Below are 47,740 nucleotides of genomic sequence, written 5' to 3'. Positions count from 1 at the left end.
AGGAAACTAGGGTCTATTCAGTAACATCATTGCGCCTCCTTACGTATGACAGGTTTCCACTGTTTTTTATCCACGACAAAGCCTGCCGGATCCTGAATGCGTTTCACCTTGTCACCAATCATCAGTTCATCACGTGTGCCGGTGACGCTCTGCTGGGTCTCTTTGACATCCGGTGCATGAATAATGCCCTGCTGTAGCAGCGTGGAATAACGGAGCATGCCGGTGTAATCACGGGTCAAACGGTTGAAATTGGCTTCCAGCGTGCGATCGGCACTGAGACGGCCTTCCTCCCAGCCACGACGCACGGCTTTTTCCCAGACGGCCTTCTCCTTGCTGTTTTTGGGACGGACGCTGGCATCCGGTGCGTCAATACGTTTGCTGGCAAGCCCTGGTAGCAGCCAGGTTCGCCAGCCCGGTGGGTTGCTGACAAAGCGAGCCGGAACCAGAATGTTATAGGTGCGATACGCCGTGCGTATCTGATCCGGTGTGATATGTGCCATGTCGGTCGCGGTGGCTATCACCGGCGGCATATAGCCCTGCCGGCTGATAAGCGGTCGGAAGTCGTACATATTGTTGAGCGTGGTGTCGCGGGCCGTCAGTATCTGACGAAGTTCCCAGGCTCGTTGGGCCTTCCCTCCCTGAAACCCTACGGTCTGGCCAGCATCGTTGAGCATCTGCCAGACGGTATCACTCAGCCCGTTAAAATCATTGACGGTCGGATTGAGGTAGTCCGCCATATCTGCAGGCGGGGCATCTTCTGCGAATGCAGGCAGCGTGCAACACAGCAACAGGCCCGCAAGTAGCTGTCGTTTCATGCGAGGCGACCTCCTTTATCCGGAAGCGCAAAGTACAGGTGCAGCTCCAGTGGTTGCTGTTTCAGGTTGGCACGCCATCCTATCTGCGTTTCCAGCTGGCGGAGCAGGTTCTCAAACGTGATGTTGTCGACATGAACGCTGACGGGCAGCGGTAGCCGAACCCCGCTGTATGCAAAATTAAGTCCGCGTTGACGGGCTAGTTGGGCGAGCAGTTCAATAGCATCTCCCTCCCAGTTCAGTGAAAGTCTGTCGCTGTTTGCCGCGAAACTACCAGGAAGCCGCGTGGCCTTCTGGTTTAGCGAACCATCAAGGTAAAGCTGCTGCTGTGTGTTGCGGATACGTGAGGCATCGTCTGATGCCTGAGTCAGCGGGACAGTATTATGCGGTTGCTGCGCCTGACAACCGGACAGCAGAATGCCTGCCAGCGCGGCAAGATACGTGGTTTTCATTATTAGCATTCCCATGTTTGAGGACGGAGATGTGTTCGAGGAAAAGGATGTGGACTCAAGACTCAATGTTATCGATATACCATCAAACTAAATGAACCGGGTGAACATCCGTAAGAAGGTAAGGGGTTGGAAGTTACTTGGTATGCCGCGCCTGGGGGAACAATAAAATTTATAGCCCCTGATTTACTCCAGTTCGAGTTCGCTGTTTGTGCCCCTGTGACATAAGTCCCACCAACATAACCAGCCAAAGCCCATGTATTTTTGCAGTTGTCGCCTTCTCTGATTCCTCGGTTAACCGTTGATTCGCCGCCGTTAGCGTAGATGACGATATTTTTATTACCGGAGTTAACACCTGAGTACGTGGAGATGTATGAGCCTAGGGATGCATATGAGCCTGTTGCTTCACCAACTATCGCCCATCGACTGGACTGACAGGAAAGGACGTTACCAGAAGCATTAAACCCGATTAATCTGTCCGGGGAGCATACCGCACCTTCGGTGGCTATGCCGTCCAACTGCAGGTACTCGCCGCCGGCTATACGACCATCAGAACGTACTGTTCCACCTTTGAGCTGGCCACTGGTATAAATTCCTTTGCCGTTTACTGATTTGATCCAGTCATTGTCATCCATATAAAGACCGCCGCCGTGCGCTTCATTCAGCCAGCCTTTGCCTGTGCCTGTGATGAGCCATCCGCTTTTGCTTTTGACATCGTTTTCGGCTGTGACAGTGTTACTGAAGTTTCCTGTTTCACCGTTAACTGCCTTAGCGTTGTTGAGATCATTACTGCCCATATCAATGGCAGTGTGCATCCGGTTCAGGTCGGGACGACCGCTGACCTGATAGCGATACAAACGGTCACTTTCCTGCAGGTCGGTGCCCAGTACATCCGACGAAAGCCAGGTGGCCAGCCGTCCTTTGGCTGCGCTCAGGCCATAGCTGTCCAGGTTCAATTCCCAGCCGGCAAATGCACCTATCGCCACATTGTCTGGCCAGACGTATCCACCCGAACCATCTACTTTCTGTGAGATGTAGCGCAAACCTTTATAGGCAATCTCCTGACCGCCGGTGGTCAGAACGAAGGCCACCAGTTTTTGATTGAACTTAGGGTCCCGGGCAATACCCACTAGATAAGTCTGTGCGGCCGTATTACGCAGTGAGAATCCTGTCGGTAAATACCCAGCCTGTTGCAGTTGTGCGCCTGTCACGGTCACGGGGGCTCCTCCGCTGACCTGACTCACCAACGCATCGCGGTTATCGCGGATATAGCTTTTCGCAGCGCTGCCTACGGCAGTCATGTTGCTTGCTTCCACACCCCATTCCATTTCCTGCATGTAGTTGGTATAGCGCGGGTAGCCATATATGACGGCGAGCATGATGACGACCAGCGCAACGAGTATTTCTATTGTCAGCATCCCCCGGTTAACGGGGGACGGTATCTGTTTATTCATGCGATTTAGCCTGTAGATAAAGGAAACCTCTGCGCCAGAATGGCCACGCTGAGGCAGAGACAAAGGTATGGGGCGAAGGGGATTTCCTGTTGTTTGGAGAGTAAGCCAACCATGCTGGAAAGCTGTTGCAGCAAAATGAGGCCAAGCGCTGCAAGGGCAATTACGGCGGCAGTGGGCAAAGTTAGCCAGACGCTCAGCCCTGTGAGCAAATACACATCACCCAGTCCGAATCGCTCCCTGCCATGTCGGTTTGCCCAGAGCCGGAAGAGAAAAATCACTCCAAACATTGCCAGCCCATCACTGATCGCCATCAATGTTGATATGCCCGACTGTGATAACAGGGAGAACAGCAGGCCGCTGAAGAGAAGGCTGTTAGTGAGCCGCAATGGCAACCATTGCCGGGCGAGGTCCAGCTGGGTAAGCAGAACGCACCATCCGAGTAAGATCAGGTCGCGTAGTACAACATGCCAGGGCAAACACAGCGAAAGTCCCCGGGTAGCGACGACACTTGCCAGAACGGCAAAAAGTAACACCAGGAAAGAAGATAAAGGCAGGTGCGTCGGTGCCACCCCTTCCGTTTCACGAATAAATCCGGAAGCTTGCCTTACTAGACTGCGGCCCATGAGAGCAAATACCGGTAAAAATACGCAAAAGGTCAGGACGGACATCATTGTCTTCGTACCAATAGCCGGTTGTAGTGACCGTATATGAGTCTGGCGTAAATCATCCTCCGCTTTTCATTATTATCAGCAAAACCTGCGTTGTATGAACCCAGACAGCTCCAGCTCACACCGCAGGTCTGTAAATGTTTCGCCAGTATCCAGGCACCGATCTGCACGTTAAGGCAGGGATTATTGAGCAAGTCATCCTTCGAACGAATCACCCCCATTGAGATCAGTTTGGGAATATGTATGGAGTTGATTCCCATTAAACCGTAATCGGTGCTGAGGACTTTGCCTGCCTTATTGCGGTTGGTATTGGTAATTTGGGGATGTCCTCCACTTTCCTGAATAGCCATGGCTTCAAGCAGCACGGGATCAATCTGATAACGTGCGCCGGCCGCCTGAAAGCAGAATGCAAAAGAAGAGCTGGAAGTCAGCAGGAGCAAGAGCAGCAGCACGGTACGTGACAGAATAGTTTCCATATCATCAGTCCGTAAAAAGGGCAGACATTTTGCCTGCCCGGTCAGTGGTTAGCGTGAAGTCACACTGCGTTACGTATTGCTTTTGAATTTCAGCGTGTTGTTACCGTTAGAACCGGTATCGGCCTTACACTGAGAGCCGGCGTTAGCGGCCGTGACTGCGCCGACCGTTGCGGTGCCGTTGATGGAGGTTTCAGAGACGACCGTGGTTTGTGACATTTTGGTGGCCATCGTCACACAGGCTTCCTGTGGGATGCTTTCATAGGTCAGAGAGAATCCAGTGTTATTACCACCGGATGAGGCTTCTGCCTGTACCGTTACGCTTCCGCCCCAAGTATTGATAACGGTCGCACTGCCTGAGCTCTTATCACCAACGAGCGTCATCGAGTTGGGTACGCCACCGAACTGTACCAGCGTGCCGGTCATTTTGGCCGCGTCGCTGAATTCATATCCTCCCTGCGTTTTCAGCAGGGTGCGTGTCTGAGTCATGATTTCCTGCGCATTGCCGAGTTCCATCGTGGTGTCATTCTTGCGGAACAAACTGCCGCTGTTGGCAAAGATGTAAATCACCATAATGACAATAACGGCGAGGATAATGACCAGTTCAATGCTCAGTACGCCACGGTGAACAGGACGCGGCAGTGCCTGTGAAGCTGAGTTCTTCATGAGTTTTCCTTAATTACTGTGAATGGCTGAAATGCCAGTGAGTGTGGGTGGGTAAAGCGTGTTACTGGCCCATCTGGCCAGCCATATCGTTAAGCTGCTGTATGACCTGAACTAACAGGATCATGTAGCTACTGACGATCAGGAACAAAAAGGTGGATAAGCGTGTTGCACGCCGTTTAATGATTTTCACTGCGCGGATTAGCCAGTGCCTGGCGTAGTTTTCAATGATGAGGTCGGCATTATCACCATCAGTGAGCAGGACCAGTTTGTTGACGCAATCTTTTGAGGGGAACTGGTAGCCGGCATTACGCAGTGCCAGCCCCAGATGCTGCCCCTGACGAACCAGACGGCGTGTTGCGTTCAGACGTTCCAGCAACCACGGAGATGCGTTACGCGACAGGATATCCAGAGCATCGAGTGTCTTAACATCTGCCCGCAGCAGGGCTGAAATATTGAGCAGAAAGGCAACGCCCTGAAAATCTTTGTACACCGACCAGGGAACAAGATAGTCAAGCCAGCGCCGAACCTTGCCGGTCAGGTTGTTGAATGACCAGGTTATCCAGGCAATCAATAACGCGACCGAAAGCGAAAGCAGGACGCCATGAATAACGACAAAATCCGACGTTGCGCCCAGCCACCAAATGCCGCCCTCCCAGGTTTCCCGTGGCACGATTTTGGTCAGCTGAGGTATAAAATGTTTACTGACCAGTACCATGATGCCAATTACCGTGGAAATTAGCGCCAGTGGATAACCCAGTGTGCTAAACACCGACGATTTCATTTCATCAACGCCCTGAACCACCGTCATTGCCCGCCGAAGCGCCTCTGATATCCGTCCATCCATGACGCCGGCGCTGATAATCGCGGCCTCCTGGCGGGGGATCCAATCGGCAAGGGCAACGTCGAGAGACTGGCCGTTACGAATAGCCTTCAGGCAGTCATCCAGCCAGACTGCAGAAGGGGAGGTGCGTTTACCAAAGTCGGTCGCGCTGTCGCGCATATTGGTCAGCGCAACTTCCAGCGTACGGTTGTTGTCCAGTAAAAAAGCCAAATCCTCATAAAGTGAAAGCCGGTCACCGGTAGAAAAGGTATGTCGATAAAGCCAGCGGGTCGCTGCCTGGCGGTAAACCGCCAGCCCATGCTTACTCTTTCCTCCCGTAGCCAGTTTCGCCCGCAGTACGTTCAGTCTTTTCATCGGCTGACGTCCTCCTTATTTAGGTCCAGCCAGCGGTCTTCGTCCAGCGGACTAATACGGTCGGCGGCCAGCGGGTCTACCAGACCAGCATTGATGTGATGTAACAGGTGCGTATTTCGGGTGATCCCGCCAAGCGTGCGGTGCCAGTAGCTACGGGCTGCCAGCTTTCCTTTTTCGCGATATATCTGCATAAAGGTAGCGTCGGGACTAATTACTTCAGCAATCACCGTTCGGCCCACAATGCCCATATGACAGCACTCACACCCCTCTGTATTGCGGAAATACAGATTGTCTGCCGCTAACAGTTCCTGCGTTAACAGGTCACGTTCGTCGTCGGTCAGTGTGCTCTCAACGGCAGACCAGGGCTTTTTGCACTCCGGACAGAGCAGCTGGACCAGACGCTGACTGATAAGACCGATCATCAATTGCGGATCCGTCAGGAGCGCTGGGTTAATGCCCATCGTCACCAGACGTTCCAGAATATTAATCGGGTCATTGGCGTGCAGCGTTGACAGCAGCAGGTGGCCGGTCATCGCTGCGGTTATGCTGGTTTGCGCTGAGTTGTTATCACGCATTTCACCGACTACCAGTGCATCGGGATCTAAACGCAGTGCGGCTGAAATGGCTCGAACCCATGCCGTTGATACGGCGGCTGGATTGTTTTTGTCAGCAATAATGGCGGTTTGTACTGCGTCTTCGATGTGCCCCTCAGGTGGGTCTTCGATGGTCATCAACCGACGCAGGTGCCGGGTACTGTCCAGATACATCGCGCTAAATGTGCGTAGCGTTGTGCTTTTCCCTGAACCCGTAGGGCCGGAAAGAATGACAATGCCTTCCGTGCGTTGCAGCATTCTTCGCAGGAGCTTTTGCTGTGCTGGCAGAAATCCCAACATATCCAGCGTAGGCGGTGCTGCACTGTCGTCGGGAATAACGCGCATGACCACGTACAATCCATATACGGCAGGGGTATGGGCATAACGGGCGCCGAACAGGTTCAGGCCCTGCAGAAAATCTTTTCGTAAGCGCCCATCCTGTTGCCTGTTGGGGTTGAACTGAGATTCTGCAACATCGCACATCGACAGTACGATGGTGGAGGCCAGATCTTCGCCATCTTCTTTCGAGATGGCATCGACTTTGATCAAGTCTCCGTGGATACGCATCATCACATGTGTGGTACCACCCTTTCCTATCTCCAGATGAATATCTGAAGCCTGCAGCTTTGCAGCCTGACGAAAGTAAGCGACAACCTTTTTCTGGTTGTCGCTGAAGTCCTGATTGAGCGTGTCTCTGGGTTGTTTAGCCTTTAATTCCCGTATCTGGTCCAGCGGAAGAAAATTAATGGCTATGGGTTTTTGGTGTTTCTGACGCAGTGAGTTAACAAACGACTGCACACGTACGTCAGCGCGATGATGTTCTGCGATCATCAACGAAAGCTGGCCACCCTCGGTCGTAACGGGGTGCAGCCAGTTCTCGATGTCAGCAGGAATAAGGGTGTCGAGCATAGAAACCTCATTCGGTGAACGGAAGGGTGTGGACTTCACCGGCGGCGGTCGTGATTTGCACTTCCTGCGCGGTAATGTTCTTGACCGTGTCACCGGTACCCGGAATGCGCTGGCCAATGGTGACCTCGACACTGGCACCGTCAGATAATGCCAGGCGGGTACGCAACGCTTTTCCGCTGCCCGCGATCTCAACAATACGTGGCAGACTGGTACGCGCCGGTGGTGGTGTATCGGTTGGCGGCGTGACTCCGGGAGCCGGTGCAATCAGGGTTTGTGTCAGTGGCGTAGGAAGGGATGCGTCATATCCATTGTTTTGCTGCAGGGACTGGAGCGCTTTTGCGCGTGCTGCCTGAGCTTCAAACAACAACGTATCGCCCTGGATGCGTTCAATTCTCGCCAGATTAAGCATGTCGCCAGGCCTTTCATTCACGGCGGGGATGCTATCGACGGTCTTTGACGCGTTTTCTTCAATTTTGGGTAGTGCCGTCGTGGGTGCAGCGTGTGCGCTCACTGCGATCCCGGCAAAAATGACCCCCATCAGAGAGCCGTATAATCTAGCGTTGGGCATACAATTTTCCTTCCAGAGAGTAATGCAGCCTTGCGTTACTCAGGCTGACCGTTATCCGCGTCAGACGTACACCCGAGGCATCAAACTGTGCCGGTGCAAAGAGTCTGTCGGGGGGAATGTCGGTGGTGAATGTAAAGCTGAAGCTCCGCCAGGGCAGAGGAATAACCTGTCCGTCAACGCGGGTTGATAATGCTCCGTCTTCAGTCAGGTTCAGGCGGGCACGCAGCTGCTGTGCGTAATTAGTCAGCCTTTGTGTCTGAGTGTCCACGCTGGCGACGGTTTCGGGAGCGTCGGGCAGCGGCATGTGCAGTGCCACTGAAACGCCGCCGGTATCGGCCCCCCCGGGGATGTTAAATAGCGGTTTAAGCCCCGGATACCAATGGGCCAGACGCCAGGTGAAATCACCAATAGTGCCGCCAGCCGGTTTGCTCCAGGCCAGTCTGATACCTTCCTGTGAGCAGTCGGCGGTATTAAAACGCCATCCTGCGATACTCAGCGGTGCAATCTTCCATTGCTGACTGCACTGGGTCAGGAAGTCAGTCAGGACAGGCTGGGTTTTCCAGGGCTGTAACGAGGCCGGCGTAGCTGACTTGATTTGCTCTTTGGTTTTCAGGTAAGCCGCTCTTGCAGCTGCAATACGCTGAGTTTCAAGGTGTGACTGATATTGTGTCACGCCAAAGTAGCCGCCGAAGATAACGACCAGCAGTGCTGACCATGTGATCAGTGCCAGACGATTTGATACCGGATGAAGTCTGGCGAAACGGGGAACCGCCAGACGGCTTAACAACACATCTAGCGTTTTATCGTCCCCGTTCACCCCCGGCAGAAAACCTGCAGGACAAAAGATGGTGCGGTCATCAGCTGTAAAGGTGTCAAAACTCAGGAACGTTTCAAGTGCCTGCCTGACCGTGTCATGGTTACCAACCACATCCGACAGTACGGAAAGTTGTCCTTCCTGCGTGGCGATAAACCAGTAACGGCCATCATCGAGCGCGAAGATACCCCAACCGTGAGAACCCAGTAGAGGAAGAACGCTTAACGCCAGGGAGGCTGAGTTTTTGGCTTCACGCGCAGTGATGCCGCATTCGGTCAGATTGCCTGAGCCGGTCAGTAACTGAGATTTACCCGCCGGCACCACCGCAAACCTGTCTGCATCTCGGCTTCTGGCCGCACGTCGGGCAGCTGACTTGCGCCGACCGTCAACCAGCTCCCATCGTAACCCTGCAACCAGCGTACGTGGACCCGTGCGGACAACGTAAAGTGCATTGTCATTATCCGTCATGCTCACCTCAGCAGCGTTGGTGTGATAAGGATCACCAGCATGGTGTCGTCTTTCTGACCGTTAGCACCCCCACCCAGACCAAAGAAAGATGCGGAGCCAACACCTTGCTTACCACTGGTGTTATTGACTTGCTGGAAGCCACTCAGTACCAGCGTCTGGCCAGAGCTGAGGATCACACGCTGATTAAAGGTCTTGAGCCGGGTTTTCATCAGCTCAATGCTGCTTTCACCACTGGTAAAGGTGCGCGATGTCGGGTCGTCGCTCATGTTGATAGAGAATTGCAGCTCGATTTTGGGTGAGTTGGGCATGATGTACGGCAACATGGTCATGTTAAAGCCGGTGGTGATCGTCGATTTAGTTATGGACGTTGAGGTACCGACATTGGCCGTTGAATCCGTATTGACCTGACTGGCGTAGTCTTGTTGGGTGCCCACCTGAACAGGAACCGCCGACATGTTGGTGGTTGTACTGGCCTGTTGCGTGACCAACGACACGTTGGCCTGCTCTGCCAGTGCGTTCACAAAGGCTTTCGAGTTCGCAAACTTACCGTCCAGGATGGATAACCCTCCCGTCATGGCACTGGTCGATGCATCGGTAAATGCACTGGTCAGCGAGCCACCGACGCTGCCGGAAGTAAATACGGCATTCCAGTCAATACCCAACTGATCCTGGCGTCGTTTTTCGACGGAGAATACTTTGACGTTCAGCACAACCTGCCGGTTGAGCTCCATATTTCTGTCGTCAATGTAGTGGCCCACGGCATCGAGTACGCGCGGTGTATCAGTGACTGTCAACATGCCTGCAGCCAGGAACAGACGGCCAACACCCGGTGTCAACATGGCTTTGATGGTGTTTTGCAGGTCGTTATAGAGTCCTGAGGTCATTTCCATCGTAGTCGTCTGAGATGTATTAACGTCCCCTGACATTCCTCCACCGCTGCTGCCGCCCGATGTGCCTGATGACGTGGTGGTTCCGCTGACAACCTTCGAGCTGAAGGCGGTTTTGGAGTCCATGAACATCACGGGGAAGGTTTTTGTATTGACATAGAAAATCGAGATGCGGCCCTGCTCGTAACGCCAGGACAGCCCGAGCCGCGTGGTGACGTTATCGAGTAATCCGGACAAAGAGCCCTGCCAGTAAACACCGCGTAACGTATTGCCCATGCTTCCGGCATCGCGTGTTACCGGGGCACCGCCTCCGATGGCGTTGAGCGGTACCATGCCGCTGGCATCAGGTGCCGGGACGCTCCCCTGAATCTTTTCTGTTTTCCCCTGCCCTGTCGTCATTGCCGCCTGTGCATCCGGTGTAACAACGACCGGCAGCTTGCATGTGCGGGTAATGAAGGCGCTGATTTCTGCGAGAGAAACATCACCCGGGCGCGTCAGTGTCAGCGCGCAACCGGGAAGTTGTGCCTGCGTCTGGGAAGGGCTGTTTAGGGGAACGGGATTAATCCACTGCGAAGTGAGGTCCTGCACCGGTGAACCCGATGAAAGCTGGCCGAGATGGCCTTTTGCAGTGCCATAGTCGCTATCAGACTGTGCCATTGTCTGGTTAATTCTGTTCATGCTGGAACAGCCGGACAGCAAAAGGCTGAGCGCGATGGCAGATGCCAGCGCCGTTTGAGTTTTATGCATAGGAGATCCGGAAGGTCAGTTGAGATAAACGAGGTATGTGTCGGGAATAACGTCAGGCACGGTGACCTGCATATCGTTACCCTGGTTATCAATTAGGCGGCGATTTTTCACATGGCCCAACAACGCAGAGTTGCGTGTCACTATTGCCAGGGCGCCCATCAAACCGAGGCGGTCTGGCTGGTATACAAACACCCTGTTGCTCTGAATGATGTGCGTCAGTGACGGCACTGATGTGAATCCCAGCACGCTGTCGCTGATCACGCCGCTGGTTTGCGGATGGTCATAGAGATAGTCATTGATCGTATTGATGTATTGCACGGTCTGCCTGGCCCGCTGCAGGTTTTCACTGACCGCATTTTCCGAAGCCTGGTTTGCATCGCGGTGCGTCATATCGGACGTAAACAGGAATAACGCCAGGAACATGGATAAAAGCCAGTAGCCCAGACCCATCAGCGCACCTCCTTAGCATCCACTTTGAGCAGGCATTGTGAGGCACTGATACCGGCATAAAGAGGAACAGCTGCGGTGGTGTAGAGGCGGAAAACGCCATTGAGGGCATCTTTAAACGAGCCGGAGAATGACAACGGTGCATCGATACGATAATTGACGTCAGTCAGCCAGGCCACGCTCCAGTTACCGCTTTGCCCGCCAGTACATTTTTCTTCTGCAGCCCATGAATAAAGGGTGTCCTTCAGCGTTGAACCCTGAATGGCACGCCAGATTTTCGGCGATGGCACTGCTTTCACTGTCGGTGCTGCGATCTTAACAGGCTGGGCGGGAACCGCTTTATCACGGGAACCACTGAATGGATTGCGCGGGCCTGTCGGTGTTGTTGCTGTTGGAGACGTAGCTTTGTTAGCCGCTGGGATGGTTGACTTGATCGCTGGCACCGCGCTGACCGGTTGAGTTGTGAATGCCGGCGTACTCCAGGCAACGGAAACCTGTTTTTTGGGCCAGTCAATCAGCGCAACCCATCCATGCTGGCGTAGCAAACCGTCGAGAACGTACGGCCACTGATCGTTAGCTTCCAGGGTGAGCCGTTGCCTGAATTTCGCTTTAAGGTCAGCAGAGATAATCGCGGTCCAGCCTGCCGGGATAACTTTATACAGAGTTGCCTCCAGATCCAGGTTGCGAGACCTGACGTTGACCAGCGTAAATGCTTCTGGTGTGCCGAGAGATTTAATACTGGTTAATCCCCGTAGCGTGCCAGGCAAGCTTTTTGCTTCCGGGGCCGATGATGTGTTTATGGCGGGTTTTGCAGGTGGAGGGCTTGCGGAAAGTGCCGTTCCGCTGGCTTGCTTCAGACCTTTCTGAGCCAGTTCGATAAGCCGCAGGTTTGTGCTTATCTGTGTATCCACGAATTGCTGAGCATTACTGTCGGCTGGTCGATTATGCGACAAGCTGCAACCGCCCAATAAAACGGGGATCAGCATGGTTGTGTGAATGATTTTCATAGGTTTCATCAGGTAATGGAATAGCCGTACCGCGTGATGCGTGTGGAGACGGTATTGCCAGGGTGACGAGAAGGGTGTTAGCGGAGATAGTCTTGCTGAAATTCTGCGATTTGCTCCTCCGCTTCATCGATTAAATTACGCAAAGAAGACAACGTACTGAGTGGCATTTTATCCGGGGCTCTGGCTCTTAGCCGGCAGGCCCGTTTGAACTGAATAACCCGTGCTGCCCGGCGGATATGCAATTCTCGCAGATCCTTTTCGGTGACGGTGATACACATAGTGGTTTTCCTTACTCTTTCGATTGGCGATTCTTTTCTGACCAAATAAGATGTGCGCATTATCAGTGATAACTCTCCTTCTTCGAGGGGGCTGAGTTTCGCGGAGGTTGCCAAATCCTATCCATGCTGGGACTCCATTCACCGGTAGGTAAAGAAGGGGTACCGATGTGCAGAGTGCGGATGAGACGCCGGTTATCCAGCTCCAGTTCATTAGCCACAACCACCTGAAATCCTTCCGTATGGAATATCAGTTCCGCGTCGTCATTGTTTTCTGCTGTCCGATTTAGCAAAAGTTGGAATGTGACAGGCAGTACCATATACCCGGTAGGTTGGAATGCATTTTCCATGCGTGTCAGTTGGAGCGCATGTTTACGGCGGTCCTGCCTGCGTTGCATCAGTTCCGTCGTTATGTTCTCTGGGAATCGACAAATGACTAGACGCCAGCCTTTCTGCATCAGGATATTAAGTGTGGAACGGAAGCGGAAGAGGTCGCATTGTTCTACGGCGGTGGCGTGACTCAGTAGAACGCTAAGGGTTGAGTCAACTGGAACTGCTTTATCACTGGTTTCCAGCAATTGACGCAGCGTGGTGAATTCGGCGTTCATGCCACGAAAACTGGGATTACCGCGCGCCGTGTCCAACCAGTTCGCGATAAAACGTCGGCGAGCTATTTCCGAGGTGAAGGGTTTTTCCTGATCGGCGGTACGAAGGGCAATCAGAATGCACCAAAGCAGATTGTGAACGGTATTATCTGCGGAGGACAAAGGCTATCTCCTTTAAATGAGTTGGTGTACCGAATGTCGGCAATGGTGTCTGTATCTCCTTCCGCCAGAAGGAGTACGCCATAAATGACCAGCCGGTAAAGGAACAGGGGGGATGTCCGTGGCAGGACCGGCTCAGACACCATTGCCGGCATCCGGTATTGCAATAACGCATCTGGGTGAAAAAAGAACCCGACACAAGGTCGGGTTAACTGGTAAATGCCGGGAGAGTGATTAGAACCCCAGCAAGCTGGGCTCGAAGACAAGCTTCATTAGCAGCGTCATTCTCGACACCGGTTGGGAATCTTGCTCTATACGGAGAAGGTACTGGTACTGTGTTGTTGTGAGCCATACCCGGGACGCGGATTCCAGCTCATCCTGCGCCTCTGGACTAAGAGCCGGGTCGGGATGACGCTTCATCAAACCTTCCACGATCAATGGGCGAAGTGGTGCAATTTGAGAACCATTCATAACAAAACCACAAAAGGCTGTGTGACGACGGATATTATCAACGGTCTGAGTGGCCAGATTTGCTTTCAGAAAAAAATAGCCGGGGAATAAAGGTGAAATGCGCTTACGTATACAGTTGATTTTATCCGTGCGCCGAATGGTTTTGATTGTCAGTGGCGTCCAGGGGGTGATGTGCTGCTCGCTAAGCCAGCTAAAAAGTTTCTCGCGGTTTTTGCCACCGGTAATGTACTGCGCTAGATACCAGGATTGTCCGTTAAGTTCTTCAATATCCATCATGCTCTCGCCCGAACCGATCCCCCTTAGGGGCCATTCTCTGTATCCGGCGGGGGCCGAATACACTGGGCGATAACGCTGAAACAGTGGCTGTCTCACTCAGCTCTATGCAGTTCAGACAGCGGCATCGCTCAGTCTATTCTTGATAATTGTTCACTCTGTCCTCTTGGCGGTAGGACGGGGAACGTCATGCATATTATTTAATCGGGGACATCAAGTCAAGCATGTTTGATTTGATGGATGGATATTGATTCCAGATGCCCAAGTGGTTTGTATCATGTCCTCTACATAACGAGGTGAGACAGCATGGTCCCTAAGCGACTAAAAGCAGCAAGAAAAGCCGCAGGGCTATCACAAAAAAAGCTGGCTGAACTAATTGATGTAGATGGCAGCAATCCTCGCTCTCGACTATCCAATTATGAAGTTGGTCGGTTCACCCCTTCTTTTGACGTTATCGTCCGCATCGCAAAAGCATTGGATTATCCGGAAAGCTACTTCTACACAATTGATGATGATGTGGCGGAAGCTATCCTGAAATACCATAGGGATAAGAATAGCGATGCCCTCAACCCGTTTTATGACGCTCACGATGATGCACGTAAGTACAAAACATCGCTGGATGAAGCAAAAAAAATGGTTGAGCGTCTTCTTGAATTCATCAGTAAATCAGCAGGTTAACGAACATTTTATATATGCGTCTGAGTTTATTTATCTCTGCTCTTGGCGGGGAGAAGAGACGTGTACCGATTCAACGCGTTGAATCATACGAGAACAGGAATGGGCAATATAGTGCCGTCTCGGCACTATTAATTTTTAAAAAGGGATGGCATTATGAAAGGTTTTTATGAAGAAATTGGTAACGCGGTTTATGACCCTGTTGCCGGCATCCGAATTGCGCCTTTGCAAAAGGGAACTGCGCTGAACAGCTTTGGTACCCGCATGGATGAGGGAACAAAGGTTAGTTGTCATGTGCATACGAAGGGTGACGAGTGGTATTCCATGCTGGATGGAGAAGGCGTTATCTACCTTGCGGATCTGGTCGATGGCGGGTTGAAGAACAAACGGCACTATCCGGTTAAAAAAGGAGATACATTCTGCATCTCCGGTAATACTGCGCATCAGCTGTATGCGAAGACACAGCTCGATTTTATTTTCTTATGCCCAGATTCACACCTGAGCACAGACAGAATTGTTTTGGATGACCTCTGCTAAGGTAATATACGGTGATGATGTGTCAGAAGTTGTTCTGGCACATATCGATGCCAACCATTCTCTCTTATAAAATCGATAAGCATCCGTGTATTTGTTACTCCCGCTTTATCATATATCATAGCGATTAGGTTTTTTATATATCCTTCAGATCGATTTAACTTTAAAGCAATTTCCTTTCGGCATAAATGAGAGCGTAAATAAAATATAATCATCCATTCTATTTCAGAGAAGATATTACTTGGGAGTGTAAGTAATAATGATTCAGCCTTATCCCCTTTTGTATAAAAGCGTAGGGATAAATGTTCCGCTTTGCGTCCATGGAAAAAAGTCCCAACGGTTTTTCCAGACGAATCAGGGAAAGGCGTTTTATCAAAAAAATAGGCTCTTAACTTTTGGTCTCTTCCGAAAGGGTGGATTTCTAGTGAGCTTCGCCGTTTCCCTGTGTTCTCAACAAGACGATCATGTGCCTTAAACATAGAGGCATACTCAGATGTCGTGGCAGGAAGTTCGCTATCCAGTCGACCTGCGACATTGTATCCCTTGGGCAAGTTGAGTAAATCATGATATGCCTTGTTAGCATATACAAATATTGATGACTTATCTTTTATTCCGTAAGGTTCATCCAGATTATCCATATATCTTTGGAGGACGAGTGGTATTTCTAATTGCGTGGTGTCTTGATTGACAAATTCGTTATTTATTTTCCGTGACATATTTTCTCCTTAATTAGTCAGAAGGAAAATAGAATATATAGATTTTCGAAGGCGTTTTATTAGTCTTTGTGCCTTAGGCTCTCGAATTTATGGGAGTAACTGACAATAAGCCCAATAGTTGCAGACTAAGGTAAATCAATACGGGGTGGTAATCCGTGGTATAGGGGGATTATATGAAGACGGGTAATTAAAAATAGGTGCAAAATGAACCGGTACAAATTGTACCTATTTCCATCCAGGCTAAAGTGGTATAGTTATATGTTGTCTTTAAACAAGATATCGTAACCGATCGACGCAAGTCTGGGCGGTACGTATAAGTACCATCCTTTGTTGACGCCAAGTTCCAGCAGTGCATCTTTCGATGATGCGCCTGTCCTCAGAAATAATCGCGAGATAACATTCCTCACTGAAATTTCAGAAATCCCCAAGAATACAGCTGCTTGATTTCTTAGTGAACTGCGAAACAGCAGGAACAGAACATCCCATTCCCGTTTTGTGAAGATGTCCGTGGGGGAGTGAAAGTCGCTTCACCATAGAATGGTTTTCTAAAAAGTACCCCATGGAAAGCCTTTCGAATGGCTTCAGATGGAACACCGTACCAACGATACGCCCGCTATCTTCAAAAAGTGGATATTTTTCAAACACAAAAGAACGATAATTATCACCAATTAACAGCGTCCCTACAGCTTCGAGGCGCTGACCTGTCTGCATAACTTTTTGGTCGTGATCGATCAACCTGCCAGCTAAAGAGGCAAGCGCTGGGACGGCTTCATAGCTGAATTTCGTAATGTCTTTGACTATATCCTCATGAATTTCAAGAAAATTAAAGTATGCCTGTTTGGCGTAAATATAGCGACTTTGGGCATCTTTAACTCCTCATGGTTCCTCACTTTGCTTGAAAAAATGCATAGCCTGTTTGGATATTTTTATTGGAGTCGGTTTGTCTGGTGTGCAAAGAGTAGTCATCGTTTCCCCACTCTTAAGTGAACATGGTGTTGGCATTGTTAATTATAGCTCCCTAAATGTTGATGTGGATCAATATTTAGGGAGCCAACTAGCCTTAAGTGCTGCGTAGACAGCGTTTTGAGAGTGCGCGTGCATGATCCTTCAGATCCATGAGTTAGCGCTATGATTTATAAGGATATTTTATTTGGTTAAGGTGATGGGGATCGTTCGGCTAGGATCCATTTGTTGCAAGCGGATAAAAAACGGGTAATATTTGCAAAGATTTCTGCTGAAGTCATCGACTTGTAAGAGGCGGGGCCGAGTGCAGAGGAATAAAAGGCTATGTGGCTTTAGGCGGCATAGTGTAGTTGGATGGGCATATCCTGAAATGCTCAAAGGGAAAAGGTACCGGGACAGTGGGCCTTGAATGCAAAAACCCCCCGATATCTGTCATCAACTTGGCGGAAGGCGTCAGATATCAGGGGGTCACAAAGCAGGCGCTGGCCTGTAAGAGATTATAACTCATGCAATTCAGAAAACAATACCCGAAGACCGCCATAAGTGTCGGCGGGTGTGACTAGCAAAAGTCCAAACAACCTATCTACCGATCCAACCTGGGAAAACATCAATTTCGATGCGCTCGAGCGTGCCGCGACAGATGACACCTATTCGCAATGGATTGACGAACCCCAGACGCAGTCCCCACCAAAACCTACCAAACGCCGAAGAGGTGAGCATTCTACTGCGTGTAAATGCCCTAACCCTTTATATATCCGGCCGGAGCAATACAAACCGTTGTCCGGTGAGTTTGGCCACGGCTATCGTCGGTTAGTTAAACGTGACAAGCAAAGTGGCCGTGTATCGCTGCGCATACGTATCTCCCGTCACCCCTACTTTGTTCAGATGCGTCGGGTTGTGGGACGTTCCCGTGATTTTCGTCCTGATCGGCAAAACCTGCTTGATGCGATTTTTCCCCTGCTTATCAGCGTCGCTGACAGATCAACGAACATCGTTACGATGAATGTCAGCCGGCTGGCCAACGAACTCAGTCCAAAAGACGAAGACGGGAACGTCATCCCGGAAACGGCCGTAACCGTTCGCCGGGTATGCACTCTGATACAGGAGCTCATACGCTTCGGTCTACTGGAACTACCTGAGGGTGTCCAGTGGGACAGTTTTAATCGCTACTGGTATCCGAAGCATGTCGTGTTGTCGGAGCAGTTCTGGAAGCTGGTTGGCGTCAATATCGATAAACTGTATGCGCAGCAGCAGGAACGGCTGATGGCCGAAGCTGATGGCCTTCTTGCTCCCGGAGAGGAAATTAGCGTCAGTGCTGCCCGTAAGCGTTGGTATGAACGTATGCGACACGCAACACTTGTGCGTCGGCGAGAGAATGCCCTGAAGCAGAAGCGTGCGAAAAAACTGGGCAAGCTGGAGTTTGACGACAGGCTCTATGCTATGGCCGATCATTTAACGAAAACGCTTCCAGCCGACGAGCTTTATCAAATGACGCCGGATGAATTCGAGCGGCTTGCGCACATGCGACTGTATCAACTGGACCTCGGGCTGGAACATGCCCCGCCGGACAGCGTTCACTGACCCCTTAATCTACTGAAAAATCCCCTCTAACCGCCGCTGGCGGTTTTCGTACTGCTCACAGTACGGGGTTCGCTCAAAAAAAGCACATTTAAAACACTCACTGACAACCCCAATCATGTTCCCGAAGGCAAACCGGCCTATTTTCTTTTCTAATCCACAATTACCCGCAATCGAGATCTGAACCTTACCCGGAAACCAACAATTTCTTACCTGCAATACATTCATAACCCAGAGGTCTTTTTCTTTTAATTAGTAAACTAATTAAAAAGATCTTACTCCATCAGGCATTTCCTATGGATTAAGGACATAAGTGACCGCCCTTGCAGCGAGCAAAGCTCGCGCCGGTTCGGAAAGTCGCTACGCGCCTTATGATAGCTCCCACCTCCGGTGGGCAAACTACAGCTCTGAGCCAGCGAGAAAAACGATAACTGCCTTACCCACTAAAAAGCCGCCCCGCCCCCGGCCAAAGGCCGGGAACAGAGTGGCTTTACAATGGATGTTGTAACTAGAGAAATGGTGTCGCTGGAAGTAGCGTTGCTGAATGTTCTCAGTACACGCTCGTAGCTTCGCTAACGCTCGCACGCGGAGATACGCCCCTACTGCGGCCAAAGGCCTTGTCGGGACCACTCCGACCGCGCACAAAAGCTTCTGCATTGCTTAAAGCGGGTTTGGCTCTACAGGGGGAGGGGTGGGTTAGGCAGAACCTATCAAACCTGAACCGGCTTCGCCGGGTCACCGGCGACCCTAAACAACTGCGTTGTATGAAGCCATTTTTGTCGCCTTCATGCGTAAACGCATAAATGAAAAATCTTTTAAAACATTTAGTTAGATTAAATATCGCGGTATAATTAACCATATGTGTAATACGTACAAAATGGATAACGCCAGGGAGAAGTAAATATCTGTGAGCACTGAATCGTTGACGAGAAAATCCGGCCATCTTGCATGGTGTGCCATGGTCGCCCTTCAGCTGGCAAAGCGTGACGGCCTGGTCAGTTCTGAATCCCAGGAAAATCTATTCCTGACCCGCTGGCTGGCCACCGCGCTTAAACAGCACCGATTTCCCCGCGATGTGGCCCCGGATATCGAATGGTTGCTAAAGCAGGGGCGAACTCTGGGAGCCAGAGCAAAGATGCTTCACAAGCTTGATTACCTGTGGCGTTCCTGCACCGGCGAGCTGCTGGAGCAGAATGATTTGTTCCGGCTTACTTACGCGCTCGAAACCGCAAAAGAAATGCACTGGATATACCGACTCCTCACTGACAGGGAATGGGGTGGCCGCAATGCCGTACCAATGAATGCTAGTGTTAACGCGATATACCTGTCCCGTTCTTCTCTCGATACAGCTTTTAATGATGATGGAAAACAGATTACGCCGCTTTTGGCCAGAGCTACCGGTAGTGTGGCTAATCTGAATAAACTGCTGGATCGGTGCGGTTGGCAGACCGAACCATGTCCGAAAAATGCTGAACCTTTCCTTTTTCAGCTCATGGCCTCTGCGCTATTGAAAGGTGATCAATAATACTTATTATGTAACACAAATGAATTACATATGTAGTTCTATATCATTTTATTTTACTGTCGGTAAATAAACATATCACCTGCCTGTCATCCTCCTGTTTTCGGTGTGCATCCAGCAAAGTTGGTTAGCCTTGGGGAATGTATCCGCCATTAGAACACATAGGTAACCCCTGCTAAGCGGCCCTTGCAATGAAACTATATTTAGACTAAATTTAAACTCTTTTCGTAAAAGAGTATATATCATGAGAGTCGAAACTATCAGTTATGTGAAAAAAAACGCTGCAACGCTTGATCTGGCAGAGCCGATCCTGGTTACTCAGAATGGCGTTCCTGCATATGTGATTGAATCATACGATGTTCAGCAGGAGCGTGAAAACGCAATTGCGTTACTTAAGTTGCTTACCCTCTCTGAGAAGGATAAAACTGACGGCAAGGTTTACTCAAGGGACCAACTGCTGGAAGGGTTGTAAAATGAGCTTTGTATTTCAATACACTCATACCGTAAAAGTTTGTATCGATGATATAGCCAACTATTTACGTCGTACAGAAGCTGAACCCAAAGAGGTGATCACCGCCATTATTGAGCAATTCGAAAAACGAGTGAGTGATTTTCCTCTTGGCTGTCAGGTCTGCCCGGAATTGCTGAAAATAGGATGTGCTAAATACCGTGAATGCAATACGGCAGATGGCTATCGTGTCCTGTATTCGGTCGAAGATAAAACCATTACCGCTCATGCGGTTTTGTCGCAAAAGCAGGATATCCAGCAGCTACTATTTAAGCGACTGATAAGTTTTTAAGTGAAAGTGGAACACAAATGCATTTCGTGTGTAATACATTTGTGTTCCACTTGGGGTTGTACGTCGGAATCGCCGAAATTTTCGTGAAGCATAAGTTGTGGCATTCGGCGGCCTGTACGTAATACCGATCGTTGATCTGACAGCAAAGGAATAACCAATTTGTAGCGAAAAATCACGGATTGCAACGTCTCACATAACAGGTACACATCGATTTTCATTGAAGGCACCATAATCGGATGCAGTAATGCATACAAATTACTTACAAAAGAGCAGGAATCCTAACGTCGGAAATTTCGTCGGTTCCGGCGCAGAACCCAATTTGCATTTATTTAGAGCCGAAAACGGGATTGTTGCGAGTCGATGAAGTTTCGATTGCGAGCTGTTATAATCAGGCTTTACAACCCCAATCAGAAAGATTGTTTTGGGAACGCTCTAAAATCGTGGCCAAAGTTTGTTGATCGTTTCAACCTGCATCCTCTGATGGTACACGAGCCAACGTTTATGAGGCCCGCATACGAAATTCTATCGCGGTCACCCCTCCACAGAGCAAGCAGGCTGTTGTTGACTGTTTATTACATCAGCTCAGCTGAGCCCGTTTTCCCTGAGAATTTCCTGGGTACGTAGCAGGATATCAATCGCTTCAACTTTTTCATTCACCATGAGCACTTCTACGGCCATCCTTAACAACCGGTTGTCCTGAAGCGCCTTCCCCATGAGCAGTAAATTTGTGGATATTTGAATTCTGGCCATGTGGGCAGGTTTTTCGTCATCGTTTTTGTAAAGACTCAATATTGCCTCCCTGGCATCCTCTCTCATCTTTGAAAAATCCCCGTCCCTGTAGCAGGCTATGCTCTCTTTTATCGCTCGTTGCATCCGGGCTTCCTCCCTATATCGTTTAGTCAAATCAGCGCATGAGTTAATTTTAGATGCGCAGTCGCACTGCCGCCGTGCTCAAAGTTGAGTCAAATCAATTAACACGACACTATTGTTGCGGATGTGGTTACGGGAATGTCTCTGCCGTTTTTAGTGAGTATGGAGGTGATATTTTTTTTAGAATAACATCCTGTTATTTCCCTTCATTGCCGGGCAACGCTCACCACGTTTTTGCAGGGTAATGATGTACGGATTTCAGGATACAACGCTTTATAATTTTTAATTAAACAGGATGATGGGATGCTTGAACTGTTTGACGTGAACTATGAAGAGCTCAATATGGGGCGGGTGGATGAGCTTTACCGTCTATGTTCTGGTCTAATAAAAGTTGACCCCCATTAAGCAGCGCTCTTTCACCCACTCTGATTTCAGACTACCAAAAAACGTTCCATAACAGCATTACCCCAGCAATTTTCCCGCCGGTTTTGGCTGAGTTCTACATTTTCAGCACGCAGGCGGCGCAATTCGGCTTTGAGTTCGCTGCGAGGTCTTTCTCCCGACAGCTCAGTTTGCAGGGATTGCTCATAAGCAGTCACCCAGCGACTGATATTCTGATCGACGACGTTGAGCTGACGGGCAACTTCAACACATGAAAACCCTTGTTCACAAACAAGTTTGGCGGCTTCGATCTTGAATTCTTTGCTGTAATTTTTGCGTGTAGTTCTGGCCATAGGCACCTCCGTTTCAAGGATTATATCCTCTTATGTCGGTGTCACCGATTATTAGACCAGAACACCAAGAAAAACCACTTTCAGTGACCGCCTGGAATGGAGCGTTCTCTGTAAACAAGATATGGAGTTCGATAATGACTCGACACGCTATATTCTCGGACTGTATAAGGGGAAACTTATTTGCAGCGTGCGCTTTACCCCCTTGACCAGCCTAATATGATAACTCATACGTTTCGTGCGTGTTTTGATTCGGTTCCTCTTCCTGCTGCTAGCGTTGAGTCGAGCCGTTTTTTAGTCGATAAACTGCGGGCCCGGGAGCTTCTCGGCGAACGGTATCTCGTCAGCCATGCCCGTCCCTTGCCATGATAAGCTGAGCTCATAAAGCCGCGCCATGCTGGCGATACTGAAGCGCTCCTGCTGGCAAATACAGCCTATTAAAGAAGCTTTTCTCACTGAACACGAACATATCTGTCTGGTCTATCTTCCTGCCGGTCAGGCCGAACAGTTGAAAATGGCCAGAAAACTTAATAGCCAGACTGCCTATTTGTTTACCTGGCCGCTGATGCTACCGGCATAATCAGTTCAAGCTCAACACCCAACCTGATTGCCTGGCGGGCGTTGTTCACACCGAGCTTAGCAACCGCATTTCCCATATGGAATTTTATCGTACTGACTGAGACACCAATAATCACCGCGATCTCCGCATACGTCTTTCCCATGCTGGCCCAATAAAGAGCCTCATTTTCACGGAGTGTGAAAATGGCTGTATCCTTTCTTGACGTTGTTTGGCGCCCGTGCGCTGATATTCCTCCCACCAGCCGGTACATCTGCTCATTGATATTGATGAGAAGCATCTGCAAGTTCCCGCGCTCAAAAGAAAGCAGCTCTTCCAGTTCCGCTTGCCTCTGGTCAGCGATGATAAAAGATAGCGTTGCCAAGTTTCCCATCTGGTCATGCAGCACAAAAGTATAGCCATTGAGAATGTTGTACTGACTGGAAAGGGAAAAGATTTTGGTAAGCTTCAGATCTGACATCAGCGTGATGTTTTCATCCCACGCAAAGGGCGACGTTCTTTTAGAGGCGGTCAGTATTACCGGATCGGTAAGCTGAAAATTGTTGGCCCGATAGAGGTTGACCCACTCATCGGGGTAACTTGAGATGATAAGGACTTCAGAAGGATTTTTCTTTCTTACGACCGTATAGGCGTAGTCGGGGTGTCCAAGGGGACTCAGTTTCCGGTCGATATAATCTTTTAATGTCTCTGTGATGGTGTGACTGTGAGCAAAAGCGCTAAACATATCGTCGGTTCCCCAATGGTCGGCTTATCCTTTGACGAGTCCTGATGCACTTTAAGTACAGGTTTTTTCAGTACTTAAGTACAACTTACGAGACATTATGATAAGTGATACTTTCACACCTGCAAAAGAAACCTCACACACTGCTCCGAACAATGTGTGAGGAGGCCAATGTACGGCCAATACCAGGGAAACAAGTACTAAAGACCATCTTAAGCTAAATTTTAATAATTAAAATTATTTTTATAGAAAAGCACCATTTTAGGTGCTTTTTTTTGCTTTATCGAAAGGGAAAGGATTGGGGACCGGATAAATTTGTTCTCTGAGCGCATTATTTAACCATCCAAGGTGCATAAAGGATTTATTTGGCCTCATAAGATTATCCGATTTGACCAAATTCCCTGAAAATCCCGCAAGTGCTGGTTACCCGTCTAGCCTGTTCAGACTAAACACCAATTCCGTACAATACTTTCCTGTCTCTAAAATTCCCCCGTTCGGTGTAGGCCATGTAGTTTGATACGAAAATTAATGGTTAAATACGCATCACTGCGTCCAATTAGGGGGCCGCTTGGAAAACGGAATCCATGGTCACTCCCGTTTTTGCAACACCGATTTTGACGATAAGTTGGCTTGCTTGAATCTATCCGGCGTCTGAATGGGATTTTATTCCCGCGCCTCGATGAGTTCCGCGCCTGATGAACCTCCAGAAAATATAAGGCTTCAATGAGCCTTTCCGTTTTATAGGTTCCTCAACAGGCCGGTAAGCCGTTAGTATCATCAATATTAATATCAATATTCGCAAAACCAGATAAGTGATCCTTTAAACCGGTGTATTTCTGCCGTTTAGCTACACAAGTTTGCTGTCGTGCCGTTATGGCCCAGGCTATTCTGCCTAGCTTGTTTGCCAGAGCACAAGTGAGGACAAAGTTGCTTTTCCTACACAGTAGATCCCTGACCCAATCGGCCAATTTACCAGACTGGTATTCCAGTTTTTGTATGAATACCCTGGTACATTGAACTAACAAAGTTCGGATCTTTTTGTTACCTCGCTTACTAATTCCTAGCAATGCCGTCCGGCCTCTCGTGCTGTACTGTCGAGGCACTAGCCCTGTTGCCGCCGCAAAGTCACGACTGCTGGCGTACTGCTTCCCGTCGCCAATCTCATCTTCGTACAACTTTCGTTCCAACTAGGATTCCAAATCTCTAATCTGCTCAACAAGATAGTGATAATGCTGTTGTAATTTCAGCAATAACTGGCTGAGGTAAAGAGGCAAACTATTGTCCTCAAGAACGGTACTCAGTCGGCTAATAACGGCGGATCCTCGTGGAACGCTAATGCCAAATTCCAGCAGAAAAGCATGCATCTGATTGGTTGTTTTTACCTTATCCTGAACCAGGGATTCACGGACACGATGCTGAGCCCGCATTGCCTGCTGAGATTCCGTTCTAGGTGCACAAAACGCATAGACGGACGCGATGCAGCTTCACAAATAGCTTCGGCGTCGACAAAGTAGTTTATGTTACTTTTAACGAATGAACGGACAAATTGTGGTGATATCAGCTTAGGAAAATGTCCGAACTCTTCCAACTTGCGTGCCATAAAGTGAGAGCCACCACAGGCTTCCATTGCGATGGTTGTAGCGGGGCATGTCGCCAAAAATTCGATTAACTTTGGCCGTGTAAATTTTTTACGGTAAACAGCCTTGCCGCGACGATCTTGGCAATGAATATGGAAAGATTTTTTACCCAAATCGATACCAATGAACGCAATGTTTCCCATGATAGTTCTCCGAATGAAAGCCTATCCTAAACATTAACATTGTACCGGGAAGGAGGGAGTTACCATCTCATTAAATATCGGGGTTCGAGGTCCAATGATGTAAAAAACCACGCTAAGAGGTTAATCCATTGTTTGTATTGAAATTTAACGGCCTTAACTCGCCCTTCAAAATATCTTCTGGTAACGAAAACGTATAATGCCCCAGCATATTTATATGGCCATGTATCAGCGGCGATAATCTTGCCAGGTGCTCCTCCTCAGGCGCTTCCCCCGATTTGCGAAGATGTGACAACGCCTCCTGCATGTAAAGTGTATTCCACAGCACAACCGCATTGGTCACCAGGCCCAGAGCACCCAGTTGATCTTCCTGACCTTCACGGTAGCGTTTTCTAATCTCACCACGTTGTCCGTAGCAAATGGCTCGAGCCACTGCATGGCGTCCTTCTCCCCGGTTGAGCTGAGTGAGTATCCGACGCCGGTAATCCTCATCATCGATATAGTTGAGAAGATACAAAGTCTTGTTGACCCGGCCCACTTCCATAATCGCCTGAGCCAGACCAGATGGTCGGCTACTTCTCAACAGTGAACGAATAAGCTCTGATGCATGGATGGTCCCAAGCTTCAGTGAACCCGCCATTCGCATCATTTCATCCCATTGGGATTCTATTTTTGAAAGTTCAACACATCCCCGGGCCAGCTCATTCAGGGCACCATAATGGGCCATTTTATCTGCCCGCCAGAATATCGCCCCACCTGCATCGGCCAGACGAGGGGAAAACTGGTAGCCCAGTAACCAGAACAGGCCAAAAATGATATCGCTGGATCCTGCCGTGTCCGTCATAATTTCTACCGGATTCAGCCCGGTCTGCTGCTCCAGAAGCCCTTCCAGTACAAAGATGGAATCACGAAGCGTACCGGGAACGACAATGCCATGGAAACCGGAGTACTGATCTGAGACGAAGTTGTACCAGGTGATACCGCGTCCTGAACCAAAGTATTTACGATTTGGTCCGGAATTAACCGTTTTAACCGGTGTGACAAAACGCATACCATCTGCGGAGGCAACCTCCCCACCTCCCCAGAACCCCGCGAGCGGAAGCGTGGACTGAAAATCAACCAGCCGTGCATTAGCGCTAACCAGCGTTTCTGCCCTGAGATAATTTTGTTTAACCCAGCTCAGACGATGGCGAGTAAGCGCGGGAATATTATGCTTTATCAGAGGTTCATGCCCTATATTGCAGGCTTCCGCCAGCAGTGTTGCGCACAGACTGACCTGGAGATCCTGCGCCCGTGCACCTGATTCACTGACGTGGCTGAAATCGCGGGTAAAACCGGTTCGGGCATCTATTTCAAGTAACAGCTCAGTCAGATCAACGGGTGGGATCAGTTCTCTTACCCGACGATTCAATTGTATCAGTGCCGGTGGCTCATCCAGCTTATCCAGACTACTGATCGTCAGTGAGGGATGCTTACCTTCATTGCTTATGCTGACTGCCGCGTTGCAGGCAAAACGTGAAGCCACTGATTTCCAAGTGTCATCAAGCCGCGTAGCCAGTTGCTCTGCTGCTTTAGTTCCGTCTGATGGATGACCCAGCGCCCGACATACCGGGATCCGTTGTGCGTGCCATTCAGCTCCCTGAAGCAATTTTTGACGCGGGTCACCCCATCGGTCACTGTTCTCCAGCCAGAGATCACGACGGCGCAAAGAGTCCTGAAGACGCTCGAGAAGGCACAACGAGTAACCAGCGCGTAGAATCCTGCCATCTCTGTCGTATACCAGTCGTTTCCAGGGACCGGAAATGATGTGCTCTGGTGCATCGTCGAGAATTCGCTTTTTTGAGCCACTCAGTTCGGCCAGATAATGGATTGCTGACAACGTGTGCTCCCCGGCCGGGGCAGCCTGAAAGTGTAAGTCACGCAACATCGCGGACAGAAAGCGCTTCACCCGTCCATATTGTTCCACCATTTCATCCTGAAAGTGAGTATCCTGCGGGCGCGCCAGCTCATTTACCTTACCGACGGATTCAGCCAGTTTGTCCTTTGGTATGCGGCGAAAAATAGCCTGCCGCAGAGCTGCTTCATCGGTGTTCTCATCAAGTAATAACGAGCATGCCCGTGCCAGCAATAGCGCGGCACGATCAAGATCTTTCAGGGTCCTGAGCCGCTTTTTCTGCCCAATGTTTTTCGCAGAACGAGTGATATCCAGAATAAGCATATCCAGCACATCCACGGCCTCGTCAAGCGCCGAAATTTCCTGCGCTTTCACAAACGCAGTAAGCACGGCCAGTCGCCGTTCCTCAGGCATTCTTGAAATATATTTCACCGAAGCCATTCCGGCATAACGGGCCAAATTCCGCAGCTGGATGGCAGGCAGACCGGAAAAATTCAGCCGGAAAAACTCCATGCTACGCAGTCGGGTATATCGCTCCAGGGCGTCAGTAAATGACGGTCCACTGATAGTGACAGGACCTTTTCGTATCTCCTCCAGAACCGATATACGCTGCCCTTCAGGTATTTCAAGTAAACCGTCCAGTTGCGCTTTCTGCCAGCTGTCAGGCAACAAAGCCAGCCTTCGCCACAATCGTCGACTTGCCCGTTCACGTACTTCGCCAATCAACCTTGTCAGAGTCGAGGCTGCGGGTAACAGGATCTTATTTTGCAGCAACCATGCGGTAGCAAAATCAAACAGCAGACCTGGGCGCTCATTGCTGAGCCAGGCGCGAGTATAGAGCAAACGCTTCAGTCTGAATGTCCAGGGGAAATCACCAAAATCATGATAATCATAATAGAGCTTGATAAGCCCCTGATGCTCCCAGCGGGTATTTTCTCTTTCAGCATATCGGGAAAGGATCTCTGGTCGGCTGATGTTCAACTGTGCCGCAATGTAAAAACGGATGAATGAGGGTATTTGAAGGGGATCAGGAAGAAACGTTCCCAGGAAGCGCGCCGTAGTCAGTTGAAGTGCAATCCCAAGACGGTTATGTTTTCCCCGTCGCTGATTAATAAAAGCAAGGTCACGCTCATCCAGATGAAAATATCGGGCCAGTTGAACCTCATTTGGCTCTGCCACATAGCGACCGTAGTTTTCTGTCTGTTCTCTGGTCAGAAAATCGTCACTCATTGCGCATCCTTTCGTAAACTGGCGATCTGCTCTATTTTTGACAGTCTCAGATATTATAAGTTTTGAGACCTAGCTAAATGGGTATAAACATGAGTATCAAAAATCGTATTTTATGCTTTATGATACTACGCAGTATCAATATCGATTTATGAGACCAATATGGCATTACTGGGATATGCGAGAGTATCAACCAGCCATCAGAAACTGACGATGCAAATTTCTGAGCTGAAATCTGCCGGGGTCAGGGACGATCGAATTTTTACTGACATGATGTCGGGAGCCACAGACGCACGGGAAGGGTTGCAGCGGCTGCTGGCACGGGCAGAAAAGGATGACGTCATCCTGTGTACCAAAATGGATCGTATGGGCCGTAATACCGCTGATATGATCCACATTGTGGATGCCTGCTATAAAAAGGGGATCGCCATACGTTTTCTGGAAAACGGCCTCAGTACCGAAGGAACTATGGGAAAAATGGTGATACAGATTCTGGCCGCCGTGGCTGAGGCAGAACGGGAACGCATTCTTGAGCGTACCAATGATGGCCGGGTGATAGCTATGGCTGCTGGTGTTAAATTCGGGCGAAAACCCCATAGCAAATCTGTGATTGCCCTGCAATTGATACATCAAAAAATGACGGCTGAAGCCGTGATGAACAAAACGGGGATTTCGCGGGCAACCTATTATCGTTTGAAAAAAGTAGCACTAAATCCTTTTTAAATCGACGCTAAAGAATGAGCAAGTTCACTCATTTCAGGAACAAATTTTCATTCCGGTATCAGGTTGCCAGTTTTTTAAAACTATTCTGATTTCTTAGCTTCCGCTCAGGCCTTTTCGTGATCAACAGGTACAGGACCGCGAAATGCCCGGCGCCATTCGCTTGGGCTGACGCTGAATTTCGCCTTAAAACTCTGGCGGAAAGAGATTGGCGACTGAAACCCGGCCATGTCAGACACGCTTTCAATACTGCTGTCCGTAGTTTCCAGCAACTCCTGGCTTCTCTGAAGACGCTCAGCGTTTAGCCAGTCACCCAGCGTTGTCCCGGTTGCTTTAAAAAAATGACGGGTAAGTGTCCGCCTGCTCATGCTGGCAAACCCCGCCAGCGAGTCGAGGTCGTGCGGCTTGTCCAGATTGCGACGCAGGTAGTCCATCAGCTCGTTCATTTTTCCGTCCCGCGTAGATACAGGGACCGGGCGTTCAATAAACTGTGCCTGACCGCCTTCCCGGTAAGGAGGAACCACCATTCTTCTTGCTACCCGGTTTGCAACCGCTGAACCGTAATGATCCCTGATGATATTAAGACAGCAGTCAATACCGGCGGCGGTGCCGGCAGAGGTAATAAGGCGTTCATCGCTGGTATACAGCGAGTTGCTGTCCAGACGAACGGCGGGAAATCGTTCAACGAAGTCCTGCTCGAACTCCCAGTGTGTTGCAGCCCGGTGCTGATCCAGCAAGCCGGAATACGCGAGCACGTAAGCTCCCAGGCAAAGCCCCACCACTTCTGCGCCGCGCTGCCATGCGTTTATCAGCTTATCAAGTAACGCCTGAGAAGGCCGCTCTTCCGGATGATTCCAGTAAGGCACGATAATAATGTCTGCGACGTCAAGTAACTCAAGGCCATGTTCCACATTGATTGACAGGCCAATATCTGACAGGACGACGCCCGGTTTTTCAGCACAAATTTCCACGCGGAATAAATCCGGCTGCGGCATAGACTGTCCGAAAATAATACAGGGGACTGAAAAGTGAAACGGGCTGAATCCGGCCGTGGCAATCACGGCGACCGTCAATGCAGACATAACGTTAACCTTACCGTAAAGGATAGCCACCGGAACACCGGCGGCAGTATTGCTGATTCCGATTGATCAGAGGATAACAGGTGACCTGTCGGAATACATTCTTCCCCTGAATCAATCTTATTGGCTTATCAGAAAGCCATTGTTTCACCGTCTGCAGGAATAAGAATCTTATCTTCAATACCGTGTTCAAGTGAGAACTCGCGTAATTCTGCGCGGGTAAGGAGGCAATGATTGATTGATTCCATGTGAGACGCCACGATGGTCGCAGTTGGCAACATTTTAAGCGTGCGCAAGGTATCTTCTTTGCCCATGATGATCGGACCGTACAGGTCGTTGACCGCATAGCCGGTATTGAGTACCACAATCTCTGGCTTGAAGCGCTGAAGGCTTTTTACATAAGGCTTAACCCAGACGGTGTCACCGGCGATATAAATCGTTTTTTCATCATGATGCGTGAATACCAGACCGCATGCGTCACCCAGTAAATCACCCAATTGGGCATCGGCGTACAGTTCGTTACTGCCGTGCTGGCCGTCAGTTTTATAAATCGTCAGTCCGTCAACAAAATGATTTTCATCTTTCAGTACCCGGATGTTAAAAAAGCCCTGAGAACGGACCAGCGCCGCATCTTTTTCATCCTGCGTATAAATAAGCATGTCTTTAGGAACAGCCTGCTGCGCTGCTTCGTCCCAGTGATCGGTATGAGTGTGGGTCAGGATAACGGCATCAACAGCCAGTAAATCTTCTACAGGCACAGGCAAAGCAACCATGGGATTACGCAGGTGCGGGCGAGCACTCCCGGCAAAACCATCCCAGGCTTCCTTTTCTGCCAGCATTGGGTCGATAAGGAATTTTTTACCGGCATATTGCAGCACGAGAGTGGCATTGCGGATTTGCGTTAATTTCATTAGTTGCTCCAGGGATTCATCAGATTTTGAGGCTCAGCCACTGCGTTCGGCTGGGTGGCTGCGAGTGGCTTTACTATAAGAGCAGGAAGGGATAGGCCGTGATATGCCCACAGGTCATAAGTCGATGAAATCAGGTCAATCGCAATGGTTAAGTTTTCTTACTGTCCTTTCTCCGCTGCCAAAAGGCCTGTTCAAAGGTAATAGAAAAAAGGGATCAAAAAGGGAACAACCAGCGTCGTGATCCCGCCCATCAGAACAGCAAAAGGGACATAATCCGCGCCGCAGTACTTCTCAATAACTGGCAGCGTCACATCAAGAGCAGTTGAACCGGATATAGCGATGGTGGCGTTGCTGTAACCGAACCGCGAAATCAGCGGAATGAGCATCAGCGCAGATATCCCGCGAAACAGGTCGCTTAAGAAAGCCACGGTTCCTAACAGAGGATTGCCCATTTTGGTGAACAGCGTTCCAGAAAGGGTATACCAGCCAAACCCGGATCCGATCGCAAGAACCTCATGGAGCGGCACGTTGATAAACAATGATGCCAGGGCGGCCCCCATAAATGATGATAATATCGTGACCAACGTCAGCCTCAGGTTAGCTTTGTTTAACAGCACGCGTTTAATACTGATATTCGAATACGATAATTTTACCGCGACGGAAAATATCAACAGATACAGAAGCAAAGAGATAATGCGGTCTGCGTCCAGGTCGGGCATTAACCCTCTGAACCCCAGTATAAAGCCGGCCGCCGCCGTGATTATCTGAGTAAGTGTGGGAAGAAAAATTGACAGCAGATCTGAATGACTGTTCTGCAGGTGTGAAGCATTACGGAGAAGCCGTTTTTCTCCACTCAGCTTGCCCACAGCGACCAGGGTAATAAAGGTGACCACCGATGTACCTGACGCAATGATCAGAGCATTAAAGCCCGCGACGGAGAGTTGCCCCTTAATATCAGGGATCTCGCCAACCGTGGCCCCCATAAACAACAGAAGCAAATACAGAGACAGCATTGAAATTTTATCAAAGAAGGAAGGGTTACTATTTTTAACGACTTTTTTCAGGTTAAGTCCGCCCGCAAAGGCCAGGAAAATAGGCAGCAGGCTGTATAAGGCGATGAGCATTTTTTCCTTAATAAATTAAGCAGATGTTTATATGAATAAGCGGTCGTACACTGTAAATAGCCACGATGAAGCCGGGAGGGTTATCAAAGAGAGGGCTGTGTTATCGGGTAACAACACAACCCATATATAGACCTGCGATTTTTACAAACCAGAGAGTTATTTTACGCTGCAGCGCGCACTCAGTCCGAACAGGGCAAGGTCGCTCAGTGCTTTGGTTGGTGCAGCGCACCCTTCAGCAATAATGTGCATATTCATCCCCAGTCCCTGCGGGGAAAGCGCCGTATGCGTGACACAGTGTTGCGTCATCATGCCGGTAAGATAAATATCAGTAATGCCGTTGTCACGCAGCAGCTGCTCAAGACCGGTTTCGAAGAAGCTGTCTGCCTCTTTCTTAATGATAACCGGCGCATCTCCCAGTGCAGCGACAACATCCGGATGAATTTTTGCACCCTCACTGTCAGGCCTGAAGAATGGTGCATCGGCTGTTGCGATATGCTGAATACCGACGATCAACCAGCCTTCCTCACGCGCTTTTTCAATCGCGTTAACTGCACCTTTACAGGCTGTTTCAGGCGCCTCAAGTGGAAAGGAACCACCAGGGAAATAATCATTCTGGATATCGATAACGATCAGTGCATTTTTCATGTTCAGTCCTTGGGATTTATTTGTCGAAAGGGTCACCGAGTGACCTAAAAACTAGCAGCTAAACACTCAATCCCGTGAGGGGGCGTAAAGTCAAATTTCGATGGGATCGGGCCAATAAAAAATTATTTTTTCCTGTGTATTTCTTCATAAGATCAGGTATCCCGCCTTACGGCAACGGCAAAGTGACCTCATCCCCTGTTATAGCGTGACGTTTTTTACACAAAGCCAGCCAAAGCAGCGGTACCGCAAGGCCAAGCATCCAGGGCACCAAAATAAGATGCATGGTTTTCCAACCATAAGCATTGAGCAGTGGGCCAGCTCCCAGAGAACAAAGAAGGCTGAAGATAAAGACGCTCATGTCATTTGCCGCCTGTGCAACCCCCCTTTCTCCCGTGGTGTAAGTTGTTGCCAGCAGGCTGGTTCCGCCGATGTAGAGAAAATTCCACCCTATCCCCATCAGGACTAATGCAATGGCAAATATCCCCCACGTAACGCCCGAAACAGCCAGAGCAATGTAGGCAAGCATGAGAAGAACGCCCGTCAGCTTAATGTTAATGACACCGAACCGGTCGATCAGTTTTCCCGTGAAAAACGACGGTACGAAACGGCCCAGTATGTGGAGTTGGATCACGACGGCGATTTGTGACAAGTCAAAACCGTAATGCTTCATTGCAATGGGCGTTGCCGTCAGGCCCAGAACCATTATTCCAAATCCGGATGCGCCGGAAAAAAGGGCGACAAGATACGCAGGCTGAGAAACTATTTTTTTCCACGGCCTTGCCGGCACTTGCCCGGAAGGTTCACCAGGCTGGACCGGTATCTGCAAACGTGACAATAACAACAGGCCCAGCGAGGCCAGTATGCCCATAAAGAGGAATGAGCCTACATAGGGCACACTGAACAATACACTGCCGCGACTGGCCAGAAACGGTCCTAACAGGGCTGCCACAACGCCGCCGGCCAGTACCAGCGAAATAGCTTTAGTACGAAATGCCGGGAGTGCCACTTCTCCCGCCGCAAAGCGATAAAACTGCGCAAAAGCCTGAAAGATCCCCAGAAAGAACATCCCGAGACATAGCAGAATGAATGAATGATGGAACATTGCGATCATGGAAATGACTGCCGCAACTATTCCACACAGAGCGCCGGTGATGAAGCCTATTTTTCTACCTGCCCGGCTCATCCATAAAGACGCAGGAAACATGACTAACACCGTTCCAAGACTCGCCATTGAGAGCGGAACAGTGATCAACGAAAGACTGGGCGTTAATAGTGCGCCGGCCAGCCCACCGATGGTCATTATCAGAACCGATATTGACTGAAAAAGGGCCTGAGAACCCGCAAGTATCAGGACTTGCCGATGCATATTTAACATTATTGTGAAGCTCCTGAAGATACTGAAATCAGCTTATAGTGAGTGTCAGACTCTGACTTCCTTACTGTCTGAGAAAGCGTCCTAACGAGCAGATAACAAAGTGAGTAATGAGGCCTGATAGAGTTCAATCGGGTGATTTTATTCATCCAGATGAGCCAGCAACCTGTGACTATGCCAATATAAGGACACTTTCATGGCAGGGTGAGTAGCCTGCCAGCCAATTACCAATGGAATTGGGTCAATGTGTAATGGGGTTTATAAGAAGTGGGTATATGGGGAAATATCCGCAATCTGAAAGCTCTTAGCGTGGTTTTTTACATCAATGGCCCTCAAACCCCTCATAAGCTTATTGTTGAATATGGCCATGCCGATAACCAGCCAGATCATGGACTCGAGGGGAGTTTACGCTTGCGTAGGGTGACGGTGTCAGTGAGAGAAAAAGCTTGCTGAATGAGGTCAGGAGACAGGAGGTCAGCGAGGCTTTGAACTTCATCGGGGCAGTGAGATTGATAATACCGGGAGCTTGTGAAAGTTCCATTTAAAAAGGGTTCATGTTGAGCATGAACCCTTTTTAAATGAGCCACAGGATCGGTCAACTGATCCTTAAACGATCGGCATTAACCACCCGGGTCAGCTTTAACTCATCGTCCGGTAATCCCTTATTCAGGCACTCAACAGAAATAAAGTCATTTTCTGAAAGAAATATTTTTTGATGATGATAAATAGTGGAGTCTAACAATCACTTACGGATACGAACGGAAGAGTATGCTACCTGTAAACCCACCAACCCCCACCCCATCAAATAATATATCCCGGGTATGTCGGGATAGTTTAAATCCGGAAGGCCAGGATATCTGGTTTGACGCCATCGACTACGTTGAAATGGAATATACCTGGTTTGAGGGGGCTGAAGCCTTTGCCCCCCATGAAGAACATCAGGCTGATCCATCATCTTCTGCCGGAGAAGCCGCAGAGTCCCGGGTCCCGTTCACGGAAGACTGCCGCCGTGGCGTTCAGCAGTTTGTCCGTACCCTGGGGGAATGCGGGGAGAGCATTATGCTTTCTGCCTGCCTTTCTAAAATACTTCCCGGCACCCCGGCAAGTCTCGTGGTCGCAGCAAACAGCCTGTATACCGCAGTTACTGAACGACGGAATATTGATACCGCAGCACTGAATGCCCTCGGACTGGCATCCTGGTACCTTCCTGAGAATATGAATGTTGTATCCCGGCTGGCATCCTTTATCCGGGATACCGTTACCGGGTGGACGGATGAGACTTTTCTGCATCAGTCTCTGGGCAACGAAGATAATCACACTTCCATCCACCTTTTTACAGCCCTGGCTATAACGGCCATTGTGGCGGGACGCTGGATGAAAGACGAAGGGGCCCCGCAGCGCGGTGTTCTGAAGATCCCGGCCTTTATGGCTAATATTTTTATCCGTGCCAGTCATTACTGGACAGCGCTGGGAAATATGGCGCGCAGTCTCCCGTCCGGCGCGGCAATCCCTGAGAATACCGGGTCATCACAACGTGCGCCTGCTTTTGAAGTCGATACCCAAGTAGAAATGACCAGAGATGTATGCGATGCAGCAGTTTCCTGCTCTTCCTCTATACCACGGCTCACCGCATTCTCATCAAATTCAACTGCCCACCCTGAGGATTACACCCGTGCGACGGTACAGAACAGGCCCGGCCCTGCGTCCGTGAAAAATTCCCACCTCTCTGTGCCTGAACAGGCGCATTATCTGGCTGTGGAGAAACTCCGACTTGAAAGCGGTCTTTCAGAACTGCTGTTCTGTACTAACCTGAAGACTGAGACCCGCCAGCAAACAAACGAAAAGGTTATTACCAATACGCATTTCAATACAAAATGTGATGCCACCGTTTATCCTGAACCGTTGACGAAAGAGGCAGATAGGATACTTATACACACAGACATACCGGAAACACAGGTATCCTCGGCAGCAACAAGTCGGAGTGTCGGAGAGCCTTTACTCCCCATAGTGATGACCACAGCGGCAATACCTGTGGCTACGTCATATATACAGGCTCTGAAAAGCAGAACTGTCATTGCGGCTGGAGCCGCTATGGGTCTGACCGGGACTGCTATTGGGGGAACATGGCTGTGGAATAAATTGTCCACACTCAATCCGGAGGGAAAGCATGTTAACAGAACTGATGATATAGAGCCCACCGGAGATTCATTCGAATATCAGGCTCTTAACCAAGCAGACCCCGATAACATACACAAAAATTTCCTTCACCGGGCTAATCACAATGTAATAAGATTCCTATTAAGTGAAGGTATTTTAAAATCAGATAGCCGCGGAAAGATTGAAAAGGAAACGCTCCTTAAAGTACTACCAAATTATCTTTCCAATGGCCAAAACAATAATGTTTTGAATGAAAATAATATAAAAAAACTGGCACAGAAAATACTGTCTGGCAGCGGAGTATATGGTGAGGTAGAAAATGAAACACTATCCAGTGAACAGGCAAAAACTGTAGTCCTGCACTGGATTTTTCAGAATATCATTGGAGCATCCCCTGAGGAATATATTAAGAGTGAAATAAAAGTGGATGCATCGAGAGACTATACTGTCGACGATATTCATCGTTTGCTTTTTTTGAATAAGTTACCTGAAGGTAGAGGTTTTCATTCTGACAGATTATTGCCATTCGAAAACATTTTATTGTCCATGCTTTGGAAACAACTCCTGATAGATGAGATGCCTTTTCTTTTATTCTGTGAAGAACAGGTTAAAGGGATATCGTTAAAGAATTTTGATTTCGCTAACCTTTTTTCAGGCTCACATTTCCTAAAAAATACGGGGATAAAAAATTTCACCGCCGATGAAGCAATATTAACTGGAGAGAAAATGTGGGATTTAGCTGTCTCTGAAGGAATAACAGTGGATAATCTGAAATACTATCTTCTCCCTGCTATTTTATCTGATGAAATTGATAAATTAGAAGAAACAGAAAAAGAGCAAATGAATGATTTTGGTATTGTTAATGAATATCTGCAGTACCGGCAGGAAGTGAGCGAAGTGCAGAAGGATATAGAGGAGAAATACAATAAGTATATTTCAGCAGCAAAGGCATGGTTCAGCAAGTTGAAACTGGCAGATTATATCACATCTACATGCAAACAAATCACTCTACCTAGTCCTCATCATTCTCATATGATGAAAGTAACTCTGGAGGAGAACAGAAGAAATCTCAGGCAAAAATACCTAAATGGGTTTTCAAAACCCTGCGAAGAGGCACCCGATAGCCTGAATGATGAATACGAAAGACTGACGAAAAATGTGGCTGATAGCTTTCTTGATATTGATAAATATCTTATCATCTCCGCAATAAATGCATTGTCAAAAGATGAGAGATTATTTATTTCAAATGCCCAATCCATAATGCGTCCAGCACACATAAACATGAGGACTAATTACGAGGATTGGGCTAGATACGGATCAATTTCATTTAGTAATATAAATTCTGGGATAGATCCTATGTTAAACACAAATAAAGGGCTAGATTTTACTAATGATATAAATACAGTAGTCTCCCTGCGCAAAACAGAACTTATTTCCGTAACCCTGCTGGGGCAAGAAAGAATATACGCCTTAATGGGTGACCAGGGAGGTTACAGAGTAATTCGCGTTGATCGTGATATTAATAAATATATACAAAGCAGTGTGCTGGACTATAATTTCGGTAATGAATATATTTATGACACCTCAACCGTAAAAGCTGGCAGTGAAACTTTCCACTATTCAATTGAAGTCGGCAGTAAGGCCATTGCTGCAGAAAGTGATAATATCCTATCACTTGGCGTTTCGCTGAGCAACGTACATCGCGATGCTCTTTTTAGCGCTCTTTATGAATCTGGCAATGATAAGTCTGACCTTCAGAAGATATGGAGTGTGGTTAAGAATATTATTCCTTTTTATGACTGCGTCGAAGGTATTGTCAATAGGGATCCGATGCAGGCAGTTCCTGCATGCCTTCTGGATGCAATGGCACTTATTCCCCTATTTGGAACGGTTGCAAGCCTTAGCGGGAAGTTTGGTGTGGGACTTGTGAGGGGGCTTCGTAGCGGTGCAGGCATAATGTTCAGAGAAGGGGTTCAGGTTGCAAGTAGAAATGTTCTCCGTGAAGTCAGCCTGCCAACGACCAGAGAGCTGGCGTCGCTGGGGAAAAATGCACTCAGATCCATCGACCCAGGCTTTGAATTAACAGGTTATATCGGCAGCAAGTTTGTCAATAAAATTACGAACCTCCTGTCTGCTAATAAAAAAGACGGCTGGCGTGGCGAAAAAATTAGTCAGAGAGGGCAGAACTACCGAGCTCCAACAGCCGGCATCAGATGAGCAGATTATGGGAATAATACCGGGAACAGAATTGGAGATGCCTGTAAAAGCAGTTGGCAAGCTGCGAGGCGAAGATGTTTATGTGCGGGTTAATCCCGAAACAGGTATGCCAGGTGGGTATAAATATTTCTGCGATGAAGACGGATACCTCGAACCTATTACAAGTAAAAATAAAAAATTCAGAAATACCAAAGAATCTGTGGCTGAGATTAGTAGCGCAGGTAGTGATATTACTTATACCGGCCACCGTACCAGGAGAGGTGTAACTGGAAGCAAGTTGTGTATTAATCCGGAAATCGCGCTAAGACCGATTCAGGTATCTGAAGATTTAGAGGGACTAATTGACCCGTCAATGTTTTCAGAGAATGTAGATGTAAAGAGTCTTTCGTCTCCTGACCATATGGGGGTCATGTATGATGCTTATGGGAATGGGTATATTAAAGTTAAAGATAAATATTTAGAGTTGCTAAAAATTGGAGACTTCTATTGTATCCAAAAAAATAATTCAGAATATATATTTGTAGACCTCAAAAAAAGAAAGCTCACGCTAAGTAAAACAATTATTTCAGGTGAATTTAGTTCAAAGAGTATTGCCAATATAGATATATCAAAACTTGACATCACCTCTGTAAATAATAAAAAAAACATCTATATATCAAATGATTTAAATCTTTATATTAAACTAAGTAATGACTATTATCCAATTGAGTTTGTTGGTAATGATATGCGGGTTGCTTTTATTGGGTCACCAAATGAAATACGTTTTGCAGGAATTTACAATCCAGATTTAGGAATAGTGAAAAACATAGGGATCAATTCTGAAGGATGTATCTTAAAATACAACTATGATATTGATATTTATGAATCAGTGAAAATGAAAACAGGCTTGATAAAATACATGAAGTTTGATCAAAAAAAAGGCTATTTTGTTAATACAAATGCTTTGCTAGTAAAAAAAATAAATAATCAGGTTTATAAAGTGGTTTTCAAAAAATTCGAATTATATATCCCAAAACAAACGTATAAGGATGTATTTCTCGCCGCACATGCAAGTAGGGATTTTAGTCTTCGAAGTCAATTGCCTGATAATTTGGAGATTAAGTTTTATACCGTGAAAAACAAGGTTCTTCATGGTTATCTTGATGACTTGCAAGATTTAGTTAATGGAGAATTTAAAGCAGTAGAGAAAATAAAAGGGGGAGAGATGGTTGAAAACTATAGTATATATTTTGATCATGAATCTCAGGTTAATTATGCAAAACTAGCCATGGAATCGAAAAAAAGTATTATAAAAATAATGGATGACAAAGGTGTAAATATGAGAGATATGTTGCGTGATTTATCATTGCTATACAATAAAGATAAAACCATACATCTTTATATGTGTAGGTCGTTTTAAAAGATGTAACTGCCCTTGAAAAGGGTAGCTGTAACGGCTCGCAATCGAAATCCCTCTGACTCGCAATCAGCGCCGATTTCAGCTCACATTAACTGCAACTGAAAAACGCCATCGACTCACATTAAGTGATAATGGGCTCGCATTTATTCTGCCCGGCTCGCAATCCATTTCACCGGGCTCACAATAAGTGACAATGAAAATCACTCCGTAAAAAACACGCATACATGGCTTTCAGGTAACGCTTAACAATATGAAACTATATCGTGTTGTTCTTCTCCTCATTTATATAATCCATAAACCTTTCCCTTACAAAGGGTACGACATTTTGTAATTTGATAAAATCATTCATATCATGAAGTTTAAAACACTGACCTTCATTACCAAGTTTCACTTTACTCAAATGCTCATCAGTCACACATGCAACCATAAAATACCCACCAGGACTACTTTCCCCCTGATGTTCATATTCCCTACACCAGATTATTGCATCCTCTTTTAGGGCTAAATTTAACTCCTCCCTTGCTTCACGAAAAGCACATGCTACCGGGGACTCATTATTCTCACGCGTTCCACCCGTAACATCCCACATGTCGGGAAAAGCAATTTCAGGATTGTTGTCACGTAGTATTCCGACTACTTGTGAAGTATTTATTAACGCCAGTTTTACACCTGTAAATTTATTCATTGCTACCTCACCTGGAAATCACTTATACCGCAGAATGGAATTGTTATGATAGTCCATCACAACCGCAACGCGAGGAAACATGAATTTTTCCCACTTTAGCGTACCTCTGTCTTTTAAAGGTACACCCAAAACATACAGCCCGGTGAGACATTTTCTTTGTCTCATTTGGGTTGTTTTTGTCTCATCTGCATGTTACGTTTTCCTCATCTAAAGTCTAACGAGACACTTCCAGTAAATCATCCCTTTACAACTTTACTGAATGTAAACAGATCGTGGCAAACGCCCCCATCAGCACCCAACTTCACCTGCCAGTACTCAAGCTCAGAGCGCGCTATCAGCTTCATGTTGTGCAGGTCAGCAAACCACATGCTGCCGTTATCGTGATGCTTTAGGCACTCACAAAGGCTTGCCCATATATAGAGCGTTTCGCATGCTCTGGGGTATTCATCGCACACCAGCAGCAAAAAGCGCTGTAGAGCGGCACATTCGGTAAAGCCATAGCGACCCAGCCTCATCGCGAAATCCTTTGAATTTATCAAGCTGATATGCTGTCCCGCCGTTACTTTCATAATGCTCTCCGTGGTAAAAAAACGTTTCACTGAGGCCAAGGCATCACACCCGACGGATAGAATCCTACCGGCATCGTGCCGGAACAAACAGGAATGCCACCACCTGCCTCATCAGGCGATGGGTATGTTAGAAAAATCAGCCGAGGGAGGGAACCGCTCTGATTTTTAAAGGGGGGTTAAATTTGAGGAAACATAAAAGGATAGGGCCTGACTTACTTTCCCCCCACTGCCTCGCTGTCAGCTTCACTTTTAAAGTAGTGAAGCTCATCAAACTCTGGTCGCATGTTCCAACATTGCTCAATATAGTCACGAAAGTGGGTGAATAAAGTATTCTGGCGCGTGTGCTGGCGCCATATGAGCCAGGCGGACAATTCAGGTATCTTCCACTCGGGCAAAACAGATACTAGTTGTCCTTTCGACAGATAAGGCGCAGCCAACCAGCCGGGTGTTGCAAGGCTTATCCCCCTTCCCTTGAGAGCAAGATTAAACATGGCGAGCAGATTATTAGATGATATGCCATTTTCTGCTGAACTATCCACAAGGTATGACTCCTCGCCACAGTAAAGCATCAACGGGCCGGACAGCCCGTTATTGTGCATCCCCATAAGAGTATGTCTTTCCAAATCGCAGGGGTGTGAAATAGCGGGATGCCGGCTGAGATAGTCTGGACTTGCGCAAATCAGGAGCTTAACCGGGCTGAGTTTTCTGTGCACCAAATCTTCGCTCTCTATGCGCCCGCTGCGTAATACAACATCGTCCAGTTCGGGAGAGTCGAAGCGGAGATCTGTACGCTCGCGAGCATCGAGAAACACCCTCACGTTGGGGTGGACCTGCGTATAATCAAGGCACCATTCATTGGCAAGGAATTCGCACACGATTGCGGGTGCAGCCAGCCGTACAGCGCCTTTAATTTTTCTTTCCGGATTACGGATTTCCTCAAGCAACGCATGAAACGATACTGTAATGTCCCTTGCGCGGGCGAGTGTTGTAACGCCGGCCTCTGTCAGCTTCATGCCTTGGGGTGTCCGGGTAAAAAGTACTGTGTCAAGATATCGTTCAAAACGGCCGATGGATTTGCTGGCTGCCGCCGTACTAATGTCTAGCTGACGGGCCGTTTCCGAAAGACTGCCGGTTTCGGCAGTGCGAATGAAAATGAGCCAGTCACGCATACCGCGATTATTGTCTCTGTCCATAAAATTCCTTACATTTGGTAAAATTTTTTTTAAATATATTTGTATGGAGTTTAGGATATCATGCTTACTTAAAAAAAATTTTAATAATGTGTAGATTTATTTTGCAAAGCTTTGCAGTGTCTGCGTACCTTTAATTTCAAAGTCTGTGCGGAAAAAGTATATACATGCGCAGTAGTCAAGGGTAAACAAACGACAGTGGCGGCAAAGCCGCCACACACTCCAGTGTTTAGATATAATTAATGGAGTTATACCTTTTGATTATTGAGGAAAACTTTTCTATTCCAATAATATCGGCTCTGTCGCATTAACGGCAGTAAGTCAGCAAAAGCTGCGTAATCTGTTTTTCAGTCAATCAAAAGATAGAATTGTTTTGCCGGTGACAACCCGTTCCCCTGCGGATATTTATACTGCCCTTTGTGTATCATATGGATTAACTCAATGCAGGCCAGTATCGTCTGCGCCCGGCGAAATGATTTGAACTCCAGCATCAGTCGTGTCCGCCGTTTAATGTTCCGGTGACCCTACTCAATCATATTATACAGATACTTGCTTTGCCTGACGATAATGTTTTCGCCATCTGCTTTACCCGCGTTAAGTGTATCCAGAACCACGGTATTCGCGCCGCTTTTATCAATGGTTACCCTCCCCGGTTCCCCGTTTTGCGGATAGCCTTGCGGAAGAAATGCAAAGCAGCTGCCGCATCACGCTTAGCGACCAGCAGGAAGTCGATGGTCTGCCCCGTACTGTCAACTGCCCGGTACAGGTATTTCCACTGCCACCTGATTTTGATGTAGGTTTCGTCCGTTCGCCACCGTCGGGCAGGATAACGTTTATACCGGCGAAACGCCTTATCTAAGCGTGGTACTAGCCGGATGACCCAGCGGTTAAGCGTGGAATGAACAACGTCAATCCCTGGCTCAGCCATTATCTCTTCAAGATTTCGCCGGCTGAGTGAGTAAACCAGATACCAGCGAGCGCAATGGGCAATAATATCGACGGGATAATGCAGGCGTTTGAAGGCTTTTCGGATAAGATGCATGGGCAGGGAACATCGAAAAAAAACAGCATGTTACCTGACGACTCCTTAAGGCGACAGAGCCCAACAAAGCCGTTTCCCGGTAAAAATAGCCATCATAAATTGATGTAGATCAATATAACCTGAATTTATTCTTTCCGGCTTTCTTTATTCACATCCCCTGAATTGCCTTACCCTGTCCAGTTTTTTTATAACGTTTACAACAGGTTGCAACGAAAAATAAAAGCCTGTGACGATCAATGATAACACATTGATAGCTCACGTCGATTGAAGATAATAAATTGATCGGGGTTGTCAATCGTCATGTTTTGAATATAATCACGCACCGTAAATGACAGTTCCGGTTTTGAATTATTTAAATAAAAATCTTTATTAATCTGACTGTTAGGTGTTTTCCATCCAGGCGAAAATTAGCCCTGCGTCAGGACATCCTTGAGGATTTAGATAATGTTTCCGCATTTAAGAAAATTTACCGGGAAAAGCATTCTGTCAGCTGTCACGGCCCTTTTATTTTTCCTTTTTTCTGCTTTGTGCTGCGCAAAACAAGGTGGGGTTTATATTCAGGGCACAAGAATTATTTACCCTCTCAACTCCCAGCAACAGGGTGTGTCTGTCGTTAATTCATCCAGAAATGGTTCCTATCTGGTTCAGTCTTGGGTGGAAAACGCTTCCGGGCATAAAACTAATGATTTTCTTGTGACGCCTCCGCTGTATCTCAGTGAACCCGGCAATGAGAATATATTAAGGGTTATCAGAAGTGTGACTTCACTCCCTGAAGACAGAGAGTCGCTTTATTATTTTGTCATGAAGCGGATCCCGTCTTTCTCAGATAAAAAGGATATGGATTCGACAATAATCCGCATCGCAGCGGCCAGCCGGATTAAGCTTTTCGTCCGGCCTGCGAACCTTCCCTTAACTGTCGACATGGCTCCGTCAGCGATTTCTTTCAGTCGCTCGGGCAGGAATGTCATCATAAAAAACCCCACACCTTATTATGTCACGATGACGAAAATTAGTATAGGCGGACATTATATTAAAGATGTCATGGTCGCGCCATTTGGCCGCTCTGATGAAATACCGCTCCCGGCGGGCGGTGATAGCGTCTGGTTCCGCACAATAAATGACTATGGTGCAGAGTCACGTGAGTTTACAGCCCCGTTAAAATAGTAAATAACTCACTTTATTTATCTTAATAAAGAATTAATTTGAAGACCTGAAACCGAAAATTATTTCGGCGTGCTGTAATCTTCATTGTGATTTTTTCTTTCCGCCACGCTGAGGGGGGCATGTATTTTGATCCACTGATGATTTCGGATGACCCTCAGGCTATTGCCAGCCTGAGTCCGTTTAATGACGCCGGAACCCAGCCGCCGGGTGTTTATTCTGTAGACATCTGGGTCAACAATCGTTATGTCAACCGGCGAAACATACGGTTTGTGGCTGTTTATGTCCGCCGGCCCGATGAGTCTGACGCAAGCACTGAAAATACAGGGAATTCAGCGGGACTGGTGCCCTGCCTGACGAAAAAAGATTTTTCTGAAATGGGGGTAAATACTGCACTTTACCCCGGGCTTCCCTCAGGAATGAAGGCGGGGACGTGCTTTTCGCCGGGGGAATACATCCCGCAGGCCTCTGCCAGACTGGATTATCAGAGAATGCGGCTGAATATCGGCATTCCTCAGGCATCCATGCGCCACTTTCCGGATGGATATCACCCGAAGAATGGGTTGAAGGCGTCAGCGCTGCTCTGTTCAGTTACCAGTTCAGCGGCAGTGATAACCGGGGCAACTACGGTAACAGCAGCAGTCGTTATCTGAATCTGACCAGTGGCTATAACCTTGGTCCTGGCGTTTACGCAACAGGGGCGCGTGGAGTGACTATTCAGACCGCTACACACACCACAGTTACTGGCAGATTCAGTCTACATACGTCCAGAGAAACATTATCCCCTGGCGCAGCGAGCTTACCGCCGGGGACAGCACAACAGGAAGTGATGTTTTTGATGCGGCCCTTTCAGAGGAGTTCAGCTGGCCACCAGTGACGAAATGTATCCTGATACGATGAGAGGGTTTGCACCGGAAGTCAGAGGCGTGGCCAGCAGCAATGCCCGGGTGAGTATCCGCCAGAACAATAATGAAATTTACCGCACCTCTGTGGCTGCAGGCCCATTTGTCATAAACGACCTTTATTCGCTTTCCTCAGGCGGAGACCTCCAGGTCATCGTGACGGAAGCTGACGGCACCGAGCAGACGTTCACGGTGCCTTATTCTTCTGTCCCGATACTGCAACGCCAGGGACAAGTACGTTATGGCATCACGGCAGGGCGGTACCTCAGCAGCAGCCAGTATACTTCGCCGGCGTTTGCCCAAGGCACCCTGCTCCGGGGCCTGCCCCACGATATTACAGCTTATGGGGGCCTGCAGCTTGCCGGGAAATACCGGGCTCTGGCAGCAGGTGTAGGGGCCAATCTGGGGCGATGGGGGGCGCTGTCTGCAGATATTACCCACGCAGACAGCATACTGGCAGACGGTTCGCATCACGTCGGGCAGTCAGTCCGTTTTCTGTACAGCAGGTCACTAGTGTCCACAGGAACAACATTCCAGCTGGCGGGGTATCGCTATTCCACACAGGGCTTTCACACGCTGGACGAAACCGTACTTAAGGGTATGTCGGGATGGCGCTATGAAAACGGCGTCGTTGACGCGGCAGGCCGCCGTGTTGAGCGTGACTGGTCAGGGGTTTATAACCTTTACAACAGCCGCCGCGAACAGCTCAGGCCACGATTTCCCAGCAGGCAGGAAAGCTGGGGTCTTTCTACCTTACCGGGAGTCATCAGACCTTCTGGAACAGCAGAAACACAACAGATTCACTTCAGGCCGTGTTCAGCGGCATGGCGGGGTCGGATGCCGCGACAGGCGTTGCCGTTCAGCTGTTTGATGGCCAGGATACCTCTGTTCAGCCCCTGCCGAACGGCAGCACATCTGCGGAATATAACGTGGTAAACAATGCCGTGGATATGCGTTTCCTGGCCAAACTGGTGCGTACGGCAGCCGCTTTGAACGCTTCCGGCGTTAAAGCCGGCAGCGTGTCCAGTACGGTCACGCTGTATATGAACTACGAGTAACGTCTGAACAGACAATTACCCGGGTTGCACCATGCGGCCCGGGAAATGAAAACTAGTATAAACACTCTGCCAGCTTGGTATGGAGAATAATAAAATGAAAACCGCAAAACAGACTCTTTTCGCTACGGTGATTTTAATATACGCACATGCTGCAGGTGCCGACGCTACCTGGTGGGAGGTAACGCCCCCCGCCGCCACGGGGAATTCCCTTGGAGTTTCTTATAAAGAGGATGTAGGTCAAGAACTTAAACTGGTGTGCAATGGAACATTTGCCGGGTGCACCGGCCATCTTTCCTGTGCGACAGATCAGGCTACTGCGGCAGCCAATAAAGCTCAGGAATCAGAGGTAACATTAGATGACGGCCGGCTGACCATCATGCCCGACTACTGGAACTCACACTTTGGGGATGTTGATTCAGGTACTAATTGGCTTACGTACCGCGTCAATAAGCCTGCAAATCGTCGTGATGTGGATTTTTACTGTATTCTGCATGAGAATGATAGTCCGGCAAAAGATAGCACATCGGTGGGGCTACATGTACATTTTACCTATGAAACACTACCCGTGGGGTACCTGACTACGCCGTCGCACGTAAACCTGGGCGCTACAAAGCTCGGTGGAAGCTTATCCGCACAACTGCCTGTCCAGCTAGGCTTCCTGGGGGGGGATGCCAGTAAGTTTAATAGTAGTTGCTCCATGAATCAGACCCTAGCCTGGACAATAGCTAAAAGCGCCGATAATCCATCGGATGAAATACCTGATGTGATATATAATGGTTCAGCAACCACGACACCAATCACAGTGCAAACATGCGGAACGGCGACGGGCGGGGGGGACGCAATAACTGTTCCACTCCAATTAAGGGTAACTCCGTCTCATGTCGGAGCATATGAGTGGACGATGACATTGACGACGACCGTAGAGTAGTCCCGGATCTGGCTCTGTTACGGCGAACTGTCGCTCAAGATGATTCGGGATAGCAA

42 protein-coding genes and 7 pseudogenes are annotated in these 47,740 nt (G+C 48.5%); 16 read left to right on the top strand and 33 right to left on the bottom strand.

Translation table 11 applies throughout. The features are described 5' to 3' along the window. Positions 1-26: 26 nt before the first annotated feature. The 16 genes from UC15_RS19275 to UC15_RS19200 form a co-directional block, all read right to left on the bottom strand. Entirely contained in the window at positions 27-815 is a 789-nt protein-coding gene (locus tag UC15_RS19275; protein ID WP_112290217.1) for a type IV secretory system conjugative DNA transfer family protein, read from the bottom strand. Continuing rightward, positions 812-1,264, bottom strand: coding sequence for a DotD/TraH family lipoprotein (locus UC15_RS19270; RefSeq protein ID WP_112290216.1), 453 nt, complete (start codon positions 1,262-1,264; stop codon positions 812-814). Before UC15_RS19270 ends, UC15_RS19275 begins: the two co-directional genes overlap by 4 nt. 68 nt (positions 1,265-1,332) lie before the next feature. Then, positions 1,333-2,715 (bottom strand): shufflon system plasmid conjugative transfer pilus tip adhesin PilV, encoded by a 1,383-nt coding sequence (gene pilV / locus UC15_RS19265; protein ID WP_112290214.1) that lies wholly within the window; start codon positions 2,713-2,715, stop codon positions 1,333-1,335. A gap of 5 nt (positions 2,716-2,720) precedes the next feature. Then, positions 2,721-3,383, bottom strand: coding sequence for a prepilin peptidase (locus UC15_RS19260; RefSeq protein WP_157961007.1), 663 nt, complete (start codon positions 3,381-3,383; stop codon positions 2,721-2,723). Continuing rightward, positions 3,383-3,859, bottom strand: coding sequence for a lytic transglycosylase domain-containing protein (locus tag UC15_RS19255; protein ID WP_112290211.1), 477 nt, complete (start codon positions 3,857-3,859; stop codon positions 3,383-3,385). The genes UC15_RS19260 and UC15_RS19255 overlap by 1 nt, the downstream gene beginning before the upstream one ends. A 69-nt stretch (positions 3,860-3,928) precedes the next feature. Then, positions 3,929-4,522: a type 4 pilus major pilin gene (locus UC15_RS19250; RefSeq protein ID WP_112290209.1), complete on the bottom strand. Its 594-nt coding sequence runs from the start codon at positions 4,520-4,522 to the stop codon at positions 3,929-3,931. Positions 4,523-4,583: 61 nt separating this feature from the next. Then, positions 4,584-5,717 (bottom strand): type II secretion system F family protein, encoded by a 1,134-nt coding sequence (locus tag UC15_RS19245; protein WP_112290207.1) that lies wholly within the window; start codon positions 5,715-5,717, stop codon positions 4,584-4,586. Beyond that, entirely contained in the window at positions 5,714-7,219 is a 1,506-nt protein-coding gene (locus UC15_RS19240; protein ID WP_112290206.1) for a GspE/PulE family protein, read from the bottom strand. The genes UC15_RS19245 and UC15_RS19240 overlap by 4 nt, the downstream gene beginning before the upstream one ends. 7 nt (positions 7,220-7,226) lie before the next feature. Continuing rightward, positions 7,227-7,787, bottom strand: coding sequence for a type IV pilus biogenesis protein PilP (pilP, locus tag UC15_RS19235; RefSeq protein ID WP_112290204.1), 561 nt, complete (start codon positions 7,785-7,787; stop codon positions 7,227-7,229). Next, entirely contained in the window at positions 7,774-9,069 is a 1,296-nt protein-coding gene (gene pilO2 / locus UC15_RS19230) for a type 4b pilus protein PilO2 (protein ID WP_112290203.1), read from the bottom strand. The genes pilP and pilO2 overlap by 14 nt, the downstream gene beginning before the upstream one ends. Positions 9,070-9,071: 2 nt before the next feature. After that, positions 9,072-10,703 carry a PilN family type IVB pilus formation outer membrane protein gene (locus UC15_RS19225; protein ID WP_112290201.1) on the bottom strand — a complete coding sequence of 544 codons (1,632 nt, stop codon included), beginning with the start codon at positions 10,701-10,703 and terminating at the stop codon, positions 9,072-9,074. A 15-nt stretch (positions 10,704-10,718) separates the two neighbouring features. After that, positions 10,719-11,153, bottom strand: coding sequence for a type IV pilus biogenesis protein PilM (gene pilM, locus UC15_RS19220; protein ID WP_112290199.1), 435 nt, complete (start codon positions 11,151-11,153; stop codon positions 10,719-10,721). Then, the gene (locus UC15_RS19215; protein WP_157961006.1) at positions 11,153-12,157 is read right to left on the bottom strand and encodes a toxin co-regulated pilus biosynthesis Q family protein; all 1,005 of its coding nucleotides are present in this window, start codon (positions 12,155-12,157) and stop codon (positions 11,153-11,155) included. The genes pilM and UC15_RS19215 overlap by 1 nt, the downstream gene beginning before the upstream one ends. A gap of 77 nt (positions 12,158-12,234) precedes the next feature. Continuing rightward, complete coding sequence (locus tag UC15_RS25785) at positions 12,235-12,435, bottom strand: hypothetical protein (RefSeq protein ID WP_112290196.1); 201 nt, start codon at positions 12,433-12,435, stop codon at positions 12,235-12,237. Between the two features lie 62 nt (positions 12,436-12,497). After that, positions 12,498-13,199 carry a hypothetical protein gene (locus UC15_RS19205; RefSeq protein ID WP_112290195.1) on the bottom strand — a complete coding sequence of 234 codons (702 nt, stop codon included), beginning with the start codon at positions 13,197-13,199 and terminating at the stop codon, positions 12,498-12,500. A 231-nt stretch (positions 13,200-13,430) separates the two neighbouring features. After that, positions 13,431-13,940, bottom strand: a complete 510-nt coding sequence (locus tag UC15_RS19200; RefSeq protein WP_112290220.1) for a transcription termination/antitermination NusG family protein — start codon at positions 13,938-13,940, stop codon at positions 13,431-13,433. A gap of 306 nt (positions 13,941-14,246) precedes the next feature. Between UC15_RS19200 and UC15_RS19195 the strand changes: the two genes are divergently transcribed. Next, a complete protein-coding gene (locus UC15_RS19195) occupies positions 14,247-14,618 on the top strand; it encodes a helix-turn-helix domain-containing protein (protein ID WP_112290193.1) in 372 nt (123 codons plus the stop codon). Positions 14,619-14,771: 153 nt separating this feature from the next. After that, entirely contained in the window at positions 14,772-15,152 is a 381-nt protein-coding gene (locus UC15_RS19190) for a cupin domain-containing protein (protein ID WP_112290192.1), read from the top strand. Here the strand turns inward: UC15_RS19190 and UC15_RS19185 are convergent. Further along, the gene (locus tag UC15_RS19185) at positions 15,149-15,865 is read right to left on the bottom strand and encodes a PAS domain-containing protein (RefSeq protein WP_112290190.1); all 717 of its coding nucleotides are present in this window, start codon (positions 15,863-15,865) and stop codon (positions 15,149-15,151) included. The two genes, UC15_RS19190 and UC15_RS19185, sit on opposite strands and share 4 nt — an antisense overlap. A gap of 414 nt (positions 15,866-16,279) precedes the next feature. Then, positions 16,280-16,726 (bottom strand): annotated as a pseudogene (locus UC15_RS19180) (PAS domain-containing protein); the annotation flags it as partial. A gap of 657 nt (positions 16,727-17,383) precedes the next feature. Between UC15_RS19180 and repA the strand changes: the two are divergent. The 4 genes from repA (at position 17,384) to UC15_RS19150 (ending at position 20,728) form a co-directional block, all read left to right on the top strand. Next, positions 17,384-18,409 (top strand): plasmid replication initiator RepA, encoded by a 1,026-nt coding sequence (gene repA, locus UC15_RS19175; protein ID WP_112290219.1) that lies wholly within the window; start codon positions 17,384-17,386, stop codon positions 18,407-18,409. A 955-nt stretch (positions 18,410-19,364) separates the two neighbouring features. After that, positions 19,365-19,931: a DUF2913 family protein gene (locus tag UC15_RS19160; RefSeq protein ID WP_157961008.1), complete on the top strand. Its 567-nt coding sequence runs from the start codon at positions 19,365-19,367 to the stop codon at positions 19,929-19,931. A 241-nt stretch (positions 19,932-20,172) separates the two neighbouring features. Next, on the top strand, positions 20,173-20,400 hold the full coding sequence (locus tag UC15_RS19155) for a type II toxin-antitoxin system Phd/YefM family antitoxin (protein ID WP_112290184.1): 228 nt from the start codon (positions 20,173-20,175) through the stop codon (positions 20,398-20,400). 1 nt (position 20,401) lies between these two features. Next, a complete protein-coding gene (locus UC15_RS19150; protein ID WP_112290183.1) occupies positions 20,402-20,728 on the top strand; it encodes a type II toxin-antitoxin system RelE/ParE family toxin in 327 nt (108 codons plus the stop codon). 582 nt (positions 20,729-21,310) lie between these two features. On the opposite strand, the gene UC15_RS19145 is transcribed toward UC15_RS19150, so the two are convergent. Together UC15_RS19145 and UC15_RS19140 are read right to left on the bottom strand one after the other, a co-directional pair. Then, on the bottom strand, positions 21,311-21,601 hold the full coding sequence (locus tag UC15_RS19145) for a hypothetical protein (RefSeq protein WP_112290181.1): 291 nt from the start codon (positions 21,599-21,601) through the stop codon (positions 21,311-21,313). 428 nt (positions 21,602-22,029) lie between these two features. Further along, a complete protein-coding gene (locus tag UC15_RS19140) occupies positions 22,030-22,332 on the bottom strand; it encodes a transposase (protein ID WP_112290180.1) in 303 nt (100 codons plus the stop codon). Positions 22,333-22,399: 67 nt separating this feature from the next. Here UC15_RS19140 and UC15_RS19135 point away from each other — a divergent pair. Beyond that, positions 22,400-22,909, top strand: a pseudogene (locus UC15_RS19135) (acyl-homoserine-lactone synthase); the annotation flags it as partial. On the opposite strand, the gene UC15_RS19130 reads toward UC15_RS19135, so the two are convergent. The 3 genes and pseudogenes from UC15_RS19130 to UC15_RS19120 all read right to left on the bottom strand — a co-directional run bounded on the left by UC15_RS19130 (position 22,881) and on the right by UC15_RS19120 (position 28,528). Beyond that, positions 22,881-23,630: a LuxR family transcriptional regulator gene (locus tag UC15_RS19130; RefSeq protein WP_112290178.1), complete on the bottom strand. Its 750-nt coding sequence runs from the start codon at positions 23,628-23,630 to the stop codon at positions 22,881-22,883. The pseudogene UC15_RS19135 and the gene UC15_RS19130 overlap by 29 nt on opposite strands. Positions 23,631-24,376: 746 nt before the next feature. After that, positions 24,377-25,407 (bottom strand): annotated as a pseudogene (locus UC15_RS19125) (IS110 family transposase). A gap of 112 nt (positions 25,408-25,519) precedes the next feature. Further along, positions 25,520-28,528 (bottom strand): Tn3 family transposase, encoded by a 3,009-nt coding sequence (locus tag UC15_RS19120; protein WP_112290177.1) that lies wholly within the window; start codon positions 28,526-28,528, stop codon positions 25,520-25,522. Between the two features lie 159 nt (positions 28,529-28,687). On the opposite strand from UC15_RS19120, the gene UC15_RS19115 reads away from it, so the two are divergent. Further along, a complete protein-coding gene (locus UC15_RS19115; RefSeq protein WP_112290175.1) occupies positions 28,688-29,248 on the top strand; it encodes a recombinase family protein in 561 nt (186 codons plus the stop codon). Positions 29,249-29,352: 104 nt separating this feature from the next. Here UC15_RS19115 and UC15_RS19110 read toward each other — a convergent pair whose 3' ends face one another. From UC15_RS19110 to UC15_RS19085, 6 genes and pseudogenes are all read right to left on the bottom strand, one after another. Then, positions 29,353-30,327 carry a GlxA family transcriptional regulator gene (locus tag UC15_RS19110; RefSeq protein ID WP_015060465.1) on the bottom strand — a complete coding sequence of 325 codons (975 nt, stop codon included), beginning with the start codon at positions 30,325-30,327 and terminating at the stop codon, positions 29,353-29,355. A gap of 128 nt (positions 30,328-30,455) precedes the next feature. Then, on the bottom strand, positions 30,456-31,235 hold the full coding sequence (locus UC15_RS19105) for an MBL fold metallo-hydrolase (protein ID WP_112290174.1): 780 nt from the start codon (positions 31,233-31,235) through the stop codon (positions 30,456-30,458). Positions 31,236-31,426: 191 nt separating this feature from the next. Further along, a complete protein-coding gene (locus UC15_RS19100) occupies positions 31,427-32,359 on the bottom strand; it encodes a lysine exporter LysO family protein (RefSeq protein WP_112290172.1) in 933 nt (310 codons plus the stop codon). 156 nt (positions 32,360-32,515) lie between these two features. Next, on the bottom strand, positions 32,516-33,004 hold the full coding sequence (locus UC15_RS19095; RefSeq protein ID WP_094484735.1) for an isochorismatase family protein: 489 nt from the start codon (positions 33,002-33,004) through the stop codon (positions 32,516-32,518). A 166-nt stretch (positions 33,005-33,170) separates the two neighbouring features. Further along, on the bottom strand, positions 33,171-34,379 hold the full coding sequence (locus tag UC15_RS19090) for an MFS transporter (protein ID WP_112290171.1): 1,209 nt from the start codon (positions 34,377-34,379) through the stop codon (positions 33,171-33,173). A 339-nt stretch (positions 34,380-34,718) separates the two neighbouring features. Further along, positions 34,719-34,917 (bottom strand): annotated as a pseudogene (locus UC15_RS19085) (transposase domain-containing protein); the annotation flags it as partial. Between the two features lie 227 nt (positions 34,918-35,144). On the opposite strand from UC15_RS19085, the gene UC15_RS19080 reads away from it, so the two are divergent. Both UC15_RS19080 and UC15_RS19075 read left to right on the top strand, forming a co-directional pair. Then, on the top strand, positions 35,145-38,750 hold the full coding sequence (locus UC15_RS19080; RefSeq protein ID WP_157961005.1) for a hypothetical protein: 3,606 nt from the start codon (positions 35,145-35,147) through the stop codon (positions 38,748-38,750). Beyond that, positions 38,689-40,149, top strand: coding sequence for a putative adhesin (locus tag UC15_RS19075; RefSeq protein ID WP_157961004.1), 1,461 nt, complete (start codon positions 38,689-38,691; stop codon positions 40,147-40,149). The genes UC15_RS19080 and UC15_RS19075 overlap by 62 nt, the downstream gene beginning before the upstream one ends. A gap of 256 nt (positions 40,150-40,405) precedes the next feature. Here the strand turns inward: UC15_RS19075 and UC15_RS19070 are convergent, their stop codons facing one another. The 4 genes and pseudogenes from UC15_RS19070 to UC15_RS19055 all read right to left on the bottom strand — a co-directional run bounded on the left by UC15_RS19070 (position 40,406) and on the right by UC15_RS19055 (position 43,635). Beyond that, positions 40,406-40,834 (bottom strand): NUDIX domain-containing protein, encoded by a 429-nt coding sequence (locus UC15_RS19070; protein WP_112290166.1) that lies wholly within the window; start codon positions 40,832-40,834, stop codon positions 40,406-40,408. A 236-nt stretch (positions 40,835-41,070) separates the two neighbouring features. Further along, positions 41,071-41,403, bottom strand: a complete 333-nt coding sequence (locus tag UC15_RS19065; protein WP_198659736.1) for a hypothetical protein — start codon at positions 41,401-41,403, stop codon at positions 41,071-41,073. Positions 41,404-41,615: 212 nt separating this feature from the next. Then, positions 41,616-42,596: a LysR family transcriptional regulator gene (locus tag UC15_RS19060; protein ID WP_112290164.1), complete on the bottom strand. Its 981-nt coding sequence runs from the start codon at positions 42,594-42,596 to the stop codon at positions 41,616-41,618. A 344-nt stretch (positions 42,597-42,940) separates the two neighbouring features. Then, a pseudogene (locus tag UC15_RS19055) lies at positions 42,941-43,635 on the bottom strand (IS6 family transposase). Positions 43,636-44,079: 444 nt separating this feature from the next. On the opposite strand from UC15_RS19055, the gene UC15_RS19050 reads away from it, so the two are divergent. The 6 genes and pseudogenes from UC15_RS19050 (at position 44,080) to UC15_RS19025 (ending at position 47,684) form a co-directional block, all read left to right on the top strand. Then, the gene (locus UC15_RS19050; RefSeq protein ID WP_112290163.1) at positions 44,080-44,799 is read left to right on the top strand and encodes a fimbria/pilus periplasmic chaperone; all 720 of its coding nucleotides are present in this window, start codon (positions 44,080-44,082) and stop codon (positions 44,797-44,799) included. Positions 44,800-44,918: 119 nt separating this feature from the next. After that, the gene (locus UC15_RS19045) at positions 44,919-45,449 is read left to right on the top strand and encodes a FimD/PapC N-terminal domain-containing protein (protein WP_112290162.1); all 531 of its coding nucleotides are present in this window, start codon (positions 44,919-44,921) and stop codon (positions 45,447-45,449) included. Positions 45,450-45,486: 37 nt separating this feature from the next. Next, positions 45,487-45,696 (top strand): annotated as a pseudogene (locus UC15_RS26270) (fimbria/pilus outer membrane usher protein); the annotation flags it as partial. Then, positions 45,654-46,634: pseudogene (locus tag UC15_RS26265) on the top strand (fimbria/pilus outer membrane usher protein); the annotation flags it as partial. The pseudogenes UC15_RS26270 and UC15_RS26265, both read left to right, overlap by 43 nt. After that, on the top strand, positions 46,523-46,756 hold the full coding sequence (locus UC15_RS25780) for a fimbrial protein (RefSeq protein ID WP_198659737.1): 234 nt from the start codon (positions 46,523-46,525) through the stop codon (positions 46,754-46,756). The pseudogene UC15_RS26265 and the gene UC15_RS25780, both read left to right, overlap by 112 nt. 94 nt (positions 46,757-46,850) lie before the next feature. Continuing rightward, on the top strand, positions 46,851-47,684 hold the full coding sequence (locus UC15_RS19025) for a hypothetical protein (protein ID WP_112290157.1): 834 nt from the start codon (positions 46,851-46,853) through the stop codon (positions 47,682-47,684). The last annotated feature ends 56 nt before the right edge of the window (positions 47,685-47,740 follow it).

This window comes from Rahnella sp. AN3-3W3 (genome assembly GCF_003263545.1).
GTDB lineage: Bacteria > Pseudomonadota > Gammaproteobacteria > Enterobacterales > Enterobacteriaceae > Rahnella > Rahnella variigena.
The sequence above is the reverse complement of the archived record's forward strand: the minus strand, read 5'-3'. Positions and strand labels throughout refer to the sequence as shown.

What these genes read in the sequence shown, in the direction of transcription:
- UC15_RS19065 (WP_198659736.1), bottom strand. Translation starts at nt 41,403, where the DNA reads ATGAAAGTAACGGCGGGACAGCATATCAGCTTGATAAATTCAAAGGAT.
- UC15_RS19145 (WP_112290181.1), bottom strand. Translation starts at nt 21,601, where the DNA reads ATGCAACGAGCGATAAAAGAGAGCATAGCCTGCTACAGGGACGGGGAT.
- UC15_RS19270 (WP_112290216.1), bottom strand. Translation starts at nt 1,264, where the DNA reads ATGAAAACCACGTATCTTGCCGCGCTGGCAGGCATTCTGCTGTCCGGT.
- UC15_RS19045 (WP_112290162.1), top strand. Translation starts at nt 44,919, where the DNA reads ATGTATTTTGATCCACTGATGATTTCGGATGACCCTCAGGCTATTGCC.
- UC15_RS25780 (WP_198659737.1), top strand. Translation starts at nt 46,523, where the DNA reads ATGGCGGGGTCGGATGCCGCGACAGGCGTTGCCGTTCAGCTGTTTGAT.
- UC15_RS19245 (WP_112290207.1), bottom strand. Translation starts at nt 5,717, where the DNA reads ATGAAAAGACTGAACGTACTGCGGGCGAAACTGGCTACGGGAGGAAAG.
- UC15_RS19100 (WP_112290172.1), bottom strand. Translation starts at nt 32,359, where the DNA reads ATGCTCATCGCCTTATACAGCCTGCTGCCTATTTTCCTGGCCTTTGCG.
- pilV (WP_112290214.1), bottom strand. Translation starts at nt 2,715, where the DNA reads ATGAATAAACAGATACCGTCCCCCGTTAACCGGGGGATGCTGACAATA.
- UC15_RS19190 (WP_112290192.1), top strand. Translation starts at nt 14,772, where the DNA reads ATGAAAGGTTTTTATGAAGAAATTGGTAACGCGGTTTATGACCCTGTT.
- UC15_RS19115 (WP_112290175.1), top strand. Translation starts at nt 28,688, where the DNA reads ATGGCATTACTGGGATATGCGAGAGTATCAACCAGCCATCAGAAACTG.
- UC15_RS19240 (WP_112290206.1), bottom strand. Translation starts at nt 7,219, where the DNA reads ATGCTCGACACCCTTATTCCTGCTGACATCGAGAACTGGCTGCACCCC.
- UC15_RS19250 (WP_112290209.1), bottom strand. Translation starts at nt 4,522, where the DNA reads ATGAAGAACTCAGCTTCACAGGCACTGCCGCGTCCTGTTCACCGTGGC.
- UC15_RS19050 (WP_112290163.1), top strand. Translation starts at nt 44,080, where the DNA reads ATGTTTCCGCATTTAAGAAAATTTACCGGGAAAAGCATTCTGTCAGCT.
- pilP (WP_112290204.1), bottom strand. Translation starts at nt 7,787, where the DNA reads ATGCCCAACGCTAGATTATACGGCTCTCTGATGGGGGTCATTTTTGCC.
- pilM (WP_112290199.1), bottom strand. Translation starts at nt 11,153, where the DNA reads ATGGGTCTGGGCTACTGGCTTTTATCCATGTTCCTGGCGTTATTCCTG.
- UC15_RS19105 (WP_112290174.1), bottom strand. Translation starts at nt 31,235, where the DNA reads ATGAAATTAACGCAAATCCGCAATGCCACTCTCGTGCTGCAATATGCC.
- UC15_RS19150 (WP_112290183.1), top strand. Translation starts at nt 20,402, where the DNA reads ATGAGCTTTGTATTTCAATACACTCATACCGTAAAAGTTTGTATCGAT.
- UC15_RS19110 (WP_015060465.1), bottom strand. Translation starts at nt 30,327, where the DNA reads ATGTCTGCATTGACGGTCGCCGTGATTGCCACGGCCGGATTCAGCCCG.
- UC15_RS19275 (WP_112290217.1), bottom strand. Translation starts at nt 815, where the DNA reads ATGAAACGACAGCTACTTGCGGGCCTGTTGCTGTGTTGCACGCTGCCT.
- UC15_RS19185 (WP_112290190.1), bottom strand. Translation starts at nt 15,865, where the DNA reads ATGTCACGGAAAATAAATAACGAATTTGTCAATCAAGACACCACGCAA.
- UC15_RS19260 (WP_157961007.1), bottom strand. Translation starts at nt 3,383, where the DNA reads ATGTCCGTCCTGACCTTTTGCGTATTTTTACCGGTATTTGCTCTCATG.
- pilO2 (WP_112290203.1), bottom strand. Translation starts at nt 9,069, where the DNA reads ATGACGGATAATGACAATGCACTTTACGTTGTCCGCACGGGTCCACGT.
- UC15_RS19025 (WP_112290157.1), top strand. Translation starts at nt 46,851, where the DNA reads ATGAAAACCGCAAAACAGACTCTTTTCGCTACGGTGATTTTAATATAC.
- UC15_RS19095 (WP_094484735.1), bottom strand. Translation starts at nt 33,004, where the DNA reads ATGAAAAATGCACTGATCGTTATCGATATCCAGAATGATTATTTCCCT.
- UC15_RS19215 (WP_157961006.1), bottom strand. Translation starts at nt 12,157, where the DNA reads ATGAAAATCATTCACACAACCATGCTGATCCCCGTTTTATTGGGCGGT.
- UC15_RS19060 (WP_112290164.1), bottom strand. Translation starts at nt 42,596, where the DNA reads ATGGACAGAGACAATAATCGCGGTATGCGTGACTGGCTCATTTTCATT.
- UC15_RS19140 (WP_112290180.1), bottom strand. Translation starts at nt 22,332, where the DNA reads ATGGCCAGAACTACACGCAAAAATTACAGCAAAGAATTCAAGATCGAA.
- UC15_RS19130 (WP_112290178.1), bottom strand. Translation starts at nt 23,630, where the DNA reads ATGTTTAGCGCTTTTGCTCACAGTCACACCATCACAGAGACATTAAAA.
- UC15_RS19195 (WP_112290193.1), top strand. Translation starts at nt 14,247, where the DNA reads ATGGTCCCTAAGCGACTAAAAGCAGCAAGAAAAGCCGCAGGGCTATCA.
- UC15_RS19200 (WP_112290220.1), bottom strand. Translation starts at nt 13,940, where the DNA reads ATGGATATTGAAGAACTTAACGGACAATCCTGGTATCTAGCGCAGTAC.
- UC15_RS19090 (WP_112290171.1), bottom strand. Translation starts at nt 34,379, where the DNA reads ATGTTAAATATGCATCGGCAAGTCCTGATACTTGCGGGTTCTCAGGCC.
- UC15_RS19255 (WP_112290211.1), bottom strand. Translation starts at nt 3,859, where the DNA reads ATGGAAACTATTCTGTCACGTACCGTGCTGCTGCTCTTGCTCCTGCTG.
- UC15_RS19160 (WP_157961008.1), top strand. Translation starts at nt 19,365, where the DNA reads ATGGTCGCCCTTCAGCTGGCAAAGCGTGACGGCCTGGTCAGTTCTGAA.
- UC15_RS19155 (WP_112290184.1), top strand. Translation starts at nt 20,173, where the DNA reads ATGAGAGTCGAAACTATCAGTTATGTGAAAAAAAACGCTGCAACGCTT.
- UC15_RS19070 (WP_112290166.1), bottom strand. Translation starts at nt 40,834, where the DNA reads ATGAATAAATTTACAGGTGTAAAACTGGCGTTAATAAATACTTCACAA.
- UC15_RS25785 (WP_112290196.1), bottom strand. Translation starts at nt 12,435, where the DNA reads ATGTGTATCACCGTCACCGAAAAGGATCTGCGAGAATTGCATATCCGC.
- UC15_RS19120 (WP_112290177.1), bottom strand. Translation starts at nt 28,528, where the DNA reads ATGAGTGACGATTTTCTGACCAGAGAACAGACAGAAAACTACGGTCGC.
- UC15_RS19225 (WP_112290201.1), bottom strand. Translation starts at nt 10,703, where the DNA reads ATGCATAAAACTCAAACGGCGCTGGCATCTGCCATCGCGCTCAGCCTT.
- UC15_RS19080 (WP_157961005.1), top strand. Translation starts at nt 35,145, where the DNA reads ATGCTACCTGTAAACCCACCAACCCCCACCCCATCAAATAATATATCC.